The organism is Microcoleus harperi Pol14_C6, assembly GCF_036701295.1.
Classification (GTDB): Bacteria; Cyanobacteriota; Cyanobacteriia; order Cyanobacteriales; family Microcoleaceae; genus Microcoleus.
Window position 1 is genome coordinate 288,357 of the sequence record NZ_JAUBQN010000002.1, and the last position, 57,671, is coordinate 346,027.

At 45.9% G+C, this 57,671-nt stretch carries 47 protein-coding genes and 1 pseudogene (1 of these 48 only partly in view); 27 read left to right on the plus strand and 21 right to left on the minus strand.

What is annotated here, in order from left to right; translation table 11 throughout:
• The first annotated feature begins 5 nt into the window (after positions 1–5).
• The 5 genes and pseudogenes from QUA27_RS02895 to QUA27_RS02915 all read left to right on the plus strand — a co-directional run bounded on the left by QUA27_RS02895 (position 6) and on the right by QUA27_RS02915 (position 9,185).
• The gene (locus QUA27_RS02895) at positions 6–821 is read left to right on the plus strand and encodes a PD-(D/E)XK nuclease family protein (RefSeq protein WP_333066222.1); all 816 of its coding nucleotides are present in this window, start codon (positions 6–8) and stop codon (positions 819–821) included.
• Positions 822–940: 119 nt separating this feature from the next.
• Positions 941–3,496 carry a single-stranded-DNA-specific exonuclease RecJ gene (locus QUA27_RS02900; RefSeq protein ID WP_333066223.1) on the plus strand — a complete coding sequence of 852 codons (2,556 nt, stop codon included), beginning with the start codon at positions 941–943 and terminating at the stop codon, positions 3,494–3,496.
• A gap of 355 nt (positions 3,497–3,851) precedes the next feature.
• A complete protein-coding gene (locus QUA27_RS02905; RefSeq protein WP_333066224.1) occupies positions 3,852–6,155 on the plus strand; it encodes a serine/threonine phosphatase in 2,304 nt (767 codons plus the stop codon).
• 791 nt (positions 6,156–6,946) lie between these two features.
• Positions 6,947–7,825 (plus strand): annotated as a pseudogene (locus QUA27_RS02910) (IS982 family transposase).
• 118 nt (positions 7,826–7,943) lie between these two features.
• A complete protein-coding gene (locus tag QUA27_RS02915; RefSeq protein ID WP_333066226.1) occupies positions 7,944–9,185 on the plus strand; it encodes a protein kinase domain-containing protein in 1,242 nt (413 codons plus the stop codon).
• 151 nt (positions 9,186–9,336) lie between these two features.
• Here QUA27_RS02915 and QUA27_RS02920 read toward each other — a convergent pair whose 3' ends face one another.
• On the minus strand, positions 9,337–9,555 hold the full coding sequence (locus tag QUA27_RS02920) for a DUF4327 family protein (RefSeq protein WP_006631282.1): 219 nt from the start codon (positions 9,553–9,555) through the stop codon (positions 9,337–9,339).
• Positions 9,556–10,194: 639 nt separating this feature from the next.
• Here QUA27_RS02920 and QUA27_RS02925 point away from each other — a divergent pair.
• A complete protein-coding gene (locus QUA27_RS02925) occupies positions 10,195–11,175 on the plus strand; it encodes an aspartate carbamoyltransferase catalytic subunit (RefSeq protein WP_333066228.1) in 981 nt (326 codons plus the stop codon).
• 137 nt (positions 11,176–11,312) lie between these two features.
• Here the strand turns inward: QUA27_RS02925 and QUA27_RS02930 are convergent, their stop codons facing one another.
• Positions 11,313–11,705 carry an SH3 domain-containing protein gene (locus QUA27_RS02930; protein ID WP_333066229.1) on the minus strand — a complete coding sequence of 131 codons (393 nt, stop codon included), beginning with the start codon at positions 11,703–11,705 and terminating at the stop codon, positions 11,313–11,315.
• Positions 11,706–12,342: 637 nt separating this feature from the next.
• On the opposite strand from QUA27_RS02930, the gene QUA27_RS02935 reads away from it, so the two are divergent.
• The 3 genes from QUA27_RS02935 (at position 12,343) to QUA27_RS02945 (ending at position 14,361) form a co-directional block, all read left to right on the plus strand.
• Positions 12,343–12,834 carry a molybdenum cofactor biosynthesis protein MoaE gene (locus QUA27_RS02935; protein WP_333066230.1) on the plus strand — a complete coding sequence of 164 codons (492 nt, stop codon included), beginning with the start codon at positions 12,343–12,345 and terminating at the stop codon, positions 12,832–12,834.
• A 122-nt stretch (positions 12,835–12,956) separates the two neighbouring features.
• On the plus strand, positions 12,957–13,616 hold the full coding sequence (locus QUA27_RS02940; RefSeq protein ID WP_006631278.1) for a sigma-70 family RNA polymerase sigma factor: 660 nt from the start codon (positions 12,957–12,959) through the stop codon (positions 13,614–13,616).
• A 139-nt stretch (positions 13,617–13,755) separates the two neighbouring features.
• The gene (locus tag QUA27_RS02945) at positions 13,756–14,361 is read left to right on the plus strand and encodes an anti-sigma factor family protein (RefSeq protein WP_333066231.1); all 606 of its coding nucleotides are present in this window, start codon (positions 13,756–13,758) and stop codon (positions 14,359–14,361) included.
• A 167-nt stretch (positions 14,362–14,528) separates the two neighbouring features.
• On the opposite strand, the gene QUA27_RS02950 is transcribed toward QUA27_RS02945, so the two are convergent.
• A complete protein-coding gene (locus QUA27_RS02950; protein ID WP_333066232.1) occupies positions 14,529–17,057 on the minus strand; it encodes an NACHT domain-containing protein in 2,529 nt (842 codons plus the stop codon).
• A gap of 425 nt (positions 17,058–17,482) precedes the next feature.
• Between QUA27_RS02950 and QUA27_RS02955 the strand changes: the two genes are divergently transcribed.
• Together QUA27_RS02955 and QUA27_RS02960 are read left to right on the plus strand one after the other, a co-directional pair.
• Positions 17,483–17,875, plus strand: a complete 393-nt coding sequence (locus QUA27_RS02955) for an ATP-binding protein (RefSeq protein ID WP_333066234.1) — start codon at positions 17,483–17,485, stop codon at positions 17,873–17,875.
• Positions 17,876–18,011: 136 nt separating this feature from the next.
• The gene (locus QUA27_RS02960; protein ID WP_333066235.1) at positions 18,012–18,731 is read left to right on the plus strand and encodes a response regulator transcription factor; all 720 of its coding nucleotides are present in this window, start codon (positions 18,012–18,014) and stop codon (positions 18,729–18,731) included.
• 22 nt (positions 18,732–18,753) lie between these two features.
• Here QUA27_RS02960 and QUA27_RS02965 read toward each other — a convergent pair whose 3' ends face one another.
• Entirely contained in the window at positions 18,754–19,158 is a 405-nt protein-coding gene (locus QUA27_RS02965) for a gamma-glutamylcyclotransferase family protein (RefSeq protein WP_333066236.1), read from the minus strand.
• Positions 19,159–19,278: 120 nt separating this feature from the next.
• Here QUA27_RS02965 and QUA27_RS02970 point away from each other — a divergent pair, with 120 nt between their 5' ends.
• Positions 19,279–19,878 carry a VOC family protein gene (locus tag QUA27_RS02970; protein ID WP_333066237.1) on the plus strand — a complete coding sequence of 200 codons (600 nt, stop codon included), beginning with the start codon at positions 19,279–19,281 and terminating at the stop codon, positions 19,876–19,878.
• A 182-nt stretch (positions 19,879–20,060) separates the two neighbouring features.
• The gene (locus tag QUA27_RS02975; protein ID WP_333066238.1) at positions 20,061–20,876 is read left to right on the plus strand and encodes a phytanoyl-CoA dioxygenase family protein; all 816 of its coding nucleotides are present in this window, start codon (positions 20,061–20,063) and stop codon (positions 20,874–20,876) included.
• 110 nt (positions 20,877–20,986) lie between these two features.
• Here QUA27_RS02975 and QUA27_RS02980 read toward each other — a convergent pair whose 3' ends face one another.
• The 7 genes from QUA27_RS02980 to QUA27_RS03010 all read right to left on the minus strand — a co-directional run bounded on the left by QUA27_RS02980 (position 20,987) and on the right by QUA27_RS03010 (position 31,366).
• Positions 20,987–22,258 carry a bifunctional sterol desaturase/short chain dehydrogenase gene (locus QUA27_RS02980; protein WP_333066239.1) on the minus strand — a complete coding sequence of 424 codons (1,272 nt, stop codon included), beginning with the start codon at positions 22,256–22,258 and terminating at the stop codon, positions 20,987–20,989.
• A gap of 73 nt (positions 22,259–22,331) precedes the next feature.
• Complete coding sequence (locus QUA27_RS02985) at positions 22,332–22,955, minus strand: restriction endonuclease subunit R (protein WP_333066240.1); 624 nt, start codon at positions 22,953–22,955, stop codon at positions 22,332–22,334.
• A gap of 142 nt (positions 22,956–23,097) precedes the next feature.
• Entirely contained in the window at positions 23,098–23,970 is an 873-nt protein-coding gene (locus tag QUA27_RS02990) for a polysaccharide deacetylase family protein (RefSeq protein WP_333066241.1), read from the minus strand.
• 261 nt (positions 23,971–24,231) lie between these two features.
• The gene (locus tag QUA27_RS02995; protein WP_333066243.1) at positions 24,232–25,875 is read right to left on the minus strand and encodes a family 10 glycosylhydrolase; all 1,644 of its coding nucleotides are present in this window, start codon (positions 25,873–25,875) and stop codon (positions 24,232–24,234) included.
• A 599-nt stretch (positions 25,876–26,474) separates the two neighbouring features.
• Complete coding sequence (psb27, locus tag QUA27_RS03000) at positions 26,475–26,873, minus strand: photosystem II protein Psb27 (protein ID WP_333066245.1); 399 nt, start codon at positions 26,871–26,873, stop codon at positions 26,475–26,477.
• Between the two features lie 147 nt (positions 26,874–27,020).
• Complete coding sequence (locus QUA27_RS03005; RefSeq protein ID WP_333066247.1) at positions 27,021–28,253, minus strand: DNA replication/repair protein RecF; 1,233 nt, start codon at positions 28,251–28,253, stop codon at positions 27,021–27,023.
• A 296-nt stretch (positions 28,254–28,549) separates the two neighbouring features.
• Positions 28,550–31,366: a cation-translocating P-type ATPase gene (locus QUA27_RS03010; RefSeq protein WP_333066248.1), complete on the minus strand. Its 2,817-nt coding sequence runs from the start codon at positions 31,364–31,366 to the stop codon at positions 28,550–28,552.
• 294 nt (positions 31,367–31,660) lie between these two features.
• Here QUA27_RS03010 and QUA27_RS03015 point away from each other — a divergent pair, with 294 nt between their 5' ends.
• Complete coding sequence (locus QUA27_RS03015) at positions 31,661–31,900, plus strand: hypothetical protein (RefSeq protein ID WP_333066250.1); 240 nt, start codon at positions 31,661–31,663, stop codon at positions 31,898–31,900.
• Between the two features lie 146 nt (positions 31,901–32,046).
• Here the strand turns inward: QUA27_RS03015 and QUA27_RS03020 are convergent, their stop codons facing one another.
• Positions 32,047–32,193, minus strand: coding sequence for a hypothetical protein (locus tag QUA27_RS03020; protein ID WP_333066252.1), 147 nt, complete (start codon positions 32,191–32,193; stop codon positions 32,047–32,049).
• A 540-nt stretch (positions 32,194–32,733) separates the two neighbouring features.
• Between QUA27_RS03020 and cpcB the strand changes: the two genes are divergently transcribed.
• The 8 genes from cpcB (at position 32,734) to cpcF (ending at position 40,496) form a co-directional block, all read left to right on the plus strand.
• Positions 32,734–33,252, plus strand: coding sequence for a C-phycocyanin subunit beta (gene cpcB / locus QUA27_RS03025; RefSeq protein WP_332948147.1), 519 nt, complete (start codon positions 32,734–32,736; stop codon positions 33,250–33,252).
• A 102-nt stretch (positions 33,253–33,354) separates the two neighbouring features.
• Entirely contained in the window at positions 33,355–33,843 is a 489-nt protein-coding gene (gene cpcA / locus QUA27_RS03030) for a C-phycocyanin subunit alpha (protein WP_006631256.1), read from the plus strand.
• A gap of 148 nt (positions 33,844–33,991) precedes the next feature.
• Entirely contained in the window at positions 33,992–34,807 is an 816-nt protein-coding gene (locus QUA27_RS03035; protein ID WP_333066253.1) for a phycobilisome rod-core linker polypeptide, read from the plus strand.
• Positions 34,808–35,000: 193 nt separating this feature from the next.
• Entirely contained in the window at positions 35,001–35,870 is an 870-nt protein-coding gene (locus tag QUA27_RS03040) for a phycobilisome rod-core linker polypeptide (RefSeq protein ID WP_333066254.1), read from the plus strand.
• A gap of 122 nt (positions 35,871–35,992) precedes the next feature.
• Complete coding sequence (gene cpcD / locus QUA27_RS03045) at positions 35,993–36,265, plus strand: rod-capping linker protein CpcD (RefSeq protein WP_333066256.1); 273 nt, start codon at positions 35,993–35,995, stop codon at positions 36,263–36,265.
• A gap of 236 nt (positions 36,266–36,501) precedes the next feature.
• Positions 36,502–37,341, plus strand: coding sequence for a C-phycocyanin alpha-cysteine-84 phycocyanobilin lyase subunit CpcE (gene cpcE, locus QUA27_RS03050; RefSeq protein WP_333066258.1), 840 nt, complete (start codon positions 36,502–36,504; stop codon positions 37,339–37,341).
• A gap of 284 nt (positions 37,342–37,625) precedes the next feature.
• Positions 37,626–39,695 carry a tetratricopeptide repeat protein gene (locus tag QUA27_RS03055; RefSeq protein ID WP_333066259.1) on the plus strand — a complete coding sequence of 690 codons (2,070 nt, stop codon included), beginning with the start codon at positions 37,626–37,628 and terminating at the stop codon, positions 39,693–39,695.
• 174 nt (positions 39,696–39,869) lie between these two features.
• Positions 39,870–40,496, plus strand: coding sequence for a C-phycocyanin alpha-cysteine-84 phycocyanobilin lyase subunit CpcF (cpcF, locus tag QUA27_RS03060; protein ID WP_333066261.1), 627 nt, complete (start codon positions 39,870–39,872; stop codon positions 40,494–40,496).
• Here cpcF and QUA27_RS03065 read toward each other — a convergent pair.
• Both QUA27_RS03065 and QUA27_RS03070 read right to left on the minus strand, forming a co-directional pair.
• Positions 40,485–40,778: a DUF2103 domain-containing protein gene (locus QUA27_RS03065; RefSeq protein ID WP_190732612.1), complete on the minus strand. Its 294-nt coding sequence runs from the start codon at positions 40,776–40,778 to the stop codon at positions 40,485–40,487. The two genes, cpcF and QUA27_RS03065, sit on opposite strands and share 12 nt — an antisense overlap.
• A gap of 100 nt (positions 40,779–40,878) precedes the next feature.
• A complete protein-coding gene (locus QUA27_RS03070) occupies positions 40,879–41,346 on the minus strand; it encodes a response regulator transcription factor (RefSeq protein WP_333066263.1) in 468 nt (155 codons plus the stop codon).
• A gap of 427 nt (positions 41,347–41,773) precedes the next feature.
• On the opposite strand from QUA27_RS03070, the gene QUA27_RS03075 reads away from it, so the two are divergent.
• Positions 41,774–42,100: an antibiotic biosynthesis monooxygenase gene (locus QUA27_RS03075; protein WP_006631248.1), complete on the plus strand. Its 327-nt coding sequence runs from the start codon at positions 41,774–41,776 to the stop codon at positions 42,098–42,100.
• On the opposite strand, the gene cas6 is transcribed toward QUA27_RS03075, so the two are convergent.
• Both cas6 and QUA27_RS03085 read right to left on the minus strand, forming a co-directional pair.
• Positions 42,101–42,982 (minus strand): CRISPR-associated endoribonuclease Cas6, encoded by an 882-nt coding sequence (gene cas6, locus QUA27_RS03080; RefSeq protein ID WP_333066264.1) that lies wholly within the window; start codon positions 42,980–42,982, stop codon positions 42,101–42,103.
• A gap of 192 nt (positions 42,983–43,174) precedes the next feature.
• Entirely contained in the window at positions 43,175–44,257 is a 1,083-nt protein-coding gene (locus tag QUA27_RS03085; RefSeq protein WP_333066265.1) for a class I fructose-bisphosphate aldolase, read from the minus strand.
• Between the two features lie 224 nt (positions 44,258–44,481).
• Between QUA27_RS03085 and QUA27_RS03090 the strand changes: the two genes are divergently transcribed.
• From QUA27_RS03090 to QUA27_RS03105, 4 genes are all read left to right on the plus strand, one after another.
• Positions 44,482–47,112: a M1 family aminopeptidase gene (locus tag QUA27_RS03090; protein ID WP_333066266.1), complete on the plus strand. Its 2,631-nt coding sequence runs from the start codon at positions 44,482–44,484 to the stop codon at positions 47,110–47,112.
• A 287-nt stretch (positions 47,113–47,399) separates the two neighbouring features.
• On the plus strand, positions 47,400–47,816 hold the full coding sequence (locus tag QUA27_RS03095; protein ID WP_333066268.1) for an NUDIX hydrolase: 417 nt from the start codon (positions 47,400–47,402) through the stop codon (positions 47,814–47,816).
• Positions 47,817–47,951: 135 nt separating this feature from the next.
• The gene (locus tag QUA27_RS03100) at positions 47,952–52,715 is read left to right on the plus strand and encodes a phosphorylase family protein (RefSeq protein ID WP_333066270.1); all 4,764 of its coding nucleotides are present in this window, start codon (positions 47,952–47,954) and stop codon (positions 52,713–52,715) included.
• Positions 52,716–52,808: 93 nt separating this feature from the next.
• Entirely contained in the window at positions 52,809–53,360 is a 552-nt protein-coding gene (locus tag QUA27_RS03105; protein WP_333066271.1) for a hypothetical protein, read from the plus strand.
• Between the two features lie 70 nt (positions 53,361–53,430).
• Here the strand turns inward: QUA27_RS03105 and QUA27_RS03110 are convergent, their stop codons facing one another.
• The 5 genes from QUA27_RS03110 to petA all read right to left on the minus strand — a co-directional run.
• A complete protein-coding gene (locus QUA27_RS03110; RefSeq protein WP_333066272.1) occupies positions 53,431–53,913 on the minus strand; it encodes a hypothetical protein in 483 nt (160 codons plus the stop codon).
• A gap of 51 nt (positions 53,914–53,964) precedes the next feature.
• The gene (locus QUA27_RS03115) at positions 53,965–55,017 is read right to left on the minus strand and encodes an NAD(P)/FAD-dependent oxidoreductase (protein ID WP_333066274.1); all 1,053 of its coding nucleotides are present in this window, start codon (positions 55,015–55,017) and stop codon (positions 53,965–53,967) included.
• 321 nt (positions 55,018–55,338) lie between these two features.
• Positions 55,339–55,782 carry a photosystem II protein PsbQ gene (gene psbQ / locus QUA27_RS03120; protein WP_333066275.1) on the minus strand — a complete coding sequence of 148 codons (444 nt, stop codon included), beginning with the start codon at positions 55,780–55,782 and terminating at the stop codon, positions 55,339–55,341.
• Between the two features lie 111 nt (positions 55,783–55,893).
• Positions 55,894–56,745 (minus strand): alpha/beta fold hydrolase, encoded by an 852-nt coding sequence (locus QUA27_RS03125; protein WP_333066276.1) that lies wholly within the window; start codon positions 56,743–56,745, stop codon positions 55,894–55,896.
• A 105-nt stretch (positions 56,746–56,850) separates the two neighbouring features.
• A protein-coding gene (petA, locus tag QUA27_RS03130) for a cytochrome f (RefSeq protein WP_333066277.1) crosses the window boundary here: on the minus strand, positions 56,851–57,671 show its 3' portion. Its footprint extends 169 nt past the window's final position; 821 of the gene's 990 nt are visible here — the last part of the coding sequence; its start codon lies off the right edge, out of view; it ends in the stop codon at positions 56,851–56,853.

The window sequence follows — 57,671 nt, forward strand, 5'->3', positions numbered from 1 at the left end:
AAAAAATGCTTCGACTCTCCCAAACCCAACTCAAAATCCTCGAAGAATGCCCCCGCAAATTCCAACACAGCTACCTCGAACTACTCGCCACCACCGCCTCCCCAGAACACAAAGAAAAACTCACATGGGGAAGCCATTTTCACCTATTAATGCAGCAGCGAGAACTCGGACTTCCCATTGAATTTATCATCCAACAAGACCCCGAACTGGGACGCTGCGTGGCAGCATTTATCAACACCGCACCCGAACTTTTCGCCAATTCAGAAAATAGCGATCGCATTTTCCGCCAAGCCGAACACCCCCGCACCCTAATTTTCCAAGACTACCTATTCACCGTTATCTATGACTTGCTAATAGCAGAACCAAACGCCGCCCAAATTCTCGACTGGAAAACCTATCCCCGCCCTCAAAAATCAAAATGGATAGCCGAAAGTTGGCAAACTCGCCTCTATTTATACGTCTTAGTAGAAACCAGCGACTATTCCCCCGAACAAGTTTCCATGACATACTGGTTCGTCCAACTGCAAGGAGAAGAACCGCCGCAAAAACTCACAGTTGATTACAACCAAACAAAACACGATCGCACAAAACAAGATTTAACCAACCTATTGCAGCAGCTAACCGACTGGCGACAACGCTATACCGAAGGCGGCGAATTCTTACCCCAAGTAGAAATTAGTTCCAATCTTTGCGATTCCTGTCAATTTGCCACTCGCTGCAACCGCACACCAGACAACACAGCTTTTCCCCCCAATCTTTCGGCAGAAACTCCGGCAAATTGGCTGCCAAATCTTGCTATCATTGAGGAAATGTCTATTTAATTCAACTCTTTTACTATGCCAAATATTAGTCGCCCGGTGGGGGCGGGTTTATAGATATTGTGGATGTGAATGAAAGATTGTTGGTGAACCAGCCCCTACAGGAATTAATGAAATAACATATGACAGAACTACTTCAAAACTTGCCAACTAAACCCCTATCTCAGCCCCCAGATTGGTTGCTCCAAGCTGTCAGAAACCACGCACCAGAACTCCCCGGAAACTATGCCGCTGCACTTCTGTGGTATAGAGGAATTCAAAACCCCGAACAAATACCCGGTTTCTTAAATCCCCAACTTTACCAACCAGCAAGTCCCTTTGAATTCGGACTAGAAATGAACTGGGCGATAGAAAGAATCCAGCAAGCACGAAACAGCGCCGAAAAAGTCGCAATTTGGGGAGACTTCGACGCCGACGGCATTACCTCAACCTCCGTACTTTGGGACGGACTGGGAGAATTTTTTGCTCAAAACGACCAACTAATGTATTACATTCCCAACCGCTTAACCGAATCTCATGGACTGAATGTCGCGGGAATAGATGCCTTAGCCAAATCTGGAATTAGCTTAATTATTACCTGTGATACCGGAAGTACAAACATCGCTGAAATCGAATATGCGACCAGCTTAAACATCGATACAATTGTCACCGACCATCATACATTACCAGACGATCGCCCGCCAGCTACAGCCATTATCAATCCCCGCTACTTCCCCCCAAACCACCAACTATTTAACCTCTCTGGAGTTGGAGTAGCCTACAAATTAGTTGAAGCATTATATCACACATTACCGGATATTCCGCAGCGCCCGCTCACAGATTTATTAGAATTAGTAGCGATCGGCTTAATTGCCGATTTAGTCCAACTTACAGGAGACAGTCGCTACCTAGCACAAATCGGCATCCAACAACTGCAAAAACAAATCGCAAATCCCACCCGCCCAGGAGTTGCAAAATTGCTCGAACTCTGCAAAAGATCTGGCGATCGCCCAACCGACATTTCCTTCGGCCTCGGCCCCCGAATCAACGCCGTCAGCCGCATTCAAGGCGATGCCAGCTTCTGCGTAGAACTCCTCACCAGCCGCGACAAAAAACGCTGCGAAGAACTAGCAAATTTAACCGAAATTGCCAACAGCCGACGTAAATCTTTACAAAAAGATGTTGCCAAAGATGCCGCGGCCAAATTAGCCAAACTCGACCTTTCAACTACTAGCGTCATCGTCCTCAGCGATCCCCAATGGCCCGTAGGAGTATTAGGATTAGTAGCCGGACAAATCGCCCAAGAATACGGCCGCCCCGTGATTTTATTCAGCACAGAAGGAAGCGAAAAAATTAATGAAAATTCCCCGGAAATGCAATTTACCTCCTTATTAGATTCAGAATCACCAACACTTTCCCCCTCCAAAATTGCCAGGGGTTCGGCGCGTTCCGCCAATCAAATCGACCTTTACCAATTAGTCAAAGACCAAGCGCATTTATTGCACAGATTTGGCGGTCATCCCTTCGCCGCAGGATTAAGTCTCCCGGTTGAAAATATCTCCCTATTTACCGATGCTGTTAATCAGCAACTGCGACAACAATACAGTACAGATAGTTTAACAGCCGCACCAGTTCAAGCCGACCTAAAAATTACTGTATCCGAATTAGGCAAAGACTTATTTCAAGAAATAAAATTGCTAGAACCGTGTGGCATGGGCAATCCGGCCCCCAAATTGCTGATTGAAAACTGCTGGTTTGACAATCTCTGGAATCAAAAAATCAAGGATTTGAAAGGGCAAAAAGTAGAATATATCAAAACAGAATTTACAATTAGGGACGAATCTAGCGATACGGGATTTCCCGGCATTTGGTGGGGACACAATCAAAATGAAGTTCCCCAAGGCCGCTGCGATGTAACCGTTGAACTCGATTTTAATACTTACAAATCGCGCTATGAAGTGCGCCTCGTAGCAGTGCAAGAACGCACGGAAGACAACCAAATAAATTCCCCGACTCAAATAGATTGGATTCTAGACTGGCGCACTAGAAATAACGATGAAGAGTTATTAGGCGCTAGCACAAACTTACAATCTCAAATGCCGATCGACAATCTAGTTTACAATTCCGAAAAGGTCGATCGCGAAAACTCGATCGTCCTCAAAGAATGCCCCGCAAGCTGGGACGAACTGCGGATCTGGTTTCGGCAAGCACAGTACACTCAGAAAAAACTCGCGATCGCCTATACATTACCCCCACTCGTACCCCCACAGCAAATCTGCCAACAGCTAATCGGCATCGCCAAATACCTCAGCCGCACCAACAAACCCGTCACCAGACAGCAACTCCGCCAAAAACTCGGCATCAGCGACACATCGCTGCAACTAGGGTTCAAAACCCTAACATATCTCGGTTTCCAAATCCATTACCGCGATCGAGCTTTCCACATCTCCAGACAACCCGAAACCGCACAGCAGCAAGACGCGATCGATAAAATGCCCAAACCCTTATTAGATAGCCAATCCATTCAATTCTCCGTGCCAAATTCCCCGATTGCCGCGCGTTTTGCAGCGCAATTCCTAGCAGCAGTCTCCGAAGAACAATTCCGGCGGAAATATTTCTGTGAAGTACCCCTCTCCACCATTGTGTCGATCGCGCGAGAAACCGTTTTCCAAGAAGATTCTACAGCAATTCCCTTCTAACTGAGATATTGCACCATTGTTAAGAACGGACTCTCCGGCCCGTTCCACTCATGAGATAACTTTTCTTATGGGTTACGCACGCTATTACCACTGGTGGGGCTGGCTTTTGGGCCCCTGAAGGGAGAGAAATTTTTGTGGATCTGCTGGCTTAAGAGGTCTATTCCTGACACGGCGGCAACATCTCAGTTCTAAGAAATATCTGAGTTCTGAATTCATCCCGATAAAATAAGGCATAGGGCAATGCGAGTTATCCGTTGCGAGTCAGGTCCAAAACTCATAACTCCTAACTCACAGCCCAAAACCCAAAACTCCCCACCCCCCAAACTCGATCGCCCATCTCCAATTTAAAACCCCTATGCTTCTCTGTCCCCGCTGCCAATTTGAAAATCCCAATCCAAACAAGTTTTGTCAACAATGCGGAAATTCCCTAATTTACAAACCTTGCCACGAATGCGGTGCCCAAGTCGCTTTTAGCGCCAAAGAATGTCAGAATTGCGGCGTCGCAACAGGTCAAGTGTGGCGGGCCATTATCTGCGGTCGATCGAATTTTCCAGCAGTCGAGCCACAGGAGTCAACCCTACCCCCAGCCGAGTTTGGGCAAAAACCAGACATAGTTCCAGAAACCGCATCGCCCCAAAACTCTCCTGAACCAATCACAGACGCGATTAAAACAGACATAACCACCCCAGCCGAAGCCCGTACAGCAGTCGCACCAACTTCTCCCCAGCCAAGCGACGGCGAATTCAGCAGCGCAGAAATTGACGCTGTGGTAGCCGTGGGGCCGATCGCACCAGCATCCTTTCAAACAACAGAAAAAAGCTCGAATACAGCACCAGAGCGCGAAATAACCCCGTCTGAGCAGAATTTTACAACCGCACCACAGCCTAAACAAATCCAGGAAGCAACCGAGAACCCCGACAGCCCAAACATAGCGGACACCTCCCCTCCATCTCCAGAAGTCCCCATCCCCTATTCAGAATATTTAATCCCTTCCCAGCCAGCCGGAGCTTATTTAGACACTCAGCAGCGCTACCAACTCCTAGAAACCGTGCCGCCGAGAAAACGCTCAGACACAGTAGCAGTAACAGTATTGGACTGTCAGCCTCTGGAAATGTCACCCCTCAAAGCCATGCTAGCAGCCAACTCTGCCAGCGTCGCCAGACGAACATCCCCCTATACCGCAGCAATCAAAGGCGGAGAAAATTCAACCAATTCCGCCTTAGCAGAGCTTTGCCAAGGCATAGCTGAACCTTATCTGGCACTGCGGTGGCAATTCTCTCAAAACCTGCCAGTCATTCACGATAGCTGGTCAGACAACGAACAAGCAGTGCTGCTGCTAGAAGACTGCTCCCAATGGCCACTGCTGGTAGAACGCTGGAGTCAACCCGAAACTTCCACTCAGCAAATTTTATACTGGCTGCACGAAATGACAGAACTCTGGGCTGCCCTAGAACCCTGGCGCTGTCGGCAAAGCTTGTTGGAACTGACAAATTTGCGAGTCAACCCCGACTCTTCGTTTTCCTTGGCTTCTTTGCGACTGCAATACCTCTATCCCGAACCCGCCGGCTCAAACCTGCAACTGGTAGATTTGGGGCAATTGTGGCAGGTGATATTTAGCCAGTCCGATCATCGCACTCAGTTTGGCGCTTTGCTCGAACTGCTGCAACAAATGTACAGAGGCGAGATTAACACAATCGAAGAATTGCGATCGCGCCTAGAAACTGTTCCCCTCGAACTCCAACCCGCACCTTCACCAACCTCAACCCCGACGCGCAGGCATTACCACAGCGCAGACGAGTCGCCCCCCGACGTTGGCGAGGTCTTAACCCAACCGATGCCACTCCAGATTTACAGCTTAGAAGACGCAGGCCTCACCGATGTTGGCCGCACGCGCGACCACAACGAAGACTTCTTCAGCATCTGGACTCAGCTAAACAAACTCGAAAGTTCATTCGGTCGCATTTTTCAAACCAAAGGGCTTTACATTCTCTGCGACGGCATGGGCGGACACGACAGGGGAGAAGTAGCCAGTCAACTAGCCGCTGAAACCCTCAGAGAATTCTTTCAAACCAGTTGGGAAAATCAACTACCTCCGGCAGAAACCATCCGCGAGGGAGTCCTGCTAGCCAACAAAGCCATCTTTGAAATTAATCAAAAAGACGGACGCTCCGGCAGCGCCCGCATGGGTACAACTCTAGTCGCAGTCTTAGTTCAAGACACCCAATTCGCCGTTGCCCACGTCGGCGACAGCCGCCTATACCGACTGAGAAAGGGACAAACCCTAGAAAAAATCACCTCAGACCACGAAGTAGGCCAGCGCGAAATTAAGCGCGGGGTTGACCCGGAAACTGCTTATGCCCGTCCCGACGCTTATCAATTAACTCAAGCCATCGGCCCGCGAGACAGTAATTTTCTCAAGCCTGACGTGCAGTTTTTAGACTTGTGTGAAGATACCTTATTAATTTTGGCTTCCGACGGCCTGACAGATAATGATTTGTTAGAAACTCACTGGCAGAACACTCTCGAACCCCTCTTCAATCCCCAAGCTGATCTCGACCAGGGAGTTGCCGAGTTGATTGAACTGGGTAACAAACGCAACGGTCACGACAATATCACGGCAATTATCATTCGGGCGCAGGTAGGGGCATTTCGATTTTAGAATTTGGATGCTGCCAACTTTTTCAAAGGTGGCACATTTCCCCTGTGACGGCATTGGTTAAACCTGCAATTGTTGCAGAGAAAAAAAACAGATTCTGCCGTTTCCGGGCAACGCTTTACTGCTCGCTCTGTTTTATAGGTATCCGGTGTTAAAACAGCTTCGGTTTGAGTGTTCAAAAAATGATTACAGACCCATACGATTGCAGAAAAGCTGTGAAGTACCAACCATTTATCCGTAGCTTGAATTTTGAGATGGTGTTCCGGAAATCTACCGGAAAAAGTGGCTTGATAGTAAGTTGATTTATCATAGTTGAAAGAGCTTTCACTTACAAAAATAGTTAGTATAATGAAAAAAAATTAACTAAAATGAAGTGAGTCAGCAGGCGGGATGATGAAAAATCTGTTTTATACTAGATCGCTATCGTGGCAAGGTGGGCATAGGTGGGAAGTGTCAGCCCTACATATATGTGGGGCTGACATCACAATCTGCTGCTACATCAAATTTACGTAAAAGTTTAGCGATTGTTTACTTAGTTTTTGTTGTTGCAATTGTTAAATCGATCGACTGTGTTTTAAGGAACGATAGACCCCTCACAAATTTTATGAATAATTGTTCCCAAAAAACTATTTATAAATTCATGGTTGATGGAATATTTAATCACAATCAGGATATTATAAAGGTTTAGTGAAACTCACCTGTGAAGCTCATAATTAACGTGAGTTCGGGATAAGAAAAGGGAAAGCAGGTAGTAGGCTGAAGGTATTGAAGTCTCAACCTCCTGCTGACCCATGATGATCTTAGAAGAACTATTTTGCCATGTCGATGATTTTTGCCAAAGATTTGAGCCGTTGTGGAAACGAAAACTAATCGGGAATGGGCTCAAACAGCGAAATCGTAAGCGGAGCTTGTGTTTGAGCGAAATCATGACGATTCTAATTGCCTTTCATCAATCTTGTGATCGCAACTTTAAGTCCTACTATGTGGAGAAGGTGCAAATGCTGTGGGGTAAAGATTTTCCAGGATTAGTCAGCTATCAGCGATTTGTAGAGTGGACACTCCCGTACGTTGCTCCCATTATGTGCATATCTGCGGTCTTGTTTTGGTCGGTGTACGGGCATTAGCTTTATGGACTCCACTTGTCTCAAAGTCTGTCATAATCGCCGGATCAATCAACATCGAGTGTTTAAGAACCGAAGCGCGCGTGGTAAAACTTCTGTTGATTGGTTCTTTGGCTTTAAGCTACATTTGGTAGTCAATGACAAAGGAGAGTTGCTCAGCTCTCAGGTGACTCCAGGTAATGTCGACGCTCGTACGCCTGTTCCCGATTTGCTTCAACATCTGTTTGGGCAAGTGTTTGCAGATAAGGGCTACATTTCTCAAAAGCTCTTCCAGCAATTATTGGAAGAGCTTGGAGTCCAGCTAGTCACCAAGCTAAGCGCGAAATATGAAGCAGCGTCTGATGCCTCTGTGTGACCGCTTGCCGCCCGTGAAAGCGTGCGGTTGTTGAGACTGTTATCGACCAACTGAAAAATATTTCACAGATTGAGCATTCTCGGCATCGTTCTCCGGTCAACGGCTTTATCAACATCTTGTGCGGATTGATTGCCTATTGCCATCAGCCTAAGAAGCCAGGAATTGCTAGGGAAGACCATTTGCTGCCTTCTGCTTAACCCGAACTCACGTTAATTAATTTTTAATTTCTAATTTTTCAAAGCCCTACGCCCCTAATCTGTAAATTTTCGCCAACTCTCACTGCCACATCAGGGAGTTCAACCACATCAATCGAAAATGCTGCTGACTCTTTTAGATCCAGACAAACAGACCCCCCTGCAACAATGGAGTTTCGAGAGCGAATCCATTGTTCGCATCGGCCGCTCTCCTGAAAATCACGTTGTGATCCCCAATGCTCTAGTGTCACGGCAGCATCTGGAATTGCAAAGAGTTAATAGCGGGAGATCCAGCCAGTGGTACTTAGTCAATTCCGGCACAAATGGCACTTTGGTGAACGGTATTCTCATGTCTCAGGGTTGGATATCCGACGGTGCCCTGATCCAGTTGGCGCGGGGCGGCCCAATTCTGCATTTCCAAGTGGTTACTATTGAAGTCGGTGGCAAGATTGAGGCGAACCCCACCGTCAATCTCGTGGCACCGAGGTGTACTCACGCGGGAAACCCGCCGGGGAATTTATTCTGCATCCACTGCGGCGAACCGATTAAAGTCGATCGCACAGTCCGTCACTACCAAGTGCTGAGAACTTTGGGCCAAGGCGGTATGGGAACAACGACTTTAGCCTGGGATCGAGATAAAGCGAAAGCTCAACAACCCGGAAGTTCCCCCGCAGCTTCTCTGGTAGTCCTCAAGGAAATGAATGCTGATATGGCTCAGATAGTCAAAGCTCAAGAACTGTTTGAACGTGAAGCTAAAACTCTCAAGGCCCTCCACCATCCAGGAATTCCTCAGTTTTTTGACTTTTTTGTGGAAGGGGGCAAAAAATACTTGGTGATGGAAATGCTCCACGGCGAGGATTTAGAAAAACGCATCTACAACCGCGGGCCTGTTGCTCCCCAACAAGCAATAGAGTGGATGATCCAAACCTGTGAGGTTTTGAACTACATTCACTCTCAAAAACCCCCGATCGTCCACCGGGATATTAAACCTGCTAATTTGCTGGTGCGCCACCGCGACAATTGCATTACAGTGCTGGATTTTGGTGCCGTTAAAGAAATCGGCACTCCTCCAGGGACTCGCATCGGGGTTGAAGGCTACACCGCACCAGAACAAGACCGGGGACAGCCTCTCCCTCAGTCGGATTTATATGCTATTGGACCTACTTTGATTTTTTTGCTGACGGCCCAAAGCCCTCAAAACTTTTACGGCAAAATAGCTGGAGGTTACGGCTTTAAGCTCGAAAATATTCCAACCATCGCCCCCAAGCTGCGGGAGACCCTTTTGCGAACCACGGCAGCTAAGCCTGGGGATCGCTTTCAAACTGCTCAACAATTAGCTCGAGCTTTAGCAGCTTCCCTTTAATAGGAGTCAAAAGTCACAAGTCAAAAGTCACAAGTCATTAGGAAGAGGGCAAAGGGAAGAGGGAAGAAGCTAGCAACGGAAATTTATGAAAGAAAATTTACCCGATCGCCTCGAAATTTCTCTTCGACACCCCAGTCCTCCATCTTTTGTGTTATTCCTCGTCCCAAGCTTCTACAGCTATCAACTCGCTCACGGGGTCTTGCATAGAAAAATCAAACTCTAGCAATTGCTGTTTCCAGTACGGCCATTCGTCGCCGTAAAGCAGAGCTATTTTCCAAATACTGTCTGTCGGTTTGATAATGTCAGACGTGACGAGAGAATGCACCTGACGCTGGAACTTAACCATCGGCTGTATAACCTGCTGGCTCATAATACCTCTTGAATTGTTTAAATCTTGTGTAATTACCACTTCCCAGCTCTCACTTTTTACCGCAGTTTCGCCAAGAACAGTCTCGCCAAGATACGTGTAGATTTTTGTCGGGAAGCTACATATTCAACTTGTATCTTAACAGAGTTCGTTTTGACAAGGGCCTATAAGCAGGACTGAAGAGTCAAGACCGACTTCAAAGAATTAATCATCTTTAAAATGTCCCGCTATATGCTGTCGATCGACATTGGGAGGTTTGCCGCCTCGATTGTTTCCACATAGTGGTAGATGCAAGGGCTGCGTTCGGCTTGTTCTTGACAAGGCTGAGTTTGCGTAGGAGAAACTGCAACTACTACTCTTTCGCTGCTACAGCGTAATTTCCGCTTTCCTGCGGGTAAACCACACTTGTTTCACCTTCGACGCTGGGTTCGCTGTGAGAGTGGGGTCTGAGCTACATAAACTGATTATAACTCTACTCACCGCAAAAGCGATCAAAAATTGTTGGATACTGTTAATCGCCACCCCTAAATGTCGATCGAACATTCAAAGGCGACAGCAGAGCGGGCGTACAAGCAAGTTCCAAACCCATCGTCCGTCCTGATTGAGTCAATCTAAAATCTAAAATCTAAAATCTAAAATTGTATGACTTGGACAAGGCGACACATTCTCACTCTGGCTGATTTTACCTCGGACGAATACGATACGGTGCTGCAAACAGCAGCCAGTTTTCGGGAGGTGCTCGGCCGCCGCACGAAGAAAGTGCCGGCCCTGCAGGGTCAAGTGGTCGCGAATTTGTTTTTTGAACCTTCTACCCGGACTCGCAATAGTTTTGAGTTGGCGGCGAAGCGGCTGTCGGCGGATACGCTAAATTTTACGCCGGGAAGCTCTTCTCTAACGAAGGGGGAGACTATTCTGGATACGGCTAAAACTTATCTGGCGATGGGAACGGATTTGATGGTAATCCGGCACGAACAAGCTGGAGTTCCCAGCACGATTGCTTCGGAAATGGATCGCTTGGGTTCGAGAGTCAGCGTTCTGAATGCTGGAGACGGCCAGCACGAACACCCATCGCAAGGTTTGCTAGACTTATTTACTATTTGTGCTCTGTTAGATACCGAACGTCCGCGGCTGGAACTTTTAGCTGGCAAAAAAATTGCTGTGGTGGGGGATATTTTGCACTCGCGGGTGGCTAGGTCTAATATTTGGAGTCTCACGGCTTCTGGGGCAGAGGTCCATTTGGCCGGGCCGCCAACTTTGCTACCGCTGTTGTTTGCTGAGTGTGGTGATGGTAGGGAAGGTAAGTTATTTTTACATTGGCAGCTTGAAGCTGCTTTGGCCGATGCTGATTTTGTGATGACTTTGCGACTGCAAAAGGAACGGATGAGCGACCATTTGCTGCCGAGTTTACGAGAGTACCATTCTTTGTACGGGATTACGCGCGATCGACTGAAACTCTGCAAGCCTGATGTGAAGGTGTTGCACCCAGGTCCGGTTAACCGGGGCGTGGAAATTAGTTCGGATTTGATGGACGATGCCCAGTTTAGCCTGATTTCTCAGCAAGTTACCAGCGGCGTCGCGGTGCGGATGGCATTACTTTATCTAATCGGCGGCGGTAAAGTTTAGGCTGTTAGTTGTTAGTCATGAATTTCGGATATTCGATTATTTTCAGGAGCGATCGCCTCTTTAAAATAATCGTTACCCGGTTTTGCCGGGTAACGATCAACACTCTTTCTAGAAATGTAAAGTGCTCTAGTTAAGAGTTAGGAAAGCCACGAGGCTTTCACCCAGCCGCCACCTTTGAGTTGGGCCCAGCCGTTTCTGTAATGACCGGTCAATGCCACATTGTCTCCATTGTATAACTTGCCGATGACATGAGAACAGCCATCGGGGCGGTGGCGGATATTCAGTCGGCCGCCGTTGGTGGCAACTTCAGCGTAGCTGTGACGGCTGTGACCGCCACAACGGGAGTAGCCGCAACTTGCCTGCGCTTCGCCTGGGACACCCAGAACAGATAGGGCTACTGCCATACCTGCAACGCCTATCCATGCAGAATTAGGAATTTTCAAGCCCAGCTCGTCTAAGGACTTGACTTGGAGTTCGGACTCTGGAGATTCATAAGCAACAAAAGAGTGGCTCAATGCTAGTGCTTCCATAGTTTCCTCGTGATTTTTGTTAACATTTGTTGGTGCAGACTCAGGTAGAAACCTCAATTAACAGCCCAAACCATTAACTTCTGTTTCAGAAAAGGCACAAGAGGGCGTTATGGTCTTGCTGTTGCCGAGTATCCGCCAATTTGCCTGAATCCTGCACAGGTATATCATGTCATTTATGTAGCTTTCCGGAACAAAAAAATAAATAAAGTTTACATCTGCTGCTAAAAATTTTGCCGACGCGGATCAGAAGTCCGGGCAGAATTAAACTTAACTGTGTCATTCAAAAGGAAAGAAAGTAATCGTTTGGGGTTGGAGATTGCTTGTACTGAGTTACGAATGACACTATTTATTGGGTGTGCTTATTTATTGAGTTGCTAGAGCAATACTGGCAGTTAATTTTATCTAACAAGTATTTTGCTCGTCTTCAAGTACGGTATGAATAGGGTTGTGGTGAGTCATAGTGTAGCCGATCGCACTTGTGCAGAAGTTGGGGGCAATGGCGTCGGGCCCTTGCCCGTGCTACGAGATTGGTCTAAAAATTAGTCTCCCTGTGTCCCCGACAAGAATGCAAGACAAATCCATCGCGACTTGATTTGTGTCAAGATCAATTAACTTATCCAGCACCACATCTTTGGCAATGAACTCTAGCGCTGCACTTTCGATCGCTACAATTCCTCAACGACATGAATCAGACAGCTTCGCAATTACCTTAGCGCCGTTGTCTGTAGAGGAAATATATGCTTTGGCAGATGACCCCGCGAACGGAGCCGTGGTAATAATGAGCGGTACAGTCCGCAACCAAACTGACGGTCAAGCTGTAGTTTCCCTAGAATATCAAGCCTACGAACCGATGGCCGTGCGAGTATTCCAGCAAATCGCTACGGAAATCCGCCGCCAGTGGGTAGATGTCAATCGGGTCGCCATTCACCACCGCGTCGGACACTTGCAGGTGGGCGAAATCAGCGTACTGGTGGCTGTTGGCTGTCCCCACCGGGGGGAGGCATTTGCAGCTTGCCAGTACGCCATAGATACGCTCAAACACAATGTACCGATTTGGAAAAAGGAACATTGGGCTGACGGTTCTAGTAGTTGGGTTAGTATTGGAGCGTGTGAGGTTGTCGGGCATTAGTAAGCAGTCAGCAGTCATTGAGTGTCTGATGACTCAAGCCGATGGCAGTTTCCGAGTGCGGGAACCAATCGAGATCTGCTAGCGTCAAAAAGTGTGGAATGTTCGATGAGCCAATTCCACCGATGAGCGACTTTATTTCCGTGTCCTGGTCTGCGGTTGTGGCGACCGTTCAAAGAGTGCAATTGCCAGCCGAAAAACTCTCTAATTATGACTTGGTGTTGCGTTGTCAGGAAGGAAATCGACCTGAAAGCACTGCCTTTTCAGAACTGTTGAAGCGGTATCAGTCCCACGTAGACAGGGTACTCTATCACTTGGCCCCTGACTGGCAAGACCGAGCAGACTTGGCTCAGGAAGTGTGGATTCGGGTCTACCGCAATATTAACCGCTTGCAAGAGCCTGTTAAATTTCGGGGCTGGCTGAGCCGCATCGCCACTAATTTGTTTTACGATGAGTTGCGGAAGCGCAAACGGGTGCGAACTCCGCTGTCGCTGGACGTACCCCGTGCTCTGGAAGATGGCGAGGTTGATTGGGAAATTCCGGCCGACAGTCCGGGGCCTGATGAAGATTTGACGACTAGAGAATTTTACGACCAGTTGCGGGTGGCGATCGCAGATTTGCCTGAAGTATTCCGCACGACAATTGTTTTAAGAGAAATTGAAGGTTTAGCCTATGAGGAAATAGCCGAAATGACCGGAGTTTCTCTGGGAACTGTCAAGTCGAGAATTGCTAGAGCTCGCCAAAGATTGCAGTTGGAATTGCAAAAATATCTCGATGGTAATTAGCAATAGTGCTTTGAGAGGTCGATCAAGAAGATTTGGTCATGTTTGCTGTCATATCAAAACTTCTCTTTTAAAATATAAATAAGCAGTAAATCATTCTAATAGCCAGGGCATCCTTCCCCAATAAAAGCAACTTTGAAATATGAATTATAACTTTGAATCGGATAAAAATCAGCATCAGCAAGGTATCGGGGATTCACTCGCTGAAAATCAAGCTAACACCAATTATCCCCAGGGGAATGTAACTACTATGATGCGCGATCGCTTTGAATTGCTGAGTGCTTACCTCGACGGCGAAGTGACGGCTGCAGAACGTCGGCAAGTGGAGGAGTGGCTGACAAATGACCCCACTACGAAGCGTTTGTACTCGCGACTGCTGATGATGCAGCAGAGTTTTCAGTCAATGCCGGTGCCTGCTGCCGAACAATCTGCACAGGAGTTGGCGACGAAGGTTTTGCAGCGGGTGGAACGCAAGCCGAAACGAACTTGGATTTTGGGTGGAGGTGCGATCGCAGCTTTGTTGATTGCGGTGGTGTCTGGTGTCGGTGGCGGCCGCCAATTGTTTGCTCCCGAGTTTGCTCGATCTCCCATTCCTGCTGAATCTGACGGTTTGATGGTGGCTTTGAACGAGCCTCTGGTGGAGATTGTTAATCCCAACGATTTGATGCTTGGGGTGAATGCACCGATAATGGATATTCCCAAAGTTGGTGTAGCAAGCCCTCAAAAGTCATTGCCAAAGGCGCAATAGGATTTCTGTTTGGAGCATAAATGAAGTTGCTAAGCTCCCTAAAAAAGGGGGCTTTTGCGGTTTTTCCCAGTTTTTCAAGGTGGATATATTCTTTGACACTTTCCTGGCTTTGAATGACGTATTGTGGGGCGATCGCATCTTAATATCGAAGTAGGTAGCTAGTGGAATTAGAGCGGGCGATCGCACTTGTCACCGATTTTTTGCAGATTTGCGATCGGCAACAACAATGTCTCCTCAATTTCCTGCCGCACAGCAGGAGATACATTACAACCGCTATTGAGGCAATCTACCAGCAATTTATTAGCATCGTAATACTTCCTCAGCAATAACTTCTGCTGTTCGCTAAATTGCCAATCGTGACCTATATTGCGATACTTAATCATCACATTTATTAATTGCTGAGTCCAATTTCGACCTTTAGCTTCCCACCACTCCCGCTCGCTTTTCCACCACTCCTGTATTCTGTTTGGATATGCTGAAGCATATAGTTGGTCTCTAAGTTGTTGCAGAGATTGCTTCAATTCTGGTTCCAGATTTAAATTGAGAGTAAAGGCGAGGATAGAGACAAGATTGCGACCTGATGCAGCAGCATAAAGATAGGGAATATTAAGGTCAATGGCATAGACCATTGCAACGTCAAGAACAATATCAGTAGCCAAGTCAGAGTGGCGTTCAGTAGCCAAGCCAGAGTCACGTTCATTGTCATAATAAGAAGTAAAGTCCAAGAAAAAAAGTTCAAGGGGTGGTTTAAAGGTATGGTCAATGGCATAACCAAGAATACGGATCAAATTTAGGTCAAAATTCAAGTCCGAACGAGGGTTACTAACGCGATCTACCTCTCGACCCAGATAAAAAGCGCGGATAGCGGATGGTTTATAGGGAGCCTTAATGGAATAAGATTTATTTCTTATCCACACTAGGAACTGCTGCAACTGCTCATCCTCAGCGACCAGCCCATCAACTTGCTGTCTCATTGACAGTAACAAGTCATCAGCTTTTTGCAACATCCCAACTGCTAAGAACAATACTTCTCGCCAACGCTTCTCGGTCAGGTGGCTGACCAGTTTTTCCCAAACTTGTGGCTCGGAATTGTTAACTATTTCTCTAGCAGTGAAATACTCTTGAAATGTTAGATGAGAAAATGAATAAATCCCTCTTGCCCTCTCCACTAATAATCCATGTTGTGCCTCGATCGCCTTCAGGACAACCTCACTATGGATGTCCAACTGAACTGGGTCACTTGTGCCATCGGGTAAGTTAGCCAGATAGTCGGCAATCAATTGCTGAACTGTGTTTTTTTCAAAAAAATAATCGCCACGATCGAAAGTAATAGCTGCCACAAAAGCAAGTAAATGTTGCTTGTGGGAAAAATTCAAATTGCGATAAACTTCATCCCGTTTAATGCCTCTGGTTTCATCCCATTTTCTGAGCAAAATTTCCAGTCCTTCTTCATACAATTTGGATCTGTTGGATGGAAAATCTGCTTTTGCTTGGAATACTAAACAAGTCAGATTAAGCAAAATTGGCGTTACTGCCAGTTCTCGGATTTGCTGATTTTTTTGCAGTTTCAGCTTCTCTACAAATTGAGATGCTAAAGCTTTCCCTGCCTCCATCTTCTGGGAAAATGCTACAAACCAATTTTTAGCAAAGGCAGCGATTTGCTGGTTATTAAAATCGGCTACCTCAACACAGGTAAAAGCTTCGTCGTGAAAGCGGTACTTAGCAGCGGCAATTCGACAGGTAATTATAAACTGATTGTTGTAATATTTTTGGACAAACTGACGAATCTGTCTGACGACTGCATCGCTATCGGATTCTGGCACTTCATCTAAGCCGTCCAATAAAATCAAACCTCTGCCTTGACTGAGTACCGATTCAGTTTGCGATCGCGCCTCAACTCCGCAACTGGCAAATTCGTCGCTGATATATTCTAATAAGTCAAGATTATAGATTTCAGGAAAGGTTTTCAGAGAGATAAAAATCGGTATTTTGTTTGCTTCAAATTTGGCGCGATCGCACTGAATGGCAATGTGTTTCAAAAAGGTAGTTTTACCGGAACCAGGTTTGCCGAGTACCATCAGTTTAGAGTGAGATTTCACCGCATCCAATGCTGGTACTCGTTTCTGGCGTACTTTGCCTAAACCCAAGCGGTTAAAGTTATCCGCATCTGGGTTGAAGTCTCTCAATAAATCGCGAATTTCTCCCGGCTGCCAACTGGTAATTTCCTCCAAAATGTTGACTTCAACGTAGAGGTTGCTGACATCAACGGGCTGTGCAATATCCAACAGTTGCATTTTGCTGTAAAGCTGTTGGATTTTGCTGTGGCATTTTTGCCGGATCTCTTCCACTACCGAATCAATAGGCTGTGGGCAAAAATCTCTAATCTCCTCAACCCTCCCTTGGTAAGGGGAGGCTAAAGGAGGACGATCGACAATTTCTTCCCAATCCAAATGCAAAACGGTGCAGAAAGCCTTGAAAGCATTGGCTTTAATAGGTTCTTGTCCTCGTAAAAAACGCCTCCAAGTTGGCAGCGACAGGCCATTGGCATAGGGCCCGGCCTCTGTCCAAGTTCGATCTGGATCTAATGCTTTACTAGCTTCTACTAGCCATCTGGGGTCTTCTATAGTCGATCCCTTTTCTCTTCTAGCTTGCCTAATTTTTACTAATCCCTCCTCAGAGGCTTTGAGGGTAGTCATTGTATAATTTACTTTTTTATTTGTCAATGTCAGTTTTCGATCAGTTTAGCGATCGCAAACTGAGTTTGTCAAGACCTGAGCAACCAAGAGAAAATGATGGGGACAACAACTGCACGGCAGACGAAAAAAGTCAGGCATAAATCATGCAAACTTAATCAGTAAGAATGCCACTCGCTTTTTTCGTCGGTTAAAAAGTACAGATTAAATGATGATCAAGGATAGGAAAATGAAAAATAACATTGATGAATTTGTGGTCGGTGGGATAGGTCTAAAAATCATTGGAAAAATCGCCGATGAGCTAAGTTATACCAGAACTTGTGACTGTCGCAACTGTCTGTTAATTGTAAAATATTATCAACCATCCCAACACAGCAGTCAAACGGGTTATTTTAAGCGGGCGATCGATCTTTTAAACAGCAATTTAATTGTCTGGCTTCAAAAGCAACGAACTCCCCAATCCGACCCCTGTTCTAAGCAGCAACTTCACAAAATTAGCCTTACAAGTAAATCTGATATCAAGGCTGTTCCTCAGGTTTTATGGTGGGTCGAGCAGTTTAGAGTATCTACCCATTCCTGAAGCTGTTTTGCAGCAATTCAAACTTGCTGCGATCGAAGCGTTCACGAATGCTGTTCGCCACGCTCACAAAAATCGGCCCTCCGAAACTCCGATCGAGCTTGAAATAACAGTATTTAACGATCGTCTAGAACTCAAAATTTGGGATTGGGGGAAGCCTTTTGATCTTCAATCAAAGTTGGAAGAAGAATTGCCAGAAACAAGTCTGTTTAGTTGGAAGGAACTGGGATTTATGCTTGACTAAAACATTCCTAGACTCACGGGTAGCCAGAAAGCTATTTTTTTGACGCCTCTCCTTCGCTGTCACCTGCCGATAATGTAAAAAACCCGGTTTATGAAGGTTTATGCGTAAGTCCTGAATTGACACTAGGATTTTTTTTGTGATCACTGTTAATACTGCCCCCAAGATTCTGGTTGTGGAAGATGACCCACCTATCCGCAATCTAATTCATCGCTTTTTAAATCAGAAATATCAAGTAAATTCTGCCGCCGATGGCGAGACTGCTTTAGCATTATTTGATCAATTCAAGCCGGTGATAGTAATTCTCGATTGGAATTTGCCGGATACTACTGGCTATCACCTCTGTCAGGAAATGCAGCGCCGGACTAATGTTTTTGTGATTATGCTCAGCAGCCGCACAGACGAAGCTGATAAAATTAAAGTCCTGTCTGTTGGTGCTGATGACTATATCTGCAAACCATTTGGTCTGGCGGAGTTGGCAATTCGTATAGAAGTTGTGTTGAGACGCATCAGGCCGGTCACTTCATCACGTATTGTATTCGATCGATTTGCGATCGATTCAGCGCGTCGGGAAGCAACACTCAACGATCGCACGCTCAAGTTAACAGCCTTGGAATTTAAGATATTGTATTTTTTGGCAAGTCATCCCGGTCAATCTTGGAGTCGCCAACAGCTAATCGAAAAAATCTGGGGGTGGAACTGCGACGACACAGGAGAAGACCAACTTGTTAGCGTACATATCGCTCAGATTCGCAAGAAAATGATTCAAGTTGATGCTACGGGGTCGCAGTTTATTAAAACTATTCGGGGTTTCGGTTACAAATTCGATCCGCCAGATCGCACGCCAATGGCAATTTAGTCAGCTCATCGGCATTAACGGCTTATTTTGTGAAAAACCTATTTTCCCACCTGCCGTCGGGCAGCCAGATGGCTCCCAGAGAACGAACGCGATCGGGTAACATGAAGTATGCCCAAGCCGTCCCTAGAGGTTTGAGGTGTCGATCGAAGATTTCGATTTCCTGTCGCTGATATTCGTTTTGTGTCGGTTCCCGCAGCGGATGATAGTCTTCCAATCGGTCTAAATCGTCCAAAATAGCCGAGTTTGCGAAACAGAGGAGAAAACCGCAGACTGTGCCATCTCCGGCCATCATCGCAGGATAGCCGATCGGCAGGGCAAAAAGTTGACCGCGGGCGATCGCGGGACAAGCATCCACAACTTTTCCTTCGCAGTAGCGGAGGTAGTTGGACTCCCCCGGTTTGAGTGTGCCGTATACAAAGACTTTCATCGGGTAGGGCTTAACCGCTAGTTTTTGCTAACATAGATGGCTAAGCTAATAGTTTAAGTCTCGCGGGTGATCGCGACTGCAATCTTGATAAATTTCGTTGTTTACCCTTTCTTATAATTCATGACTCTAGCAGTTAGTTTTATTGCTTTTGGACTTGGGCCTTTGTACTTGAGCTCTTTTTTGCCGTCCCTGCCCCTGGACAGCTTGTTTTCGACTCAAGGGATTATGGTGATGCTGCTGGCAGCCTATGCGGGGGCGATGTGGATGTTTCTCACCAGTGCTCCGAAGGTACATACGGTGATGGTATCGGATCTCGGACAAGCGAGGGAGTTCTATGAAGGTATGCTAAACCTGCCAGTAGCAGAAGTGCCGCTGCACTACTACTACAATTACGAGCAAACTTTGGGGACAACTGGTATCGATCCGCTGTATTTGTCGCCGAATGTCGGGAGGGCAACAAGCTCTCAAACGATGGGGAGTCCCGAGGGTTTGTGGTATCAGTTGATGAAAAATACCCAACTGCACATTATTAGCGGCGCCGGTGTAGGGGAAAAAAATCGCCCGCGTCACGTTTGTTTCGATCGCGAATGTTTGGATCAGCTATTGATGAGGGTACAAACTCGCGGAATTAGTTATAAAATTCGCCGGGAAAAGCCGCTGAATTTTTTGGTCAAGGATTACGACGGTCGCGTCATTGAAATGGCTGAGGTTAGTAATTAAGCTGACAGGCAAAAAAATTTAGATATAAAAATCCGGTTTGTCCAAGAAACCGGATTTCTAAAGTTACAAGTTTGCCAGTCATTTTTGCTATGACTTCATCGTCTCTGTTGCAAATTAACTAAATTTTTAATTTGTACCAAACATTGTTGAAAACGGAGAAATTGATTCAAGAGGTAAAGTAGATGGGACAGACAAAATTAATCGATCAGTTTAATCAAGATGGATATGTTAAGTTTCAGGGTTTTTTTTCCGAAGCCGAGATGAGAACACTGATCGAGGATATTAAAGAAGCCGATCCGAAGCACATTGACAATAATCTGAATAAAGGAAGCTTAACTTTTCACAGTCAGCTATTCCAATACAGTGAAAAAATCCAAAACTTCATCTCTCAACCCCGACTGGTGGAACTGCTTACACAATTCATTGGTCCAAATTTCTGGGTGCGGTGGGATCAGGCAGTAGCCAAAGGACCGGGAGCAGAAACCTTTCCTTGGCATCAGGACAATGGCTACAGCAACCTTAAGGATAATCACTACCAACTGTGGATTGCACTTACCAGAATGACCCCCGAAAATGGTGGGCTGTGGTTACAACCGGGCAGTAACAAAAAACGGCTGCCGCACAAATTTGAAGGTAACTATGCTGTGTATGATGGAACTCCTGACAGTCCACTCTTCATTGAAGCAGAAGCGGGGGATCTTGTTTTGTTTTCCTCGCTGACACTTCACAGTACCACACCTAATGTTTCGCAGGAAACTCGCTGGGCTTATGTGATTGAATATATGTCCCTCACTCACGTCGATCCTTCTATCAAACCACCCTATTTTGTGGTTGCCCGTAACGGTAAGTCCCAGCCAGAGTTTGTTAATCTTCATACAGGTTTCCTGAACCCCTGGAATCATTTGAAATACCTTGGTTATCGCTGGGATCTCAATCAACTGTTGCCAAGAAGGCTGAAACTACTTCTAAAGAGAGCAGAGTTGCTAGGAAAGAAGTAATACCAATTCTCACTGTACGTTCACTAGGTGAAGCCCGAGTGTACTGCGTAAGTCATTCGTACTTCACCTAGAACCCTAGAAGCATTAGGTTGATTTAACGGTATTTGATATCACTTAGTTCTTACTTCAACGTCCGATCGCTCTAATTCTATATCTGCCAAAGAGACTGCTTTCCGGCTGAAGATTTGGAAGTAGAAAGAAACAAAAAACTCTTTGACTGGAAAAAGGATAAAAGTCAAAGGATTAATTGTGACGATGATATTGCGCGAATCGGTTTTAGCTTGTTTGACAACTTGCTGTGCTACCCAGTCGGGAGACATGAGGCCGATCGGGTTTAAGTTGCTTTTAAACGGCCCTAAAATGAGTTTGCGAACGATGCAGGGTGCGTCTAACCGGCGCAGGGTGACTAAATCTCCCAGGGCGCGTTTGCTGAGTTCGTACAGGGGACTGACAGCGGGAATTACTTCTGCTTCGGAAGTGTTGATCCAGACTTCTTTGCAAGCGATGTTTTCGTTAGTGCGGACTGTTAAGAAAAAGAGTTCCATCAGCCGCCACGCGGAAAAAGTGTTAATTTCGTAGGAGTTTGCGATCGCCTCTCCTGTTCTTTCTCCGTGTACATTAATCCCGTGATTGATGACGAGAATATCGATTTTTTCTAAAAATAGGGCTAAGTCTGCCTCTTGGCCAGCTTGCCAAGTTACGGTTTTTATAGGTAAACTTTCGCCGTCTATATTCAAAGTAATTTCCTCATTTCCAGAGGTGAGGGCGATCGCTTTTGCACCAGCTTTGTGCAGGTGTTTGAGAAGCGAACGACCTAAAGTTCCCGATGCACCGGTGACGGCTACAGTTTTGCCTTTGAGAGAAAGTGCTGTACCCATAAGTTTATCTATTAAGGTGAAAGTACCGCAATAGTAAGCATTTTGATTGTCGAAGTGATGCCGCCAGTGATAAGGTTTATTAACTAACCACTTGCCAGGGGGAGCCAGGAAGTCTCCCGGTTGGTGGGTGATGTCGGTTAATTCGTCTGCGCCTTTGATGCCGCACCCGCGGGCGATCGCGCTCAACAAAAAGCCTAAAGTATAAATACAACCCGCTGCTGCGCCCCAGTGATATTCCGGCAGCCCAAAATAAGCTACACCCCACAGCAACAATCCCAAAACCATCATCGCCGCAGCTTCGGGCACGTCGTGACGCCAGTGTGCTTGCTTGTAAATAGTCTCGCTGACGGGGGTCAAATTCGGGCGGAAAACGCGGTGATGCCAGGTGTGCAGCTTTTGCAGGGGTGCCCAATAATGGGACACGACGTGATAAAAGTCTCGTATTATTTCTGCCCAGCAGACAGAAGCTATTGCCACAGCGCCGACTATCCAGTAATTTACCATGCTCGCACCAGTTTGAAATTTGAGATATTAGATATTGTCTGCTTTGAAAGATAACTCAAAATGGCTTTTATTGCTAGTCTGGAAGTTGACTCAGGCGTTTTAAAATCTGCAAAACCCGGTACAATTCATTGCCGGGATTGCGGATTACAAATTCTGGAGATAAGGCATACTGAGCTATTTCGCCTCTGACTAACTTGACAAAACTAAAGTTAGCACCTGTGGAAATCATCCCAAAAGTAGGAGTTTCGGGAGCGGGCTCTGCGAGCATATATGTCAGGAGTTGGGCAAGTGCTTCGTCAGTTGAAAACGAAAGTTGTTTGGATTCAATTACTGTCACCCACAAGTTTGCTTTCATAATTAGGATATCTATTCTGCCTTCGATGATTCTGTCTTCGTCTTCCTCTTGAATGGATATCGACTTTTCGGCTTTGACGTGAAAACGAGACTCAAAGAGACCGGCAATAAATAAAATAGGGCTGATGATTGTTAGCTTGACTGCATTTTCCAATACAGGCGGGTTGTCTACCAAGTTGAAGTATATGTCTTGGACGCGATCGAGTAATTGTTTTTCTGAGTCTGTTACTTCGGGTAATTTTTCTTGCCATTCTCGGAAAAATTCGCTGTTACGAACTCGCTGCAAGCCGAAGTTATCGATTAGATAGCGGAGGTTGATATCTCTTGCTTGAAGTTTTTGCATTATGATATTAATCAAGGTTTTTATCGTTATTAATAATAAGTTTAGCAGAATTTTGATTGTTGACCCCAGATGAATGCAGATGAAATGCACATAAAGCAGATTTGGCTGAGATGGCTGTTCATTGGGATTTGCGATCGGCAATTCACTGTTTTTGCGTGGCTTGCATTTCCAGCAATTGCGGCACGGTTACAAAACGATATCCCTGCTGTTTGAGTTTGGGAATAATTGCAGATAGTGCCTCGACTGTTTGCTGGCGATTTCCGCCGCCGTCGTGCAACAATACGATCGCCCCTGATGTCGCTTGGGATAGCACGCTACGCGCGATCGCAGCGGCCGGAGGTTGCAGAAAGTCTTTAGGATCGATCGACCACATCACCACTACATAATTCTTCTTTTGAGCGTAAGCTGCTAAACCGTTATTTAAGCGCCCGCCGGGCGGGCGAAACAAGAAACTTTTTGCCCCAGTCGATCGATAAATATGAACCCCAGTATTATCTATTTCATCTGATGCTGTTTTTTCCGTAACATTGTGAGAATAGTGATGCCAAGTATGGTTCCCGATCGCATTTCCCGCTTGCACAACTCTTTTCGCAATCTCTGGATACTCCCGCAAATTTGCACCCAAACAGAAAAATGTACCCACAACTTGATGTTTATGCAAAACTGCTAATATTTTCAAAGTTTCAGGCGACGGGCCATCGTCAAATGTCAGGGCGATAACTTTTGAGTTGTTAATACTGGCTTTATAAACTATTTGGCTGCGAAATTGCGCGGGCGGTGCGAAGACTAAAGGTTGTTCGGGAGGTTTGGGAGAAGGAGTTGCGGGGAGTGAAGGGGGTGTTTTTAGTTTTGGGGGTTTCAGGAGGTTTGGCGGGGGATTTTCAATGGGTGCGATCGGTATTAGCGGATTTGAATTGGCGGTTTTTCTGTTTTCCGACAACAGAGAAATTGTGATGCTCAATCCGATAAGTATAACAGTTTTAATACCCCCTTTTTTATTGCCTTTGCGACTCATCAGGTATAGGAGTTATTTTGAACAATCTCATTATGCCTGATTGTTCTGCTAGCTTAAAATTTTGGTAAATTATTTTTTTTGCAAAACGTCGATCGCACTAAAGCTAGACTTAGCCAGAAACCGGGTTTTTTTAGGCAAATCAATCGTGGCTAGCCACCCTTTCTGCTATCAAAACCCGGTTTCTTAATAAAAAATCTACACTTTTTGGCTCTTTCGGCGACAATAAAACAACATGATGACACCCTATCTGTCAAGGACTATCTACAACCGGCAAGTTTGCCGCGCCCTTTCATCATCGGGTTCTTGCCACCCAAAAGCAAAATGACTCACCGCATTAATTTGCGGCGCCGCCGAGCGAATTGCCCGCATTTGAATCTCCAAAGACGGCCGATTTCTGAGAGGTTTTCCCCAATCTCCAGCAATGGCAGGAATAATTTTTGCTCCCGCAGGCGCTAAACTCACTGTCCGCTGCACCTGTGGCACAATGCAGCTTACATCCCCGCAATTTCCGTAAGACATGGCGTGGAATTCCACAGCAGCAGGAAAGCTGTCCCAAGGCTGCAATCTCGAATCATATCCCCCTTGATTTATCGCTTGATTTGCAGTGGGAAAAAACACGGCTCCTACAGGAATTCCCATCCTTTGAGCTGGTTGAATAGCTATTCCAAAAAAATCTAAAATCCCTTGCACTGCGTGAGCAACGCTCAGTTTCCACAGGTCTTTTTGCAGAATGCCAGTATCGGGAAGTGGCGGTGTCGGTTTTGGTGTGGCAGTTGCAGCCTTTGGCTTGTTAGTGGCGGGAGTTGTTGAGGCAGATCTTGATGCGGCATTCTCTCTTCTAGAAGGTGGAGTTGCTACTGACATCGCCTGTGGAATTCGCCCCTGCCAAAGAGGTTCTCGCTCAGTTGGATACTGTTTGACTACTGCTTGAACGTCATTAGGATTGATAAATCCCTTAGTCAAATATCGCTGAATTAAATCTCGCCCTTGCTGATTGCTAGCCCGCTGCAAAAGAACTTGCTGCGATGCTGGGCCGTAAATCCACAAGTCTTGAACTTTGGTAGCAACTGAAGCCGGTCCGACGCCCCGTAGATAGCGAATGTAGTCGAATAACATTCCTTGCGGCTTGCGCTTGACTATTTGATTTACTAACAAAGTATAGTCTTGCCTCGCTTGCGGGTTGTACGGATCGATAAAGGCTTGATTGCCCGGAACTTCTCCTAAATCATCGTTAATTCCTGCGTCTTGAACTACTGTTAAAGTTGTCTGATTTTTACCGTTGATAGCGAGGCTTTGCTGTCTGTCGGAACGCTGAGAATAGGTATACCCAAAGTTCATGGTAAACAACCAGGCGTATACTTTTAAACCTCGCTGTTTGCCTTTGGCGATCGCCTTTTCTAACAAGTCGTATTTCTCGTAACCGCGATTTCTCAAAACAGAAGGCCAAGCCGTAGGATTGTCTGCGACTGGTAGCAGCACTTGACCATCATAAAATGTTTCTATATAGACTTGGTTGTAACCTTTATTCACAACTTTGTCTAATACTCGATCAATTTCTCCGGGTCTGACATCGCAGGGATACAAACGCAGCCAAACTGCTTGGGTTTCCGGCCAAGTTTTTTGGCGGCATTCTGCTATTTCCCGCGCGTGTTTGTTCAAAACAGCAAAATATGCTTGCTGAGATTCCCGTTTGCCCGAGAGCGCGGCGCGGCGCAAGTCTTCTTTTTGATTGACCTGTTCTTGGGATAATTGGCAGTAGGCTGATGTTTGGGCAAAAGCTGGTTGATTTCCGATAAACGGCCAAACAAGCTGGCTGATGAAGCTACTGGTTAAAACAGCAGTTACCGCACTTAAAAAGCGTCGCTGGTGTTGAAAATTCGCGATGCGAGTTGGTGCAATTTTCATGGGAGAATGGAATGGGGTTTTCTGGTTTAAATTGGGTGGCGATCGCAAAAATGCGATCGCGCTCAACAAGCAGCTACAAATTTTCTACTTTTTTCCGTTGACTTAGTTATGGCACAAGTCGATCGCACAATGCAAATTCTATCTAGTGGGTATTTAAATCCAATAAGGGCGATCGGGCAAAATAAGACTCCGCGATTAAAGCGCTGCTAAGCTATACAAACTTTCGTCCGCCTAAGCGAAGGCCCCCAGGCACCTGCCTTCGCGCACTCAAAATAAAGGGGGTAAAAAGCCCGGATTTGATATCATATCGATTCCGGTTGCACCGTCCGTGATTGTTGAATGTTGACTGTTGACAGTGAACAGTAACAGTCAACAGTCAACAGTCAACACTCAACAGTGAACTCGAATTGACTATTCCGATGCTAACGGATTTGATATCATATCCAGTTCGATTGTTCAGTATTTTTTCCCTATAAAAAAGCGCCTGGATACAGTGGGCGCTAAAAGCAGTTGATATTTCTACTAAAAATTGTTAAGACTCCAATATCAAGGATGAAAGATGAATTATTAAAATTTATCCTTGATCCTAAATTTTGAGATTAAGCTCCTCTGTTAAGAGCAGCTTCAATCTGCTGAAATTCTGACTCAAGGCGCTTTTTCAATTTTTCAGGAACGGGACGGTTTGGATAGGAACTGTAATGTCCTGCCAAAGAGTTTAATGCCGTCCGCATTGTCGTGAAAGATGCCAGCTTGGTAAGAGCGGGATCGCGGCGGTAGGCAGCAAAAAAATCGTTGATACTTGTGCGAGCCTTGGCTTGAGCGGCTGCTTTTTCCGGCGTGCCCTCTGGCAAAGTGAGCGCTGTTCTCAAGCTATTCACTAATGCTAATGTGTCTTGGCCGTAATCTCCACTCAGAGTGGCCGGAACATTGGTACAGCCCGCTACGCCGATGACAACAACTAATACCAGGGCTAACAGACGGGAAATGTAATGCTTCATAAGGTTTACAAAAATGGCAGCGAAAGCGGCAATCAAAATTAACCTTTATCCTATCTCGAATTGAGCTAATAATGCCAATTTTTCAAATTTATTGCATCAATACCATGAAACAGAAAATTTGTCAATCTAAAATCTAAAACCTAAAATCTAAAATCGATTGATTTGTCCACCAACGACGGAGAGAATTTGGGTTTGTCGCAGCCACTGAGCATCAAAAGCGCCTAGGTGAGTTGTAGTAATCAGAGTTTGAAATCGTTCTTGAATTGTTTCTAAAAGTTGATTTTGGCGGCTCAGATCGAGTTCTGCAAGTACGTCGTCGAGCAAGAGTAAAGGCGCTTCGCCGACGACTTCTTCAATAAGCTGCAGTTCGGCTAATTTTAATGCTAATACCAGAGTTCGCTGCTGACCTTGGGATGCGTATTGACGAGCTGGGGTATTGTTAATGGTAAATGTAATGTCGTCCCGGTGGGGACCCACTAAAGTAGTTCCTTGAAACTGTTCTGCGATCGCCCTTTTTTGAATTTTCTCTAAAAATGCTTGCCGCACTCCTTCGAGATTATCTTTAGCGATTAATTCCGCCCCTACTTCAATATTAGCTTGGTATTTCACATCTAAAACTTCTGCTGAACCGCTAATTGAACGGTGCCAATTTCGAGCTAAAGGCATCAAACGCTCCAAAATTCGATCGCGCCTGCGGATGACGCGAGCACCCGCTGTCGCCAACTGCGCGTCCCACAAAGCTAATTCCGACCGGGGAATTGGGAATTGGGAATTGGGGAGGGGTAAGTCTTCTGTATTTTCCGGTTCGGGACTTTCAGGTGTCATAAATCGCATCTTGTCAAAACTGTCGGAAAATTCCGCTTTGCGGATTTCTTTAGAACGTTTCAACAGAGCGTTTCGCTGGCGCAAAATTTGGTTGTACTGCTGCAAAATGTGAGCGTAAATCGGTTCTAGTTGGATGACTAGGCGATCGATCCAATTGCGCCTTCCTTCGGGCCCGCCGCGCACTAAGTCCAAATCCAAACAAGAAAATTGCACGACATTTAAGACGCTCAAAAAGTCTAAATGGCGGCGCAGCGGTTCACCGTTGATCTTCAGTGTCCGACGCGCCCCAGAGCGAAGAGTTAAAGCTAAGTCGATCGCTCCGGTTTGACGTTCGAGTGTAGCATCAATTTGCCCGATCGGCTTGGAGTCGAGTATTAAATCGCGATCGCGCCCTACCCTGTGGCTTTTTAAGGTAGAAAGCAACTCTACCGCTTCTAACAAGTTAGATTTTCCTTGCGCGTTATTTCCTACTAAAATGGTTTTGGGAGCGTCAAACGCTACCTTTTGATCGAAGTAGTTCCGAAACTGCCGTAGGTGCAGCGTTTTCAAATACATAATATTAGTAATTGGTAATTGGTAATACAGCCATCGTAGGGTGCACGACCGGGCGCATTTTACAGGTTGTCAACCGAGCGCTTTTACGATTGCGATTTGCGCCACTCGCTGCCCTTGCAATGACATTATAACGAAGTAATAAATGTTTTATTGTGACACAATCTCTTTAGTCTTCATAGCGATGACTTTGGTAGTGTTCCAGGGGTTGAAACCCCTGGCGGATGTGCTTGAGAATATTGCCTGCGAGGGTGCTAGCTAATAATGAAACCTCGCTCAGTCTTCGTCAGCCGTTAACACTATTTTCTAGATTTGTAAAAGCGCAAGAACAGTTTTTCCATTTCAATCCAGACAAACATCAGAGCGCTGAAACCGAAGCAAACTAGCAACTCAAACCCCGTTAAATAATGAGTACCGAAAAAGGCTCTCAGTGGCGGAACATAAATCAGCATCAATTGCAGAATAGTAGTCACAATTACAGCCCCCCACACAAAAACATTAGTGAAGGGATTTAACTCAATAGTTAGCTGAGTGTTAGACCGAATTGCGATCGCGTGACCCATTTGCGCCAAACAAAGAGTTGTAAACACCATTGTTTTCCAAGCATCTGGATCGCCGTGTCCGGGAGAGTGAGTATATCCATAAGCCCAGGACATCATCGCGATCGTCAAAATTGCAAAAATAATCCCGATCCGAATCATGTAAGAACCCAAACCCCGCGCAAAAATACTTTCTCGCGGACTGAAAGGAGGCCTTTTCATCACGTTCGGTTCCCCCGGTTCCACGGCCAAGGCCAAAGCGGGAACGCCGTCTGTTACTAAGTTCATCCACAAAATTTGCAGCGGCGTCAGCGGCACTCCTCCCAAACCCATTAAAGGTGCGGCCGCAATTGTCAAAACTTCGCCGATGTTGCTGCCCAAAATGTATTTAATAAAGCGGCGAATATTGCTATAAACCACTCGCCCTTCTTCAGCGGCAGCGACAATAGTGGCGAAGTTGTCGTCGAGGAGCACCATATCGCTAGCTTCTTTGCTGACATCGGTGCCGGTAATCCCCATGGCGATGCCGATATCGGCTTGTTTCAAGGCGGGGGCGTCGTTAACTCCGTCGCCGGTCATCGCGACAAATTTACCCCAACTTTGCAAAGCTTGGACTATTCGCAATTTGTGTTCCGGGGAAACGCGGGCGTAAACGCTAACTTGTTCGACTTGCTGTTTGAGTTCTTCTTGGCTGAGCTTTTCTAATTCTTGACCGGTGAGAACTCGATCACCCTCTCTAGCAATACCTAAATCGTAGGCGATGGCTTTTGCTGTCAACTGGTGGTCTCCTGTAATCATCACCACCCGAATGCCAGCATTGCGGCACTTCACCACTGCTTCCCGCACTTCCGGGCGCGGGGCGTCCAACATACTGACGAGTCCCAGCCAAATCATGTCTTGTTCGCTGGTTTCCTCAGAACCTTCGGGAGGCAAGTTTTCCCAAAGTTTGTACGCAAACCCAAGGACTCGCAAACCGCCGCTTGCCATGTTGTTGTTTTCGGCGAGGATGCGATCGCGCATCTCTTGGGTTAAAGGTTGTACTCGATCGCCGACTATAATGCCTTTGCAGCGCTCCAAAGTCAACTCTGGAGAACCTTTTGTCAGCATCAAATAATTCGGCTGCTGTCCTTCTGCGGGAAATCCCGAATTTCCCGATCGGCCCGGCACTTCGCAAATTACGCTCATCCGTTTGCGTTCGGAAGAAAAAGGAAATTCCGCCGTCCGCGGCAGCAATTGAGACTGTTTTTCCTTATAAATGCCTGCTTTTCCCGCTACACACAGCAGAGCTCCTTCTGTGGGGTCGCCTAAAATTTGCCATTCTTGCTGTTCTTGTTGCAATACTGCGTCGTTGCAAACTGCACAGGCAATTAATAAAGATTCGAGTTCTGGATATTCCTCTAAATTATTAATTTTGGCCGATGTCAGGCGATCGGTAAAATCTCCGATCGGTGCATAGCCATCGCCTGCGACGGCGACTGTGCAGTCGCCCGTAGACACTAGCTGAACTACCATTTTATTTTGAGTCAGAGTACCTGTTTTGTCAGAACAAATGGTAGTAACCGATCCCAAAGTTTCTACCGCAGGCAGTTTGCGAATCAGGGCGTTTCGCTTCACCATCCGCCTAGTTCCGAGTGCTAGAGTGACTGTCACGACTGCTGCGAGTCCTTCGGGAACCACAGCCACAGCCATGCTCAGAGAAACTTCTAACAACTCTTCCCACCTGCTGGTATCGAACCCCAGGCTGCCGTTTTGGAAGGTAATCATGCCGCCGATGACGACAATTGCGACTAAGGTTAGGGCACCGGAGACTAGAACCTTTCCCAACTGGTCCATCCGCTTTTGCAGGGGAGTCGGTTCGTTTTCTACTGACTGAAGCATGGTGGCAATTTTGCCGAGTTCAGTTTGCATTCCGGTGTTGGTGACGATCGCCTTTGCTCGTCCCTGAACAACTTCTGTGCCCTGAAAAATCAGGTTGAGTCGATCGCCCAACGAAGCATCTTCTGGAAGTTCTAGCTCTGCTTGCTTGGTTACTGCTAGAGCTTCCCCTGTTAAAGCTGATTCTCTGACTTGCAGATTTGACGTTTCGATCAAGCGTGCGTCTGCTGCTATTTTTACCCCAGCCTCCAACAGCATCACGTCTCCGGGTACAAGTTCCTTGGCTGCTATTTCCGAAGTTTTGCCGTCCCGCACGACTCTGACTAGGGGGGAAGCGAGGTTTTTGAGGGCTGCGAGGGCTTTTTCAGCACTTTGCTCTTGAAAATAGCCGAGAATGCCGTTGAGTATGACGATCGCAAAAATGGCGATCGCATCTTTGGGAAAAGTATTCGACCGAATGTCCAAAAAAGCCGAAATCACGGCCACACCCATCAGCATTACCAACATGATGTTGGTGAACTGATCGACAAAAATCGACCACGGACTGCGGCCTCCTGTTTCTTCGAGTTCATTGGGGCCGTATTGCTGCAAGCGTTCTGACACCTGTTGGCTGCTCAAGCCAGCCTCTTTGTTGCTGCTTAGCTGGTTGAGAGTTTTGTCAATTGCTACGGTGTGCCAAGAAGAGGGAGAATTTGAAGACATAAATTACGATCAAGGATGGGGCATAAAGGTGGTTGCGGCCGGACAGCTACAGCCGATCCATCTGGCTGATTACAGTGAGAGAGTTTTAAGTTTTGATCTGTGAATAAAAAACTGTTGAACTTGGGACTGGTTTTGGGCGGCTCGATGCGGTAGAGCAAAAAGCTTTTAACTTCACTGCCTCTGCAGGCCCGATCGCGCCGTTTGTAGGCCTACGGCTGATAGCACCTATCCACCTTACTACTAAAAATTAGCAATTCCTTCGGCTATTACGCAGAAAAGAAGCTGAAAGCAAGAGTGACTTTAGTCCGGGGATGCAAGCGTGCGCCGCAGGTCAAAACCTACCTTAAAACAAACCTAATCAAAGGCGAATATCCTAACTCATCTATTTCGCTGAGTTTTAATGTTAAAAGAAAAATGGCCCTGCCTCAACAGGTCTCGATCGCCTATGTTGGTTTTCTCACCATCAACAATGCTCAGCTTGCCACACCCTTCCGTGCGACTAGCCTGTGGGAAGCAGAACATAGAACAGGATGAAGACAGTTTTTTTGCAACCACTGCGGGGACAAACAGTATATAGATGCTGGCTCTGGGGTGAAGTTCAATGACTCCCCAGAGCCAGCATCCCCGCGTTATGAAAGACCGGCTCCGGTCTTTCAACTTCCAACGGCTGAGTTTTGTCGCTAAATGCTGATATTTCCGGCAAAAGCTGAGGCTGTGGCGATCGGGTTCACAATCTTTGGGATTTTGCCCACACCCAATTCTGCCGCCATCCTGAGATGGGGCAGAATTTTTGCTTTTTCCCTATTCCCCCAGCCTTTTTTTACCAAAACTTTAATTTACTTAATACTTCTTAACAATTTGGCTTTTCCAGAGAAAGCCAACAAAGGCGATCGGTCTATGAGATGGTTCGGGGCGGTTCAACCGCAACTGCAGGGCGAAAGAAGCAAACTCTGCTTTTGTTTGTGCAACCCCGCATCTACCGCAGGAAGGAGATTAGCCCGGACTTGCCCACCCAGACATTTACCTTCTTAGAGAGATAACTTTCTGTAATAATTTGTAATAAACAAAGACGGGCGAGCGTTGTATAAAGATTATCAGAGGGTTGAAACGACAGGCCAAAGTTAACAAAAACACTGATTGACAAGGTTTGTCGCATCTCATAAAAGATGTAAAAAATTCTAAGGTTTCTTAAACGTCCGTTACGATGTAACAATAGTGCAGGTAGCGGAAAGGGAGAACTCGATCGGACCAGCAGATTAGCTGGCATCAAATTTCAACCCTTGCAGGCACTCGTAGCCTGAACAAATTTAACTTAACGGTTTTATACCGCAACCAAACTCAATTAACTCAAGTAGGAGAGTTCTTTCATGTTTGACGCATTTACAAAAGTGGTTTCCCAATCTGACGCTCGGGGCGAATTTCTAGCTCAGGGTCAACTCGATGCTCTCAGCAGCATGGTTTCCGACGCCAACAAGCGGATTGACGCAGTAAACCGCATCACCGGCAACGCATCCAGCATCGTAGCCAATGCAGCTCGCACCTTGTTCGCCGAACAGCCACAACTGATCGCTCCTGGTGGCAATGCATACACCAACCGCCGCATGGCAGCTTGCTTGCGCGATATGGAAATCATCTTGCGCTACGTCACCTATGCAACATTTGCAGGCGACGCCAGCGTTTTGGACGACCGCTGCTTGAACGGTCTGCGTGAAACATACCAAGCTCTGGGAGTTCCCGGTGGCTCAGTTGCAGCCGGCGTGCAAAAAATGAAGGAAGCAGCAATTGCGATCGCTAACGACCCCAACGGTGTTACCCGTGGTGATTGCAGCTCGCTAATGTCTGAAATCGGCAGCTACTTCGACCGCGCAGCTAGTGCAGTCGGCTAAAAATAGCCAAGCGAACCTTTCTTGTAAAGAAGCGAGCATCGCATTTTTGCAAACAATCATTTTTGTACAAAAACAACACAACATTAGGGAGAAACCAGAACAATGAAAACCCCTTTGACTGAAGCAGTAACAGCAGCCGATTCTCAAGGTCGTTTCCTGAGCAGCACTGAACTACAAGTTGCCTTCGGCCGTTTCCGCCAAGCAGCAGCAGGTTTGGAAGCAGCCAAGGCTTTGACCGCCAACTCTCAGCGCTTGATCGACGGTGCAGCTCAAGCTGTGTACAACAAATTCCCGTACACCCAACAAATGCAAGGCCCGAACTACGCTTCTACCCCAACAGGTAAAGCCAAGTGCTCTCGCGACATCGGCTACTACTTGCGGATGGTAACCTACTGCTTAGTTGCAGGCGGCACCGGTCCGATGGACGAGTACCTGATTGCAGGTGTTGACGAAATCAACCGGACATTTGAATTGTCTCCTAGCTGGTACGTTGAAGCCCTCAAGTACATCAAAGGCAACCACGGTCTCAGTGGCGACGCTGCAACTGAAGCGAATTCCTACATCGACTACGCAATCAACGCTCTGAGCTAGATTTGCGTGATGCCCGGGATTGTAAGCTGCTGTTAGCTTAAGTGTTAGCGGTTGTTTACAATTCCGGGCATCTGCGATCCAAGCCTAGTTTTGCAAATACTTTTTTAAGCAGTTTTCAATTTTTACAGCAAAAAAGGAAGAAGCGAAGATGGCGGGACTAGCTGCTGCAGAACGGTTGGGAATAAAAGCCTTTGAAGAAGCGGGAAGGGTAGAACTGCGCCCCCACTGGACGCAAGAGGATGCGAAAGCAGTAATTCGCGCTGCTTACAGTCAAGTTTTCGGCAACGAGTATTTAATGTCGAGCGAACGACTTACCAGTGCTGAATCTCTGCTACTGCAAGGGCAGATTTCAGTGAAAGATTTTGTGCGGTCAATTGCACATTCCGAAACCTATCGGAAAAAGTTTTTTTATCCGAACTCGCAAACGCGGTTAATTGAGCTTAATTATAAGCATTTGTTGGGCCGCGCTCCTTACGACGAGTCGGAAATTGCTTTCCACGTTGATTTGTACAATGCAGAAGGCTACGAAGCTGAAATCAATTCTTACATTGACTCAGTTGAGTATCAAGAAAATTTTGGCGAAAGTGTAGTGCCTTACTATCGCGGTTTCGCGACTCAAAGAGGTCAAAAAACCGTCGGTTTTAACCGGATGTTTCAACTGTACCGGGGTTTTGCTTCTAGCGATCGATCGCAAAACCAAACCCAAGCCCGGCTGACTTGGGAAGTAGCGAGAAATATGGCCTCGCCGATATACACGGCCTCCACCGGAAAAGCCCTTGGCGGCACCTCCGGCGGTTCTCGCGACCAACTCTACCGAGTCACCGCAATGCAAGGTTCCGCTAATTTTTTGCCTCAAGTGCGGCGGACTACTACCGAATATCTCGTGCCTTACGAGCAACTTTCGAGCCGCTTGCAGCAAATCAACAAACGTGGCGGCAAAGTGGTAAGTATTACCACAGCTTAAAGTTTGTAAAGACGGTTTTTTTGGAAACGTCTTTAGCAAATTAGGACTAAGGCTAAAAAATTCTTCAATTTTATGTGTATAGGTAAGGTGTGCAGTGTACACCCTACTTTGAGGCATATTATCCTTAGTCCTAAAAATTTCAAGTGCAACCAAGCATTAAACTTTTGTCATTAATAATTTAGGAGAAAATCTGGTGGCGATTACAACAGCAGCGTCCAGACTAGGAACATCCGCATTGAGCGATGCGCCGAAGGTAGAATTGCGCCCGAACTACACCAAAGACGACGTTGAAACTGTGATTCGTGCGGTTTACCGTCAGGTGTTGGGCAACGACTATTTAATGAAATCCGAGCGACTTACAAGTTCCGAGTCTTTGCTGCGGGACGGCAGTTTGAGTGTACGAGAATTTGTACGCGCTGTAGCTAAGTCAGAACTGTACAAAACCAAGTTTTTCTACAACAGTTTCCAAACTCGGACGATCGAACTAAACTACAAACACTTGCTCGGTCGCGCTCCCTACGACGAATCTGAAGTAATTGAGCACTTAGATTTGTACCAAACACAAGGCTACGACGCTGATATTGATTCTTACATCGATTCAGTAGAGTATCAAGAAAACTTCGGCGAAAGTATCGTGCCTTACTACCGTGGCTTTAACACCCAGCGGGGGCAAAAAACCGTCGGTTTTACCCGGATGTTCCGGTTATATCGTGGCTATGCAAACAGCGATACATCTCAACTAGAAGGCAATAACTCTCGCTTAGCTGTCGAACTCGGCACTAACACCGCCACGGCTGTAGTTGGACCTTCTGGCGGTAACGAAGGTTGGGCATATCGGCCTTCTGCCAGAAACGTAACTCCCACCAGCACTTTCGGCGGCGCTGCAGCTTACGGCAAAGAAGGGCGGCTGGTGCGCGTGGAAGTTTCCGGCATTCGCACGGGCGGCTATCCCAGCGTGCGCCGCAGCAGCAAGGCTTTCATCGTACCTGTTGAGGAGTTGTCCTCGCAAATGCAGAAATTTCAACGCATGGGCGCGAAAATCGCCAGCATTACTCCAATTTAGTCAGTTGGTAGTTGGCAGTTGGCAGTTGGCAGTTACTAGCTTTTAGTCAACAGTCAACAGTCAACAGTCAACAGTCAACAGTCAACAGTCAACATTCAGAATTACCAATTACCAAGAAGCTTATGCTGGGTCAAATTGTAGCTGGAAAAAGTGGCAATACAGCTTCGGCTGGTCGCTGCTTTCGGTATGAAGTTGTGGGCTTGCGCCAAAGCGATGAAACAAATAATGTGGATTATTCGATTCGATCGAGCGCGAGTACATTTATCAACGTGCCTTACAATCGGATGAATCAAGAAATGCAGCGGATTACTCGCATGGGCGGGAAAATTGTCAGCATTCATCCTTTAAGCGCGAGTGCAGAATCATCCCATGAATCATCGGGTGATCACCAATAGTTTGGTTGCAGGGGCGATTAAAATCGCTCCTACAAAAGCTAGAAGGGGCGATGAAAATCACTGCTAGACAAATAAAGTCCACTCCAAGCGGACTAAAAGTTAATGTAACCCGCCCAGGCGGGTTTTGTCTGTTTAGTAGCGATTTGAATCGACGAGTTTCCCTAACCCTTGCAGGTTGTGTCTGGGTAGCAGCGATTTCAATAGCCGAATAACTAATAACTAATAACTAATAACTAATGACTATGGATTATTACGAATCTGACTCACCGCCGGCGGGTGTAGCTGAGGGCGAGTCTTTAACTGTTGAACAGGCGATCGCAAATTTGCACTCCCAAGATTACAGTCTGCGGTATTATGCTGCTTGGTGGATTGGTAGATTTAGAGTCAAGGAACCGGCAGCTATTGCAGCTTTAATTGCCGCATTGGAAGAAGAGTCAGAACAAACAAAAATCGGCGACTATTCCCTATTGCGAAATGCGGCGCGGGCTCTGGGTAAATTGGGCGACAAGCAAGCCTTACCGGCCCTGATTCGTTGTTTGGAATGCGCTGATTATTACGTGCGGGAAGCGGCGGCTCAAGCTCTAGAAATGCTGGGCGAGATCGATTCTATTGAGCCACTAATGAAGCTATTGGATGGGGGCGTAGCTGTGGCCGTGCGAGTGCCAGGAAAATCGCACCTCGTGCAACCTTACGACTCGGTAATTGAAGCTTTGGGAACGCTGAAAGCGACAGAAGCAATACCTCTAATTTCACCTTTTTTAGAACATTCTGTGGAGCGGGTGCAGTACGCTGCGGCGCGGGCGATGTATCAGTTAACTGGAGAGCGGGTTTACGGAGAGCGGTTAGTAAGTGCTTTGAATGGGGATAATTTGCAGTTGAGACGATCGGCTTTGATGGACTTGGGGGCGATCGGCTATTTGCCTGGAGCGCAAGCTATTTCTGAAACTTTAGCAGAAAATAGCATGAAATTGATTGCGCTGAAAGGAGTTTTGGAGCATCACCTCAATCAACAAGAATCACTATCTTTGTCAGATGAAGCTATCCAAGTTATGAACTTAATGGATAGTTTACTTTAAAAAAATTAGTTCATAACTAAAATACGATTGCTGTAGCGATGCTCAATTTTCTCGCGTAAATTCAGGAAACAGCATTGCTGTTTCCCTACCGACTATATATATTTCAGTAAATTCAGGAAACAGCAGTGCTGTTTCCCTACCGCCTATCTATATTTCAGGCAGTTGAGAACTATTTTATCGGTTTGATCCGGCTGAACCGACGGCGGATGATTTGATGGAATGAGAGATATCATTCTATGTTAATTTTTGTGAGTTTTGAGTGAAAATATTGAGGTGTAGCTGTTATGAAATATCAAAGTTTTTGTGAAGAATTTGCATTTCTCCTGGTTAAGTATAAAGCAACTCATAAAGCACAGCAATATGGGGGAGTCCCTCTTTCTAGTATATGTTGTACGTTGAGAGGACTTCTGAATATGCGTACTGAGGGAGTGAACCTGACTTCAGAGGAACATCTTTTTATAAAAGAATGGGGATGGATAATGGATCTTTCTCCCTCCAATCCTCTTTATCAAATCCTTAAGAAATTTGACTCCGGTGAGAAACTGAGTGAAGAAGAAACGATGGCTTTGGAAAAAGAGCAACAACAAGTAAAGATTATTTGGGAACGAGAGCATGAACAAGAGCAGGAACGAGTGGAACGAGAGTATGAACGAAAGCAACAAGAAAAAATAAAACAAGAGAGGCATTTGTCTGAACTAGCGAGAAAATATCGAGTTAGTAGCTCGGATTTAACGATCAATTGTCTTTATGACCTTCTTTGGAAAATTGACAGTGGAAATCCACTGAGTGATTCAGAGATGGAATGGATGAAATCGAGGCAGTTTTATGAACCGATAAAGATTTATCGGCAAATACAGCTCTTTGCTAAACTAAAGTGTAAGTACCAAGCAACTCAATATCCAGATTGTTCACTTGATAGCCCCTTGTATCAAATTCTCAAGCAACTCGATGCACGACAAATATTAAGTGATGTAGAGGCTAACTGGCTGTTCAATAACCAACTGGTTGATACTCTAGAAATTTTTTGGCAACAAAAAGCTGTACGGGAAGCTAAGTTTGCCCAACTCAAGGATAAGTACAAAGCTAGTGAATACCCAGAAACATCTGTCTCTAGTCCGCTTTGTCAAATCCTGAAAAACCTGGATGCAGATATACAGTTGACCGAGTCAGAACTTAACTGGCTAGAAGAGCATCAACTTAGCGAAACGCTTAACATTGTTTTGGAGATTGAACAGACCCGGCACTTTGCTGAACTGAAAGTTAAGTATAAACCTAATCAATCTGAGGATTCATCACGATCGAGCCATCTGTATAAAGTTCTCAAAAAAATTGATTTAGAAAATCCGCTAGGTGAGCCCGATATTAACTTTTTGAAAAAGCGTAAACTGACTGAGACAATTACTGTTGCTATAAAAAAATATGTTTCTAGTCTGAAGTCTAAGATTCAATCGGGAGAGCAGTTGAGTGAGGCTGATATTGATTGGTTACAAAAGAATGGACGTGAGGATGTCATTACTTTTGCTATTGACAAATATGCTGCTAGTCTGAAATCCAAAATCCAATCGGGAGAGCAGTTGAGTGAGGCTGATATTGATTGGGTGAAACAAAATGGACGTGAGGATGTAATTACTTTTGCCCAAGAAAAGGAATTTGCTGCTCTCAAGGTCAAGTATCGGATTATAGCTCGTGATTTCCCCTTCGAGCCGTTTTACGCAATCATGGTAAAATTGGAGAAAGAAGAGCGTCTAGATCCTGTGTTAGTTGTTCAGTTAATACAACAGAAACTTTTAGCTAGTCATGGAAGGATTGCTATGGCATACCACAGGCTGGAAGCGCTTTTCTATGAGCAGGAATATGAGCGCACTGGAAATAAATGGAACTTGCCCAACGCCAGCAGTCATTGGCGTAAGGCAGATGAACCGAAAAGTGCATTGCAGGTGACAGAAAATCTGGACTTCGACCAAATCAAAGAAAATAAGCTCAAGTCAGCTTTGCTAACAACAAGGGGCGGTGCTTTTCGAGATATTGATAAATTAGGTGATGCTGAAAAATGTGCGCTAAAAGCTATTGAGTATCAGCCTCAGAGTCATCATCCTTACACTTTGATGGGAGCTATTTGTTTTGAGCGGAGTCAATTTTCAGAGGGTGAGCGTTGGTTTAACGAGGCAATTAAACGCGGTGCTGAGTCAGAAGATATAGATTCCGAACTCAAGCAGGTTGTCAAAAATGCTAAAGATGAGAAGCGTCGGGAAGTTGTGGAATATCTGCTGAAAAAAAATCCGCAGCGCTATGCTTGGGCTAAGTCTTATAGGAAGCGCCAAGGCGATGACGACGCACAGCGCAAGAGCTCCTAGGGCGGGTATGGAGTCGAGTTTTTTGCCGATTCGACTCTTTAACCAAGACAGTCCTACTTTGAGCTGGGGAAGCTTTTCAAGTCGATCGCCGCGCCTTACGCACGCTGCAAAAAGTTCGATCGCGCGATCGACCCAACCTACAATTACAATAATCACGGTAAAGCTTACAAATAAATGGCATTAGAACTAATTCAGGCTGTCGAACAAGCAGATTCTTCCGAAGGCTTGTTAAACGCAGTCAAAGCACTGGCGGCGACTCCCTCAAAACAAGCAATTCCTACATTAATTACAGTGCTCGGTTACAACAACCCAGGCGCCGCTGTTGCCGCCGTTGATGGGCTGATTCAACTCGGAGAACCTGCGGTGCTGCCGCTTCTAGAACAGCTTGACGGCTACAATTACGGGGCGAGAGCTTGGGCTGTTCGGGCTTTGGCGGGAATTGGCGACCCCAGGGGTTTGGAGATTTTGCTCGATGCAGCGGCGAATGACTTTGCTTTGAGTGTGCGGCGGGCAGCCGCTAGGGGTTTGGGGACGATTTGTTGGCAACTAATGCCGGCAGAACAAATTGCAGATGCTCAACTTCGCGCTGTGAAAACGCTACTGCAAGCGTCCCGAGATCCAGAATGGGTGGTTCGCTACGCAGCAGCGGGGGGTTTGCAAGCTTTGGCGGGTGCTGCGACTGTTAAACCGGATTGGTTAGCGGAAGTTTCGGCCAGACTTGAGGAAATCACCCAAAGCGATGAAACTACTTCAGTTAGGGCTCGGGCTTTGCTTGCTAAGAAAATATTGTCACTTGGCTAGGGTTTGGGCGATAGTCTCTTCCAAGTCCCCTTGACTGAGAGTGGTTAATATAAAGACTTCTTGTACAGTTTTGCCCTGTCTGGCGATGATTTTAAATCCCCCGCGGATGGGTACTGACACTCTTAATGTCATGCGGGGGATGTGTCCTTTAACTTTGTTGATGACGCCCGGAGTGACAGTTTGAATGCCGATTTTTAGGGTGAGGCGCTCTAAAATTGGTATCAAACCGGGAAGGTGGGTAGAGTGATTCCAAACTAGGCGGCCTTTGGGTTGTGCGTTCATAAATATTTAACCAAATTCAACATACCCAGTCTAAGCCACCCCTGGGTGGAACCAATTTGAAATTCCCTCAACTTGTGTATCAATAACGTTACTGTGAGTGTCATTGCCAGCAAACCGAGGCAATCTCAAACCGAGATTTTTGATTCCTGGCGCGCAAGCTAAGATTTGATGCCGCAGAATTGTCCTGTACTTTTTGATGTTGTGGGTTGGTAACTGTCGGTTTTTCTAGTTGAGCGGCGATCGCCCCGAGCATTTCTGCTACGCTGCAAGGTTTTTTGAGATAGCCGTCTGCTTTGAGTTCCAGGGCTTTTTCCAGTTCGGAGGCTGTCATAAAAATAAACGGAATGCTGGCGGTTGCAGGGTGCGATCGCACGGCAGCAAATACTTCAAAACCGTCGAGTTCCGGCATCATGACATCAGACAAAATTAAATCGGGAATTTGTGCAGCTAACTGGATACCAACTTTTCCATTCTCGGCGCCTATAGCTTCAAAACCACGCGATTCCAGAAGTTCTAATACCGTTTCTCGAATTAAGTGATCGTCTTCAATTACTAATATTTTTTTCATTTGTTTGAGCTGGCTCTTTACTTTGTTTTTAGCGTTGTGTTATAATTGTTACACGTGAGTTTTAAATAATTCAATAGGGTTATTGCAAAAAACCGCTTTTGACTCGCACTTTTTACAGCTTTGTGTATGCTCGCAGTTACACACAAGACTTGAGTTATCAGCAGCTTTACCTTGTGTACTAGCGGTAGAAGTCGCTCCGGCGTACCTAGGATTGTGAACGTATAAAATCAGCGCTTCAATAGTTTATTTAATAAAAATTCCAGCCGCCTGACTCAAAAAGTTTCTATTTAAGTGGCGAGCTCAGTTACGTGTAATTAATAAATCCGCCGATGAGCTGAGCGCGAAACTCCAACCTGTTAAGTTCACAAATTTGTGGCGATCGGGTAAAATATAACTTGCTGTATCGCTATTAAGTGAGGAAAAAGATATGTCAGAATTTCTAGACTTTCTCAGACATCAGTTTGCCTACGTTGCCATTGGCGAATTTAAACCCGGAAAATTTGAAGCTGCAGAACAACTTTTTGAAAAAGCCGTTGCAACTTATGCCACAGGTTTTAAGGGAGCATACTTGCTGCAATTGCCCAATACAGACAAAGGTATTGCCATCATTTTTTGGGAAAGCGTAGAAGATATGGCAGCCAATCAAAGCGAAGCTTATCAGGAAATATTGAAGCAGATGACGCCTTTGTTTGCGAAAATACCAGACACTAATGTTTATGAAATCGTCAGTGAAATTCAGCCCAAAAGTGAATGATTAAAAATTCTGCAACCTGCGCGTCATTCCCATACCCATCGGCGTTTTTCGCCCGACTCCACTGTAAAGCGCAAAATCTGCTAAAGTGTTAATTTGCTTGATAGTAGCAGGAGCTATATCTCCCATAATTCGGTAACTAATATCGCCGACGCAGCCAATAAATTTACTGCGAGAATCAGTACAAACTTCGGTTCGGATATCGAAGAAACTGGGAAAAATAGCTTCTGTGAAAGTAGGTTCGATCGCAATACTGCTGTACTTGTTCCAGCGATTCGCTAAACTGCCGAAAATACTTTCTCTAGTTGGCATAGAACTATCGTATACACCTTGCCGAAAATTAGTAGGAGTGCAAAAAGTAAAAGCAATTTGGCGCTCACTTTCCGAAGCTCTATCGAACAATTCGGGGTAAGTACAAAAGTTTACCCAAGACTGGCTTGATTGCGGTTCGCTCAAAATATTAGTAATGTATATATTTGTCGGACCGAGATGACAAGGGATATCGAGATTAAGTTGCTGCCAAAGTTGAGTTAGGCGATCGAACAAAGCGTCATCCAGCAGAGAAATTCGCCACCAAATCGGCGTATTTTCCTGAATAGCTTGCTTGTGTTCCCACTGTACAGTCTGCGGAATTGTGCGGGAAGCCGGAGGCAAAACTCTCTTTTGTGGCTGTGGTGTGCTGCTTTTATAAGCCTCTTTTCTGCTTACTTGAAAAGGGCTTAAAGTGAAAGCTTTTTCATGAGATTGGTCGTGCAAGTACGCGCTCAAATCGCTGTCTACAGCACTCACCAAGTTGAGAAATAAAGCGTGGAGGTGCCGTCCCGTTAAAAACTGGGATGGAATTGGTGCAACTGGCAGCAGGTTTAAAACAAGGCTGTGGGGCATTTTTAAATTATAATACTGTGTCTTTAGAAATGTTCAGCTAGTATTAAGATTACAGCTAAGTTGCAAGTTATATTAACCAATCTCAAGAAGGTAAGGTGCGCAGTGCGCACCCTACGTTTAGGAAGATTTGTGCGCAGTGCGCACCCTACGTTTAGGTTGTGATATGGAGGCAAATCTCTGTGCGGTAAATTTTTAGGCGATCGAGATTTCTGGCGACAAATAAACGTCTTGGATGGCGTTGAACAATTTTACGCCTTCTTCAAAAGGACGCTGAAAAGTTTTGCGGCCGGAAATTAAGCCGCAGCCGCCAGCGCGCTTGTTGATTACTGCCGTGCGAATTGCTTCTGCAAAATCGCTTTTCCCGGAAGCACCGCCGGAGTTAATTAAACCCATCCTTCCCGCATAACAGTTGAGCACTTGATAGCGAGTTAGATCGATCGGGTGATCCGTTGTCAAATCCGAATAAACGCGCTTGTCGGTTTTGCCGTAACTGTGACCGCTTGCTTTAGCAACTGCTCCATAGCCATTGTTGCATTCGGGCAATTTCTGCTTGATAATGTCAGCTTGAATTGTCACTCCCAAGTGATTTGCTTGCCCGGTTAAATCGGCTGCAACGTGATAATCTTTGTCTTGTTTAAAAAAATCGTTGCGGAGATAGCACCACAGAATTGTCGCCATTCCGTATTCGTGAGCGTGAGCAAAAGCTTGACTGACTTCTTGGATTTGCCGCGTCGATTCCGGCGAACCAAAATAAATTGTTGCTCCCACTGCAACTGCTCCCAAATTCCAAGCTTGCTCGACGGTCGCAAACATGATTTGGTCGAATTGATTGGGATAAGTCAGCAATTCGTTGTGATTGAGCTTGACAATAAAAGGGATTTTATGCGCGTATTTGCGAGATACGCTTCCCAAAACTCCCAGCGTTGTCGCGACCGCATTGCAGCCAGCAGAAATTGCTAATTTAATGATATTTTCGCTGTCGAAATAGATGGGATTCGGTGCAAAAGAAGCGGCGGCTGAGTGTTCAATTCCTTGGTCTACCGGCAGGATGGATAAATAGCCAGTATTTGCCAAGCGTCCGCTAGAATAGAGTTGCTGAAGCGATCGCAAAACTTGGGGAGATCGATCGGTTTGAGCAAAAATGCGATCGACCCAATCCGGGCCCGGCAGGTGCAACAAATCTTTAGAAACTTTTGCTTGATGGGTGAGCAAGTCTTCGGCTTCGTCACCAAGCCAAGATTCGATCGAACTGGGAACTGATAGTGTAGCTGTCATACAGATTTCCCTCTCAATTTCAATTGCAGGCTGATGATTGCAGACATTAACCTTGCTGATATTGTAGCGAAAAAATCATATTTTCCATCCCTTCAACGCTAGACTCAGTTTTTAACAAGTTAGCGACAACAGCAGCTAGGACGCGCTACTCTATAATAAGCTGGCAGTTCAGCCGGATCTGCGCTGCCAGCGATCGCCGATCGACTCACAACTTTGCCATCACAATGTCACAAACTTACTTTGATTCTGAAAACGGTCACAAATCCTTCGAGATGCCCGGTGCCAGGCCCCACTACAACCCCGATCGCCCCGGCCAAGTAGAGCACATTTTCCTCGACTTAGTGCTGAATATTCCCAAACAAAGCTTTCGTGGCACTTGCAGCATCCGCATCAATCCAGTCCGCAGCGGTATTGACAAATTAACATTAGATGCTGTAAACCTGAATATTAAATCAGTAAAAGTCGGCGAAATTGAGCAAAATTTCGACAGCGATGGCGAAGTGCTGCAAATTCAACTACACGAACCAACCGAAGCTTACCAACCAATTACAATTGCGATCGAATACTCGGTCGAAAAACCCCAGCGCGGCCTCTATTTTGTCGGTCCGGACAAACACTACCCAGACAAACCAACACAAGTTTGGACTCAAGGCGAAGATGAAGATTCCCGCTTCTGGTTTCCCTGTTTCGACTATCCTGGACAACTCGCTACTTCAGAAATTCGAGTGCAAGTTCCGAGACAACTATTTGCTATTTCCAACGGCGAATTAATTAGTACAAAAAACGAAGGCGACGATAAAATTTATCACTGGTCCCAAACCCAGGTACACCCGACGTATTTAATGACATTAGCAGTCGGAGATTTTGCCGAAATTAAAGACGAATGGAACGGCAAACCAGTTAATTATTACGTGGAAAGAAGCCGCGAGGCAGACGCTAAGCGCAGCATGGGCAAAACGCCTCAAATGCTTGAATTCTTCTCTCAAGCATTTGGCTATCCTTACCCTTTTCCCAAATATGCTCAAGTCTGCGTCGATGATTTCATTTTCGGCGGTATGGAAAATACTTCGACAACTTTGCTAACAGATAGGTGCTTGTTAGATGAACGCGCCGCCCTCGACAATCGAGGTACTGAAAGCTTAGTTGCCCACGAACTAGCTCACCAGTGGTTCGGTGATTTAGTAGTAATTAAACATTGGTCTCATGCTTGGCTAAAAGAAGGCATGGCTTCTTATTCCGAGGTGCTGTGGACTGACAAAGAATACGGCAAAGAAGACGCGGCTTACTATATGTTGAATGAAGCCCGCAATTATTTAGCTGAAGACAGTTCTCGCTACCGTCGGCCGATCGTTACTCACGTTTACCGCGAAGCCATTGAATTGTACGATCGCCATTTGTACGAAAAAGGTGCTTGCGTCTATCACATGATTCGCGCCGAGTTGGGGGACGAATTATTTTACAAAGCAATTCACACTTTTGTGCGGGATAACGCTCACAAAACTGTAGAAACGATCGATTTGCTCAGGGCGATAGAAAAGGCTACCGGTCGCAATCTAATGTTTTTGTTTGACCAGTACGTTTATCGTGGCGGTCATCCAGATTATAAAGTTGCTTATTCTTGGGATGGCGACAGCAAATTAGCAAAAGTGACTGTCACCCAAACTCAGGTAAAAGACAGCAAAAATGGCAACGGCAACAGCAAAGATGTATTTGATTTGAAAATCCCGATAGGCTTCGGTTACAAGCCAGAAAAAGAAGCAGATGATGACAGTTGGGTACGTTCAAACCCGAACCTAAAAACTTTCACAGTCCGAGTGCATGAGCGCGAGCAAAGCTTCTATTTTCCCCTCGAACAGAAGCCTGCCTTTATCAGTTTTGATGTCGGCAATAAATACTTAAAAACAGTTGTTTTAGAGTATGGAATTGCGGAACTCAAAGCACAGTTACAATTCGATCCCGACCCTGTTTCCCGGATTTACGCGGCCCACGCTTTGGCGAAAAAGGGAGGGCTGGAAGCGGTGAAAACGCTGTCAGAAGTTCTCAAGAAAGAGCCGTTTTGGGCAGTACGGACCGAAGTTGCCGGTCAGTTAGCTGAAATTAAACTCGACCAAGTTTTTGAAGGTTTAGTAAGTGGTTTAAAAGATAAAGATGCTCGTGTTCGTCGCGCTGTGGTGAATGCGCTGGGTAAAATCCAAACTCACGAAACTTATAAAGCGCTGAGGTCGATCGTCGAAAAAGGCGACGACAGCTATTATGTAGAAGCAGCAGCAGCGAGTGCTATGGGCTCCATTGCAGGGGCTAACCCCGACGAAAAACCGACCGACGAACAGGTACTCAAAGAGTTAAAATTGGTGCTGAAAGAGCGTCAGGGCTGGAATGAGGTAGTGCGATCGGGTGCGATCGCAGGTTTGGCGCAGATGAAAACTTCGGAAGATGCGCTGAATCTAATTTTGAAATACACAGCCGCCGGTACTCCGCAAGCTTTGCGCTTGGCTGCAATTCGATCTTTGGGCACAATTTCGACTGGTCAAACGAAGGTCAATTTAGAACGGATTTTGCAGCGATTGGCAGAATTATCTAAAGAGACGTTTTTCTTGACTCAAGTCTCTGTAGTAGTGGGATTAGGACAAATGCAAACTCGCAAAGCAATTCGCATTTTGCGTTCTTTAGCTGACCAAACTCCCGATGGCCGCGTCCGCCGCATGGCTGATGAAGCTGTGCAAAGAGTGCAGAAAAATGTTGGTTCTGATGCAGCGGTAAAGCAGTTGCGGGAGGAATTAGACCAGGTGAAAAAGGAGAATCAAGATTTGAGGAGTCGGATGGAAAATTTGGAGGCTAAGGCGAAGAAAGATTAGGTGTAAAACCCCATACCGGCGCAGATAAAGGCAGATATTGGCGATCGGCTTTTATCTGCTTGTCGGTAGATGATTGCACGCGGTTATTATAATAATATTATTGTTCAGCGGGAGTGCATTGGAATTTCCTATTTTCCACATAGGGGAAAAGCCCAATATCTCTATTCTCCACTTTGTTGTCTCTCAACCGGGGAATTAGCGCAAATCAGGATGCAATTTTTATTTCTTAGTTGTCAACTTTTGATGAAGTGGCAGTAGCGTTTTTACCCATAAATATTGCAGAACTCATGAGTATAAGAAGCGCTGTATTGATTGAGCAATCGGGGGTAATTCCCTATCGTATTCAAGACGGAAAAATTGAAGTAATGCTAATTACTTCTTCGGCTAGCAAGCGCTGGGTGATTCCTAAAGGATTAATTGAACCTGACATGACTCCCCAAGATTCCGCCGCCAAGGAAGCTTGGGAAGAAGCAGGTTTGTTGGGTAAAGTGTTCCCGGATTTGCTGGGAACTTACGAGTATCAAAAGTCCGGCTATTTTTGTCAGGTAGGAGTATTTCTACTGGAAGTGCAAGCAGTTCTGGAAATTTGGCCCGAAGCTAGCAAGAGAAAGCGGCAGTGGGTAAGTATTCCTAAAGCAATTAAGCGGGTCAACGAACCGGAACTCAAACTCATTCTTGCGGATTTGCCAAATCGGTTCTGGTGAACAATACCCAGATTCCCGACTTCTTGAAGAAGTCGGAGATCTAATTCCTTAATCGAAAATCGAAATGACATCTTTAATCCCCAAGTACCAAAAAACTTGTCATAATAGACAAAAAGCTTCTCTATATAAATCCTTATGCCCTGTGCCGTTATTCTGACTGCTCTCTCTGTTGAGCGCTCAGCCGTTTGCGCGCATCTGTCCGATATTCAGAAAGAGAGTCATCCACGAGGGACGATTTATCGCTGGGGGAAGTTCGACTCGTCTAAAGCTGTGTGGGATGTCGCCGTTGTCGAAATTGGAGCAGGTAATCCCGGTGTAGCAATGGAGGCAGAAAGAGCGATCGCTCATTTCAACCCTGATGTTATTCTCTTTGTCGGAGTGGCTGGGGGAATTAAAGATGTAGCCCTTGGTGATGTTGTCGCGTCTACTAAAGTCTATGGCTACGAGTCGGGCAAAGCAGAACAAACCTTCAAACCCAGACCTGAAATTGGTTTATCTGCCTATAGGCTAGAGCAACTAGCCATTTTTGAAGCCGGAGAAGATGACTGGTTGAAAAGACTATCTGTAACTGAGCCAATCCCTCGTGTTTTTGTTGCGCCGATCGCAGCGGGCGAGAAAGTGATTGCCTCCACGAAATCGAAGATTTTTCAATTTCTGCGATCGAACTATGGGGATGCAGTTGCTGTTGAAATGGAAGGATTTGGTTTCCTGGAGGCAGCCCGTGCCAATCATCAGGTGTGTGCGATGGTGATTCGGGGAATTTCTGATTTGATTAACAACAAGGCTAAGGTGGATAAGGCGGGTTATCAAGAAATAGCAGCTCGTCACGCCAGTGCGTTTGCATTTGAGATTTTGGCAAAGTTTCAATCAGCAGGTAAACAGTCTGACACTATTACTATTAGTCCAAGCAGTTTGAAGGAAGAGTTCCTGAATGCCTCAAAAGGCTTGTTGGACTGGAAGCGGACGCTCGGCGACAACAACCAACAGATTCCTCGTCCTGAATTAAAGCAACTGATCGATCGCATTGAAACAGAAACTTTTTCTAGCACCATTGTTCTGGGTGAGCCTGGCTGTGGAAAATCGGCGCTAATGGCAACTCTGGGACATTGGGCGGTAGAAGCAAAATATGTGCTGCTGGCAATTAAAGCTGACTATCTCAGCAATACAGTTAACACAATTGAAGATTTACAGCAGGATATTCAGATAAGCAGGCATCCAAAAGAAGCGGTTAAAGCGATCGCCAATACAGAGAAAGTTATTCTCTTGATAGACCAACTGGATGCTGTCTCAGAATTGCTCGATCGTCAACCCGGACGATTGAATATGTTGCTGTCATTCATCCAATCCCTATCTGAAACTAAAAATGTTCACATTGTGGCGACTTGCCGGGAATTCGAGTTTCGTCACGGCACTCAATTTGCTCGTCTGGATTGTTTTCAACGGTTAGATCTTCAGTTACCAACATGGGAACAGATATCTCCTATTTTGGAAAAAGAGAAGCACAATCCGCACAGTATGGGAGAACCATTGCGGGAACTGCTGCGAAATCCATTTCATTTGAGAATCTTTCTGGAAATCGCTAAACCGGATCAAGTTTTTGAATCCTTTCCAAATCTGCTGGATCAGTTGTGGGAAAAACGTATTCCTGAGGAGCCTGAAGCCGCACAATCTATTGCTTTTCTGACGAAACTGGCTGAACGCATGACTGAGGAAGAAGTCCTGTGGCTACCAGCCGCAATTGCCGATGAGTGTCCTAAAATCTGTCGCGTTCTAGAGAAAGCTGGAATTTTGATGACTAATCCAGATAACTCAACCTTGGGTTTCTGCCATCAAACGCTATACGACCATACACTGGCTCGTTCTTTTGCCCGTGGCTCCCAATCGCTTTCTAACTTCGTATTAGAGCGCCAAGATGGTCTTTTCATTCGACCGATTTTGCTGAGGAACCTCAACTATTTGCGTGGCACAGCCTGCCAGAAGTACCAACGAGAAATACAAGCTTTAGTCAACACCTCCAAACTAAAAGTCAGATCGCATATTCGTACCTTGGTGATCGAGTTTGTCGGGGCGCAGTCTAATCCCAATCCCACGGAGGTAGGGCTGCTCGTTCCCTTGCTGGATTCAGAAATAGAGGCAATCAAGGTTTTAGACTCAATGATGGGAAGTCCAGGTTGGTTTAGAACGTTGCGCGATCGCCTCGAATTCCTACGCTGGTTAGAGAAACCAGTAGAGCAAGCAGTTTACTGTTGTCCCCTCCTGACGACAGCAGCAAGTTTCGCCGCCGAGGATGTCTGGAGTTTGTTAGAGGAATATTGGTTGAATGATCGAACTTATGACTTTTTAAGCATTCGAGTGCTATTAAATATTGGTCAGTGGACTTCCGAAAGGGTTGGGTTGACCCAACAGGTCATCCAGCATTCAAATATTGATTGGTATGATGTTGAGCAGATCGCAGAGAAGGTTGCAACAATCTTTCCCAATTTAGCTCCAAAAATTCTACTTGCCCACCTCAATCAAAAATTAGATCGGGCTATCTCAGAGGGGAACAAACCTAAACCAGAACTACCCGCAGATGCAGATGAGATGACTCTGTATCATCATAACTTACTATATGACCCACTCAAGCCAATAGAAAATCTACTCCAACAGTCAAACGCGAGTGATTTCTACGAAATAAAGAGATTTGCAGATGCCTATCCTCAAAACTTCCTGAAAGAGGTTTGGGCTTGGTTTGTCGATGTATGCAGCAGAATCCTGCGAAATGAATTACTAGGTATAAATAGTTATCGAGATGACAAATCCATCAGTTTAGAGTTCAATCGAGGAGAAATTTTAGAAGCGCTATTAGTCTCTGTCACAAAGTTTGCTACTCAAGAACCCATAGCCTTTCTTCGATTCGTTCAGCTAAACGAAAATTCTCAGCTACTGGCTGTCCATCGTTTTCTGGCTCGTGGTTTAGAGGAGGTAGCATCACAGGAACCTCAAGCAGTTTTAGAGTACCTGCTAGCAAACCCAAAACGCTTATGTATCGGTGATAGATGGGATTGCCACAGAGAAACAAAACAACTGATAGCAGCCGTTGTTCCACACTTATCTCCTAAAGAGAGAGCTTTACTTGAAGAAGCGATCCAGCAATTTGATTATTATCTTCCCCAATCTGAATATCCTGCTGATTTGCGTTTCCGACGTTTGCAATCTAATCGCCAGCATCGGTTGCGTCTACTAAGAGCTATTAACGATGAGTATTTGAGTGTTGAGACAAAACTTCTGAGACAACAAGAGGAAAGGGCTTTTCCCTATCTATTGGATCGAGACAGTCAATATCCTACCATTGGTCAAAATGTGGGTCCACGTATGACCAAAGATCAGATGTCTCATGCTTCAGATCAAAACTTACTGAATTTATTCGATGAACTTGCAGATTTAACAGATGCAAACTGTTTATTTCGTAAATCACCTGATAGTTTGGCTGGGACAGGAGGTTCTACAGAACAGTCTGGTGAATTTGGCAGGTTGGTCAAGGATAATCCAGAGCATTTTCTCCGCATTTTGCCACAACTAAAGCCAGAACGCCATGAAAAATATGCAGGAGCAGCTCTAGAAAGTCTGGCTCAGACAGACTTTCCACCAAGTGATTTAACTGAACTTGTTAAACAGCTTGACAAGCGAGGATTCAATTCTGAAGACTTTCGCGAGTATGTTGCCCGTACTCTAGAAAAAATTGCTGAGCATCAAGGGCTTTCAGTATCAGTCTTGGCTCTCCTGGAAAACTGGTTATCTACTCACACCAAGCCAGAACTGGAACACTACCGAGCCAAAGAGGATCGGCATTCCCATCTGAATTCATCTATTTTATTTAATACGACAGTCTTTGAGGTGCGGCCCGGTGGTCGAGGCAATATTGTACGAGCGATCGCAGCGTGCTATCTCAAGCAAAATCCCCCAAATTTAGAAGGTTGGGAAAAATTTATCAGATCGCAACTGAGTATCGAACCTCATCCAGCCGTTTGGGTTGATATTCTGGCCCATATGCCGCCACTCTTGAATGGTGATCGCGCAAAAGCTACAGAATTGTTTGACACTGTTATCCACAACTACCCAGAGGTTTTGCAATATCAATTTGCACTCTATTTCATTGCACACACAGTTGGATGGTTTGAACCAAAAGAAACTGTACAGAGTTGGCTGGAAATGCTTCGGGCTAATAAGTCCAACTTTTCTCAACAAGCCTGTGGTGAATTGCTACTAATTCACTACTTTCAATATCAGGATGAATGGTCAGTTGAGAGGATTGGCCATCACCTTGCCACTCAAGACAACGAAGCAATTCTTTGCGGACTCGCTCACGCAGCAAGTCATCTATGGGTTCAACAAAGATGTCGGCCGATCGCCGCAAAAATTCTCTATACCCTTGCTTCTTCTTCTACCGAATCAATCCAGCACGCTGTAGCAAGCGTTTTCCGCTGGAGTCGCGATCGCTTTCAACTGAATCCTGGAATGGTGAAGATCGTTGAAGCAATCTGCAAGAACCGGGGCGCACTTTTGGCAGCGGCCAACGATCTGACTGAAATTATTGAAACAAAGAATTTAGTGGACAACAATCCTGAGATTGTGGTTAAAGTTTGTCAGAGTTTGATTGGCATTTTTGCAGACCTCACCAATCCAGCACCAGCAACAGCATTCATCGCGGAAAGTTTAACGACAATCGCCATTCAACTACATCGTCACCCCCTACCCCTATACCGCGATATTGGTTTACAGATATTCGAGGATCTACTTGCCTTAAATCTCAGAGAAACCCGGTCTGCATTAGAAACACTCGATCGAAAACCGCATCGATTTGGTTTATACATCGCTCCCAGAAGAAGGTTGCGTAGTCGCCGCACCGACCATCATTGAATGCGATTGGCCACAAAAGCATTTCTCCTCACTCAGACCTCCAGAGTAGGTGAAATCAGGCACAATAACAGTAAAACTCACTCCAAGAACAAAATGACTGAAGAAGACCCCATCCTGAAAATCTGGCTGCTAGAATACGACAAACTCAAAGCCGAGCAAACCCAGCGGATTGGTTTCCGAGACAACCTCCTCTACGTCACCTTGGGTTTGTTCGGTACAATCGTGTCCTTTGCAGCTTCCAACTCCGCCAACTACTACGCCTTTCTAATCCTCCCCTGGGCTTCCTTGATTCTCGGCTGGACTTACCTAGTAAACGATGAAAAGATCAGCGCGATCGGGCGCTACATTCGGCTGACCTTGGTCGAAAAGGTTAAAGAAAAGACCGGACACGCAGAGGTAGAATCTCTATTTGGTTGGGAAATTGCCCACCGGAGCGATCGCCACCGATCGCGCCGCAAAATCGAGCAACTTATTGTTGATGAAATTACCTTCGTCGTGTCAGGAATCATTACCCTGATTTCCTTCTGGGCCTTAGTACCTGGCACACCTTTAGCTATCAATATTTTGGGTGTGGTTGAGCTACTCCTGCTGCTGATCTTGGGTTGGGAAATCATCGTCTACGCTGACTTAGCACAGGGGCGATAAATCCATAGACTGGCGATCGCTGCAAATCCCAGAGAAATTGCAGCAACAAGTCCATAGGCATTAATACAGATTAAGCGTTAGCTGAGAGAAAAGGAATACTTGCGGCTAAGTTATCCTTAACTTCAATTCCCTGTTTTATCGCCCAAAACTGGCTCAAAAAGTGAATTTGCCGCAAGCCTACAACTAAATTTAAACCAGGTACAAAAATCCACCAAACTGTTAGCGGTTCTTTGATTCCTTCTTGGCGGTACAATTCGTTAACTGTCTTGTAAAGTTTGAACTGTACGATGTAAATCCAAGCAATACCTAGCAAGGAAAACCAACCAAACCATCCGGGAACGTCAGGATCGAATATCCGCAAAGCTTGGGGGACGGCTACTCCTAAAACAAAGGGAAGCAAGCAAAGGGTTCCCGACCAACCGCTGCCGTTATAGCGACGCAATTCTTCTTGAATAATCCATTTGTACCATCCGTAATATAGCAGCAAGCTGACTCCAGACAGCAAAATTACTCGCCACAAAGAGCGCGGTTTACCTAAAGGTTTGTCGGACATATTTAGATGTAAGATATGAATGGCTGTCTTGATTGTATTAACATTTGTTAATTATTGCAAAATCATTTCTCGAATCGATCGCGCTGTTGCAGGGGCCAGCAGAACACCGTTGCGATAGTGGCCGCTGGCGATGAGAACGCGATCGTTACCGGGAAGCGTCTCGATAATTGGGGCCGGCCGCCCTTCCGGCCGCGGGCGCAATCCTGACCATTTCCTGATGATTTCAGCTTCTGCTAAGCCCGGACAAAGTGATCTCGCCCTCGCCATCACTTGCCCCAACATATCAGCATTCGCCTGAATTTCCTCGCCATTGTCTGAAAACTCCACCGTCGCCCCCACCCAAAATTCCTGATCGCCCAAGGGCACAATGTGAACGTCATCGCAAGTAATTACTGGCCTAAAATCAGGGTTTCCTAAAGGCTTGGCCGATCGCAAATGCAGCGCTTGTCCCAACACCGGGCGAATGTCAACCAACTGATTTAACGATGCAGTCACAGCAGCAGAACCCAAACCAGCCGCCACGATTAGTCGATCGAACTCCAAAGTAGCAGCAATCTCCGCTGCTTCAACGGGCACGCCAAACTCAAAAATCGCCCCATTTCGTTCAGCAGCATCAACCAAAGCCAAAGTTAGCGCCGTCGGATCGACTTGCCGGTCTTGAGGCGAATAAATCGCAGCAATAATGCGATCGTTTAAAGAGAGATGAGGGCAGCGATCGCGCACTCGTTCCACATCCCACAGTTCCAGTTGCCAACCTTGAGATCGGCGAGTTGCTATCAAATTTTCCCACTTAATTAAATCCTCTCCCTCCGAACAAAGCATTAAAATTCCTTGTTTGTTAAAAGGAATTTTTCGCCCCGTAACTGCTTCCAATTCTGGAATCAAAGTTTCGTAGCGCTGAAGGCTGGTTTCCCTGAACTGCCAATTTCTGCCCTTAGTTTTGTGGCTGATAACTCCCATCAAAACACCGAGTGCCGCGCCAGTAGAACCTTGTGCCGGCGGCTGTTTGTCGAACACAGTAACTTTCAGTTCGGGAAATTGACTTAGTTCAAAGGCGATCGAAGCCCCAATAATACCGCAACCAATAATTGCAACGCGAATCATTCAATTTTAGATTTTATATTTTAGATTTTATATTTTATAGAAGTTTTTCATAGGGTTCTGACCGCAAAGCGTGTCAAATTAACAGTAAAATCCTCTGTTTTTATCGTTTGTCTCGAATTCTCGATCCCCCTAAATCCCCCTTAATAAGGGGGACTTTGAATGCTCTGCCCCCCATTTTAAGGTGGAGTTTGAATACTCTTGTCCCCCCCTTACTAAGGGGGGTTAGGGGGGGTTTAGACTCGACTACAAGCGATATTTATTATGGGCTTCAGTCTTAATTTGACACCCATCAACTGCCAAGCCTACAAACCCCTAAAGCTATTAAGCTTTAGGAATTAGCTGCAAGAAGGTATCGAAATCATTGACAGCTTTTTGATAGCTGGCCGTGACTTTTGCATAGTCAAGCTCTTTAGCAGCAAGATCGATGTTAACCAACTCGGTAAACAAACTCTTAGTTAAATCAACAGCTTGTTGTTGAGACTTAGGCAACAAACTCGCAGAGACGGTTTTCATGGTGTTCCGCAAGTCGCCTAGAGGCCCGTGAATGTAAGTTCTGGTATCAACCCAATTCTGTTTTTGAATTAAGGTTCCCAGTTTATCCATGCGCGATCGGAACTCTGTCAGGGTAGGAACATAGCGCTGAATTTGCTGGGTCTGGGCTGCTGTGTAAGTCGTTGGAACTTTTGCTTCGACACTGCTGCAACTAACCAGAAACGCCATCAAAAACGCCATCATCAAGGCAAAAATTGAACGGGGACGAGTCATATCGATTTTAGATTTTAGATTTTAGATTTCTCGTTCTCTGGCTCTGCCTGGGAATGCAGCTCGGCGAGGAGCTGGTTCACTGACCTAGCACCGAGAGTTATGTACAAAATATTATTTTACCTCCTGGCGGCGCAGAAAAGTGATCACAGAATTGCCAACTTTTTCAGACCAATGTTCTTGAGGATAATGCCCCGCTTGTTCCAGTGTGACTAACTCTGCATTTTGCAGGGAACCGACTAGCTTTTGAACAGGTTCAACACTCAGCCAAGGATCTGTCAAACCCCAGACAAATAAAGTTGGTCGAGTCCATCCTTTCAAGCCGGATTCAATTTCTGCCATTGACTGCGGCAATTGAATATTGCGGACAGTATTCATCAGCGATCGACCTGCATCCGAACTCTTCAAAAACGGGCTGCGGTAAACATCTAAATCCTTGTCTGATATTGTCTGGCGGCTGCCGCCTTCGAGAGTTCTGTCAACCAAAAGCGGGTCTTGCGTCATCATGTCGCCAATAAAAGGCAGCCCCAACTGCTGCATTTTCCAAGGCAATTTGATATCTGCTGAAACTGGTGTATTGATGATGGCTAGACGCTCAATTTTATCGGGATTTCGCAAAGCGTATTGAATGCCGGCTGAAGCTAAAAATCCTTGGACAACGAGGTAAAATCGGTCTAATTCTATAGCTTGAATAAAGCCAGCGAGGGCGTCAACAAAAGCATCGGGAGTGTAGGCAAAGTCGCGCTTGTCTGGTTTTGTCGATCGCCCGTAACCCACCCAATCAGGGGCGATCGATCTAAATCCCTGTGCAGCCAAATCCGGCATCATTACAGTCCAGGTAAAACTCTGGGACGGCAAACCGTGCAGCAGCAGTACGGGCGGTTTCTCAGTTGCGTTAACCGGATTTGTTTCCCGATAAAACCATTTCAGCGGGCCTACTTCAACTATCTTCTCATCAATTAACATTATTTTACTGGTTATTTATCAAAGAATAAGGCGGGGAATACCCGCCCTACTTACCTAATAGTTGGGTGTGCACAGAGCACGTTACCCAACTAATGACAGCCGCGTTTAGAAATTCATTTCAGCAGCTTGAACTTTTTCGACCTGTTTCTTCTTGAGAACCAGCATGATTTGAGCCAGCATGGTTATAGCCACGAAAGCCATCAATCCTTTAACTCGACCTGCACTTTGCAGCACAATTTCCACGTCTTTTTGACCGAAGCCGCCCACATTAGGATTGTTCGTCAAAAGTTCGCCTGCTGCAACTGTTTGTCCTTCGGAAACAATCAGTTCTGGACCGGCAGGAATCGTATCAACAACCGCTGCACCTTCGGCAGGTTGAATTGTCACTTGATAACCGCCATCTTCAGGTTGAGCAATCTTAGAAATGGTGCCAGCTACCGAAGCATTGTAAACAGTATTATTGCTCTTTTCGCCAGTAGGATAAACCTGACCGCGGCCGCGGTTGCCACCAACATAAATTTGGTATTTGCCGTAGTGAACGGACTTGTCAGTTTCTGGATTCGGCGACAAAACTGGGAATACCAATTCTTTGTACTGTTCTCCCGGTACTGGGCCCACTAAAACAATATTTTCTTGGGTTTCGCTGTAAGGTTGGAAGTAAAGATCGCCGACTTTTTCCTTCATTTCTTCGGGAATTCTGTCAGCGGGAGCAATTTTGAAACCCTCGGGCAACATCACTACAGCGCCTACATTCAAGCCGCTTTTGCTGCCGTCGCCGCCAACTTGTTGAACGTTAGTATCGTAGGGAACTTTGACAATAGCTTCAAACACCGTATCTGGCAAAACAGATTGCGGTACTTCAACTTGAGTCGGTTTTGCACCGAGGTGACAGTTAGCGCAAACAATGCGGCCTGTTGCTTCGCGGG

Coding starts and splice junctions, on each gene's coding strand:
- QUA27_RS02895 (WP_333066222.1), top strand. CDS start 6: ATGCTTCGACTCTCCCAAACCCAACTCAAAATCCTCGAAGAATGCCCC.
- QUA27_RS02900 (WP_333066223.1), top strand. CDS start 941: ATGACAGAACTACTTCAAAACTTGCCAACTAAACCCCTATCTCAGCCC.
- QUA27_RS02905 (WP_333066224.1), top strand. CDS start 3,852: ATGCTTCTCTGTCCCCGCTGCCAATTTGAAAATCCCAATCCAAACAAG.
- QUA27_RS02915 (WP_333066226.1), top strand. CDS start 7,944: ATGCTGCTGACTCTTTTAGATCCAGACAAACAGACCCCCCTGCAACAA.
- QUA27_RS02920 (WP_006631282.1), bottom strand. CDS start 9,555: ATGAGCCAGCAGGTTATACAGCCGATGGTTAAGTTCCAGCGTCAGGTG.
- QUA27_RS02925 (WP_333066228.1), top strand. CDS start 10,195: ATGACTTGGACAAGGCGACACATTCTCACTCTGGCTGATTTTACCTCG.
- QUA27_RS02930 (WP_333066229.1), bottom strand. CDS start 11,705: ATGGAAGCACTAGCATTGAGCCACTCTTTTGTTGCTTATGAATCTCCA.
- QUA27_RS02935 (WP_333066230.1), top strand. CDS start 12,343: ATGAACTCTAGCGCTGCACTTTCGATCGCTACAATTCCTCAACGACAT.
- QUA27_RS02940 (WP_006631278.1), top strand. CDS start 12,957: ATGAGCGACTTTATTTCCGTGTCCTGGTCTGCGGTTGTGGCGACCGTT.
- QUA27_RS02945 (WP_333066231.1), top strand. CDS start 13,756: ATGAATTATAACTTTGAATCGGATAAAAATCAGCATCAGCAAGGTATC.
- QUA27_RS02950 (WP_333066232.1), bottom strand. CDS start 17,057: ATGACTACCCTCAAAGCCTCTGAGGAGGGATTAGTAAAAATTAGGCAA.
- QUA27_RS02965 (WP_333066236.1), bottom strand. CDS start 19,158: ATGAAAGTCTTTGTATACGGCACACTCAAACCGGGGGAGTCCAACTAC.
- QUA27_RS02970 (WP_333066237.1), top strand. CDS start 19,279: ATGACTCTAGCAGTTAGTTTTATTGCTTTTGGACTTGGGCCTTTGTAC.
- QUA27_RS02975 (WP_333066238.1), top strand. CDS start 20,061: ATGGGACAGACAAAATTAATCGATCAGTTTAATCAAGATGGATATGTT.
- QUA27_RS02980 (WP_333066239.1), bottom strand. CDS start 22,258: ATGGTAAATTACTGGATAGTCGGCGCTGTGGCAATAGCTTCTGTCTGC.
- QUA27_RS02985 (WP_333066240.1), bottom strand. CDS start 22,955: ATGCAAAAACTTCAAGCAAGAGATATCAACCTCCGCTATCTAATCGAT.
- QUA27_RS02990 (WP_333066241.1), bottom strand. CDS start 23,970: ATGAGTCGCAAAGGCAATAAAAAAGGGGGTATTAAAACTGTTATACTT.
- QUA27_RS02995 (WP_333066243.1), bottom strand. CDS start 25,875: ATGAAAATTGCACCAACTCGCATCGCGAATTTTCAACACCAGCGACGC.
- psb27 (WP_333066245.1), bottom strand. CDS start 26,873: ATGAAGCATTACATTTCCCGTCTGTTAGCCCTGGTATTAGTTGTTGTC.
- QUA27_RS03005 (WP_333066247.1), bottom strand. CDS start 28,253: ATGTATTTGAAAACGCTGCACCTACGGCAGTTTCGGAACTACTTCGAT.
- QUA27_RS03010 (WP_333066248.1), bottom strand. CDS start 31,366: ATGTCTTCAAATTCTCCCTCTTCTTGGCACACCGTAGCAATTGACAAA.
- cpcB (WP_332948147.1), top strand. CDS start 32,734: ATGTTTGACGCATTTACAAAAGTGGTTTCCCAATCTGACGCTCGGGGC.
- cpcA (WP_006631256.1), top strand. CDS start 33,355: ATGAAAACCCCTTTGACTGAAGCAGTAACAGCAGCCGATTCTCAAGGT.
- QUA27_RS03035 (WP_333066253.1), top strand. CDS start 33,992: ATGGCGGGACTAGCTGCTGCAGAACGGTTGGGAATAAAAGCCTTTGAA.
- cpcD (WP_333066256.1), top strand. CDS start 35,993: ATGCTGGGTCAAATTGTAGCTGGAAAAAGTGGCAATACAGCTTCGGCT.
- cpcE (WP_333066258.1), top strand. CDS start 36,502: ATGACTATGGATTATTACGAATCTGACTCACCGCCGGCGGGTGTAGCT.
- QUA27_RS03055 (WP_333066259.1), top strand. CDS start 37,626: ATGAAATATCAAAGTTTTTGTGAAGAATTTGCATTTCTCCTGGTTAAG.
- cpcF (WP_333066261.1), top strand. CDS start 39,870: ATGGCATTAGAACTAATTCAGGCTGTCGAACAAGCAGATTCTTCCGAA.
- QUA27_RS03065 (WP_190732612.1), bottom strand. CDS start 40,778: ATGAACGCACAACCCAAAGGCCGCCTAGTTTGGAATCACTCTACCCAC.
- QUA27_RS03070 (WP_333066263.1), bottom strand. CDS start 41,346: ATGAAAAAAATATTAGTAATTGAAGACGATCACTTAATTCGAGAAACG.
- QUA27_RS03075 (WP_006631248.1), top strand. CDS start 41,774: ATGTCAGAATTTCTAGACTTTCTCAGACATCAGTTTGCCTACGTTGCC.
- cas6 (WP_333066264.1), bottom strand. CDS start 42,982: ATGCCCCACAGCCTTGTTTTAAACCTGCTGCCAGTTGCACCAATTCCA.
- QUA27_RS03085 (WP_333066265.1), bottom strand. CDS start 44,257: ATGACAGCTACACTATCAGTTCCCAGTTCGATCGAATCTTGGCTTGGT.
- QUA27_RS03090 (WP_333066266.1), top strand. CDS start 44,482: ATGTCACAAACTTACTTTGATTCTGAAAACGGTCACAAATCCTTCGAG.
- QUA27_RS03095 (WP_333066268.1), top strand. CDS start 47,400: ATGAGTATAAGAAGCGCTGTATTGATTGAGCAATCGGGGGTAATTCCC.
- QUA27_RS03100 (WP_333066270.1), top strand. CDS start 47,952: ATGCCCTGTGCCGTTATTCTGACTGCTCTCTCTGTTGAGCGCTCAGCC.
- QUA27_RS03105 (WP_333066271.1), top strand. CDS start 52,809: ATGACTGAAGAAGACCCCATCCTGAAAATCTGGCTGCTAGAATACGAC.
- QUA27_RS03110 (WP_333066272.1), bottom strand. CDS start 53,913: ATGTCCGACAAACCTTTAGGTAAACCGCGCTCTTTGTGGCGAGTAATT.
- QUA27_RS03115 (WP_333066274.1), bottom strand. CDS start 55,017: ATGATTCGCGTTGCAATTATTGGTTGCGGTATTATTGGGGCTTCGATC.
- psbQ (WP_333066275.1), bottom strand. CDS start 55,782: ATGACTCGTCCCCGTTCAATTTTTGCCTTGATGATGGCGTTTTTGATG.
- QUA27_RS03125 (WP_333066276.1), bottom strand. CDS start 56,745: ATGTTAATTGATGAGAAGATAGTTGAAGTAGGCCCGCTGAAATGGTTT.